The organism is Streptococcus parasanguinis (genome assembly GCF_001074805.1).
Lineage (GTDB): Bacteria > Bacillota > Bacilli > Lactobacillales > Streptococcaceae > Streptococcus > Streptococcus parasanguinis_A.
This window is the reverse complement of record NZ_JUPI01000013.1, coordinates 1-50,708: the sequence shown is the minus strand read 5'-3', so window position 1 is coordinate 50,708 and position 50,708 is coordinate 1. Positions and strand designations below refer to the sequence as shown.

Here is a 50,708-nt window from a genome sequence, read left to right as displayed (position 1 = left end):
TCAGCGAACTTCTACGAAGTTCCATGACTTAGTTTTGAACCTAAAGTTTCAAAACTCCCGAGTTCCTGAAACAATTGTGTTTCAGGAACTTTTCTCACGGCGGAAAGTTTCGACATATGCTTGAATAAGACTAAAAATTAAAAATCAATATTTTTTCAACCACCTCACCTAGGGTTGTACATGTAAAAAAGTTTGTGTTAATTTCAAGATTGGGCGAGCATGTCCAATCTTTTTTCTTCATAAAATTCCAGGAAATGTCTCTTCCTTTTCTTGAGATACTCTTGGAAAAATAGTAAAATGGAAGGTAAGTGTTGATTAGAAAAGAAGGATAGAACATTTCATGAAGAAGAAAATACGGAAGTTTGAGAATCATTCGATAACACGCAGACTCTACCTGCTGTTTAGTTTGATTTGCCTTCTTTTTTTGGTTCTGATTGCCCGACTTGGCTATATGCAGATCTCTCACCAAGCCTACTATACGGATAAATTGGCAAAAGCTACCAAAAAGACGGTCAAACAAGGGAGTGTGCGAGGGCAAATCTATGATGCTTCTGGTAAACCCTTGGTGGAAAATGTGGGAAAACAAGTCTTGACCTTTACGCGGGATCGTAAAATGACGGCCCAAGAAATGCGAGAGACAGCTGGAAAACTCTTGCAGTATGTCGATGTAGAAAATCCTCAAGTGACCGAACGGCAAGAAGTGGATTACTATCTAGCCAATACCAAAGTCTACCAAGAAGTCGTAGAGCACCTGCCTGAGAAAAAGAAATTTGATACTGATGGCAATCGTCTACCAGAAGCTAAAATCTATCAAGCGGCAGTGGACAGCATTGACCCTTCAAAACTCGGTTACACAGATGATGAGAAAAAGATTATCTATCTCTATAGCCAGATGAATGCGGTAGAGAATTTTGCGACGGGGATTATTTCGACGCAAGTACTAGGAGCTGAACAGATTGCGACCATCGCTGCGGACAGTCAGGACCTTCCGGGAATTGCCATCACGACTAGCTGGGACCGCAAGGTTTTGGACACTCCTTTAGCTTCTATTATTGGAAACGTATCGACCGAGCAGGCGGGGCTTCCAGCAGAAGAGGTTGAGGACTATGTCAAAAAAGGTTATGCTCTCAATGACCGGGTTGGTACGTCTTATCTCGAAAAGGAATACGAAAACGTCCTTCAAGGCAAACGCAGTGAAAAAGAAATTCTCCTAGATAAAAATGGCAACATGGAGAAAGTGGTCGATGTTTCAAAAGGGGCCAAAGGAGAAAACCTCAAGCTCTCGATTGATTTAGATTTCCAAAAAGGAGTGGAAGATATCCTTCGCTCCGCCTTTAGCGCAGAGTTGCAAGCTGGAAATGCGACCTACTCCGAAGGTGTCTATGCCGTAGCTCTGGAACCCGATACAGGGAAGGTCCTTGCTATGGCAGGGATTAAACACCAGGCTGGTAGTCAAGATCTATCAGCAGATGCGTTGGGAACAGTCACCAACGTCTTCGTCCCAGGATCTGTGGTCAAAGGAGCGACCTTGACTTCTGGATGGGAAAATGGAGCCATTTCTGGGAATCAGGTTCTGACCGATCAGCCGATTGTTTTTGCAGGATCAGCTCCTATCAATTCTTGGTTTACCCAATACGGTAGTCGTTCCATCAATGCGGTGGAAGCATTGGAATACTCTTCTAATACCTATATGGTCCAAATTGCCCTTAAGATGATGGGGCAACCTTACACCCCAAACATGACCTTGCAAGTGGATCAGGTTGAACCTGCCATGAAAAAACTGCGCTCTACTTTTGCAGAGTATGGTCTTGGAACATCAACGGGGATTGACCTTCCCAATGAATCGACTGGTTTTATTCCAAAAGACTACACAGTCGGCAATTATTTGACCAATGCCTTTGGCCAGTTTGACAACTATACACCGATGCAATTGGCCCAGTATGCGGCAACCGTTGCAAATGATGGGAAGAGGGTGAGTCCTCATGTCGTCGAAGGCATCTATGACAATAATGATCAAGGGGGCCTTGGTCAGTTGAAAAAAGCGATCGAAACCAAGGAGCTCAATCAGGTCCATATCTCAGCGGAGGACATGGCCTTGATCAAGCAAGGGTTCTACCAGGTTGCCAATGGTACGAGTGGGTTGACGACAGGGAAAACCGTCGGTCAAGGTGCTAGTGTCTCCATTAGTGCCAAGACCGGTACGGCAGAAACCACAGTCGATGGAGGCAAACAAGCCATTAATACCAATGTGGTGGCTTATGCACCGTCAAACAATCCAAAGATTGCGGTAGCGGTGGTCTTTCCACATAATACCAATCTACAAGCGACGGTCAGTCATTCCATTACGCGTGACATTATTAACTTATACAATCAGAAACACCCCATGAATTAGAGAGGAAACTATGCTTTATCCAGCACCTATTGCAAAATTAATTGACAGCTATTCGAAGTTGCCAGGAATTGGGATCAAAACAGCGACTCGTCTGGCTTTTTACACCATTGGTATGTCAGATGATGATGTCAATGAATTTGCCAAAAACTTACTGAATGCTAAGCGTGAGCTAGGGTATTGCAGTATTTGTGGCAATTTAACCGATGAAGAAACCTGCGAGATTTGTCGAGATGAAACGAGGGATCCATCCCTTATTCTTGTTGTAGAAGATAGCCGGGATGTATCTGCTATGGAAAATATCCAGGAATACCACGGTCGTTACCATGTCTTGCATGGCTTGATCTCGCCCATGAATGGCGTGGGACCCGATGACATCAATCTCAAGAGTTTGATCAGTCGCTTGATGGATGGAACAGTCACAGAAGTCATTGTTGCGACCAATGCGACGGCAGACGGGGAAGCGACATCTATGTATATCTCGCGTGTGCTCAAGCCAGCAGGGATCAAAGTGACCCGTTTGGCACGAGGACTGGCTGTTGGAGCCGATATCGAGTATGCGGACGAAGTGACCTTGCTTCGCGCGATTGAAAATCGGACAGAATTATAAGAGAAGTTCTTTCGAAAGGGCTATCATTGTGGTATACTATCAAGTAAGAAATCAAGGGAACAATTAGGGAGAAACTATGAGTAAACAAGACTTAATCCTGTTGTATGGTGGACGTAGTGCAGAACGTGAAGTATCTGTTCTTTCAGCAGAAAGCGTGATGCGCGCGATTGATTACCAAGCATTTTCGGTTCAAACCTACTTTATTACGCAGTCAGGAGACTTCATCCAGACGCAAGCTTTTGAAGAGAAACCAGCGGATGATGAGAAATTGATGACCAATGAGACAGTGGACTGGTCTAAAAAAGTGGCTCCATCTGGGATTTACAAGGAAGGAGCAGTGGTCTTTCCAGTTCTTCATGGACCGATGGGAGAAGATGGTTCCATTCAAGGATTCTTAGAAGTCTTGAAAATGCCTTATGTCGGCTGTGGTATCCTAGCTTCTAGTGTTGCGATGGACAAGATTACCACCAAACGGGTTTTGGAATCTGCAGGGATTCCACAAGTTCCTTATGTAGCTGTAGTGGAAGGCGATGACATTGATGAGAAAATTGCTGCAATTGAAGCCAATCTCTCTTATCCTGTCTTTACCAAACCATCCAATATGGGCTCTAGTGTAGGGATTTCAAAATCTGAAAACCAAACAGAGCTTCGGGCTGCTCTCGAATTGGCCTTCAAATACGATAGCCGTGTCTTAGTAGAACAAGGGGTTAATGCGCGTGAGATCGAAGTTGGACTACTTGGAAACTATGATGTGAAGAGCACCTTGCCAGGTGAAGTTGTGAAAGATGTGGCCTTCTATGATTATGATGCCAAATACATCGACAACAAAATTACCATGGCGATTCCAGCTCAATTGGACCCTGAGGTTGTGAAAACTATGCGGACCAACGCAGAAAAAGCCTTTCGTGCGATCGGTGGTCTAGGCTTAGCTCGTTGTGATTTCTTCTATACCGATAAAGGAGAGATCTTCTTAAACGAGCTCAATACCATGCCAGGCTTTACCCAATGGTCTATGTATCCCTTGCTTTGGGACAATATGGGTCTCAACTATACAGATTTGATCACCAAGTTAGTAGAGCTTGGAAAAGAAGTCTTCCAAAAACACGAAGCGCATTTGTTGTAAGAAAGAGGCCATCGCTTGGTGGCTTTTTTTGTGGTCTAGAATATGGTATAATGAGAAGAATTTGAAACGAGCGTCTAGACCTTTGGGGACGACGCTACGGAGAACTGAGGAGTCGGATATGAATCTCACATTACATGAAGTTGCTCATCTAGTACATGCAAAAAATGATATCAGCCAATATGAAGATGTGGCCCTCATCAAGCCTGAATTTGACAGCCGTTTGATTGGGCCTGGAGACATTTTTGTTCCGTTAAAGGGAGCGCGTGATGGTCATGATTTCATCGAGACCGCTTTTGAAAATGGAGCCGTAGCCACTTTTTCAGAGAAAGTGATCGAAGGCCACCCTTATATTTTGGTGGAAGATGTATTGAGCGCATTTCAAACATTGGCTGCAGCCTATCTTCAAAAGACAAAAGTGGATGTTTTTGCGGTGACAGGGTCAAATGGTAAAACAACCACAAAAGATATGTTGGCACAGCTTTTGTCCACTACCTACCTGACCTATAAAACACAGGGAAACTATAATAATGAAATTGGTCTTCCTTATACAGTTCTCCATATGCCAGAAGGGACAGACAAACTCGTCCTTGAAATGGGGCAAGACCATCTAGGAGATATCCATCTCTTGTCAGAACTGGCGCATCCCAAGGTTGCTATTGTCACCTTAATTGGGGAAGCCCATTTGGAATTTTTCAAAGATCGAAGCGAGATCGCAAAAGGAAAACTCCAAATTGCGGATGGCATGCCAGAAGGTGGCCTTCTGGTGGTTCCAGCTGATCCGATCGTGAATGCCTACCTTCCTGAAAAACAAAAAGTGGTCCGCTTTGGTCCAGACGAGGAGATTTTTATTACCGAGTTGGTAGAGCGAAAGGATAGCTTAACTTTCCGTGCTAATTTCTTAGAAGAAGCGATTGACCTGCCAGTAACAGGCAAATACAATGCGACCAATGCCATGATTGCAGCTTATGTTGCCCTGCAAGAAGGAGTGAGCGAAGCGGCGATTCGTGATAATTTTGCTACCTTACAATTGACGCGTAACCGCACGGAATGGAAAAAGGCCAGTAACGGAGCAGATATTTTATCCGATGTCTACAATGCTAATCCGACGGCTATGCGCTTGATTTTAGAAACCTTCTCGACTATTCCTGCCAATCCAAATGGCCGAAAATTAGCCGTCCTTGCAGATATGAAAGAACTAGGGGAGCAATCGGTAGATCTGCACAACCAAATGATTCTCAGCCTCTCGCCGGATGTCTTGGATACCGTTATTTTCTATGGGCAAGACATTGCGGGCTTGGCTCAATTAGCGAGTCAGATGTTCCCACTTGGACATGTCTATTATTTCAAAAAGACCGCTGAGGAAGACCAGTTTGAGGACATGGTCAAACAAGTCAAGGAAAGCTTAAAAGAGCAGGACCAAATCCTCATCAAGGGAAGCAATTCCATGCATTTAGCCAAATTGGTAGAGGAATTAGAAAAAGCCTAGCAAATGTGAAGGAAGTTATACAAAAATAGGCTACTATAAACTAAAGGAATAGAAAAATGACACTTTGGGATTTATTGTTTACGAACCAAAAATCAGCCCCGCCTGAGTTTGGACTCTGGTATGTTTTCCTACCAGCTTCCTTGTTGGTGGTTGGCTATTTTTCCATCAAATATGCACAGTCTAAAAGCTACCAACGCTTTTGGTATTGGGCACAATTGATTCAAGTCTTAACCATCAATGCTTGGTATATTCTAGCCCACATGCCTTTGACAGACAATTTACCTTTTTATCATTGTCGCTTGGCTATGCTTGCGATCCTCTTTGCTCCTAGAGGAACCTATATCAAGCAATATTTTGCCTTGTTGGGTGTTCTAGGATCCATTGCGGCTTTGGTTTACCCGGCCTTTGACCCCTTCCCATTCCCCCATATTACTGTACTCAACCTGATTTTTAGTCACTGGGCCTTGTTTGCCAATAGTTTGATTTACCTACAGGATTTTTATCAGTCGGAAAAACAGGACACCTTACGGATTGTTAAGATCACCTTTGGTATGAATGCAGTCATCTTTTTGGTCAATCTTTTGACCAGAGGAGATTACGGCTTCTTACGACGTCCACCAATCATTGGAGACCACGGTGCTCTCTTGAACTACCTCTTGGTCAGCATCGTGATGGTGGCTGGTATTTGCTTGGTCAACCAGCGCTACAAATACAAGATGGTTGAAGAGACTGTCGTTTCGCGTTCGGAATAGAAAAAAGAGTAGATGAGGGAAAGAAATCATGGCACTTTGGGACTTATTTTTCACTAGTCAACCAACCTCCCCTCCTCAATTGGGGGTCTGGTATTTCTTATTGCCGACTTCTTTGGTAGTGGTGGGAGTTCTGTCTGTTCGATTTGCTCACTCCAAAAGCTACCAAACCTTTTGGTATTGGGGGCAGTTGATCCAGTTGCTCATCATCAACTCTTGGTATTTAGTAGCTCGCTTGCCTTTTTCAGAGAGTCTTCCCTTCTATCATAGCCGGATGGCCATGTGGATTATCCTTTTGGCCCCCAAGGGAAGCTTCAAGCAATATTTTGCCCTCGTGGGAGTCTTTGGTTCCATTATGGCCTTGGTTCATCCTGTTTTTTATCCCTACCCTTTTCCTCACGTTTCCTCGATCAACAATGTCTTTGGTCACTGGGCCCTCTTGGCCAACTGCCTAATCTATCTGGTTCAATCCTACCAGGTGGAAGAAGGGGCTGTTTGGAAGATCTGTCAGATGACTTTTGGAGTCAATGCTATTATTGTTCTAGCCAACCTTGTAACGGGCGGAAACTATGGCTTTCTGCGTCGGCCACCTGTGCTAGGAGACCATGGCCTTGTGCTCAACTATTTGATCGTGACAGTCCTAATGACGGGGACACTGATCCTCATCAATACGATCGTTCAGTACAGTAAGAAAAGAAGAATACCTGAATCTGTTTAAATAAGGAGACTTTATGCATCATTTTTTCACTACAGAATCAACAGCACCACCAGCAATCTCAGCACTTTGGTATAGTGTGATGGTCTTGTTCGTTGTGACAGCGATCATGATGTCACTTCGCTATTATCAGAATGAGCAATTTCGCAAATGCTTTCAATACTTACAAGGCTTCCAGTTAATTTGCTTGTATCTTTGGTATTTTGCCTACCACATTCCTTGGTCCAACAGTTTACCATTTTATCATTGCCGCTTGGCCATGTTTGCGGTCTTGTTTTTACCAGACAGATGGAAAAGCAAACAGTTCTTTGCCTTGATGGGAGTGAGTGGAGCCATCTTTGCTTTGGGCTATCCAGTCTTTGATCCCTACACTTTCCCTCATATTACGAGCTTTTCTTTCCTCCTCGGACATTACTGTCTCCTGATCAATTCCTTGATTTATCTCCTGAGATGGTATGATCGAAACCTCTTAAAAAATAGTCAGATTGTTCTCTATACCTTTGTTTTAGATTTATTCCTGGTTGGAGTCAATCAATTGACGGGAGGTAATTATGGTTTGATGGCCCGCCCTCCGATTATGAGAGGGGATAAAGTCTGGCTCAACTACCTGGTTGTATCTAGTATTTTAGCCCTTGCTTTATTACTCTTTAATCAGATCTTCAGTCGCAGAAGTGAGCGGGTGAAAGTGAGAAAATAACCAGTATAAAGGTTGGGGCATCTCTGTCTCAACCCTGTTTTATATCAAAGGAGAATATATGAAGCGTTTCTTGCTAATGATCTCCCTCGTTTGGAGTTTGTTTTGTACAATAACGACAGCACATGCGGATGAAGAAGTTCGCTATTCGATTGAATCCTATGTGGGTCACCTCCAATTGCAGGAAGATAGCCAGGCAACATTTACACAAGAGATCACCTATCAGTTTCAGACAGGCTATCATGGTCAATATGTGACCTTAGGAAGCGCTGATCCTCTTCCAAAAGGGTTTAAGATTCATCGTCATCCTGAGGTGGAAGCCTATGTGGATGGGGAAAAACGAGAGATTCGTGTAGAGGAAACAGACCTGGAAGATGGCCGTCAATTAAAAATATACAATGCCCGTATCGTCGGTGGCACGGTCAAGATCAAAGTGAAATGGAAGATTGATCATCTCTTGACTTTCTACAAGGATATTGCAGAATTGAACTGGTTTCCTATTTCAGATGGAGATGAGAAAGTCGCGAAATTAGATTTTTATGTGGATGGCTTGGATGCCAAGCAGGGAAAACTGTATGCCCATACTGGTTACTTTAATCCACCAGCCCAAGTCGAACAGACTGCAACTGGTTATCATATTTGGACAAAGAATTTTCCAAAAAATGGAAAGCTCGAACTGCATGCCTATTGGCCAATGACAGAAGCCCTGCGTCGAGACCAAGCAAATGAGATTAACAAGGGAAATGGAAAAGAGAAATTTCTCAAAAAAGAGAAATCCATTGAACAAAAAACGTTCCTCTATCGGACTCTTCTACTCAAGGTTGTACCAATTGTATCGATTCTTTTATTTATTCTCGCTTTCATTCCATGGATCCGGTATTTTATCAGTACCAGAACTCGTCGGATTGCAAAAGGAGTACGATTATACGAACCACCACAGAATTTACCTCCTCTTGTCCTAGCTAAGGCACTGTATCAACTTGATTTTGAACGGATGGTGATGTCTAGAGAGAAGGGCCAACTAAAATTTAATCATCTCATTCAAGCAACCATGTTAGATCTTATTGATCGAGGAAATCTTCGTTTGACGAGAGATGAAAATGGGGAAACCCTGACTTGCCTTCACCATGAAGGCTTGGCTGATTTTGAATTGAAGTTTATTGAAATGATCTTTGATCAAGAAACTGAAATCAATATCAGTGAAGTATTTTCAAGGTATAAAATCGACAAAGCAGCCTTAAAAAAAGATTTTCGAGCTGCTAAATCAGACACACAACGAGACCGTATTCGAAAAGTCGGAAGTGCCGTTCAATCGCTTTTAAAAAAGGATGCCCAGCAATTGTCAAAAGGTGTCGACAAGGAGATTGCGAAATTAGGATTGCCCTCTTATTTTAGAGACTTAACTGAGAAAGAAGAAGCCCTTTCAAAAACAGGTTGTGCCCTACACTTTTGGCTCTTACTGATCTTATTCGTGAGTATGTGTTTCTTATCTTTTGGATTTGGTTCATATCTATCTTCCTTCTATTTTTGGATGATTGTATTGTTGGTCGTCTTCTTCATTCCATTTTATATTGTTGTAAAACTTCGTGAAGATCATCTACAATCTTTAGAAAACTTGGATGCACAATTTAAATGGATGGCCTTTCGAAATATGATCGAAAGTATTCCAAATTTCAACCAAGCAGAACTTGAGAGTGTCATCCTATGGAATCGCATCTTAGTCTATGCAACCCTGTATGGCCAAGCAAAAAAAGTGAGCCAGGTACTCAAAAATCATCAGATTTCCTTACCATATGAAGACTGGGACACTGTTCTTTGGCTAACAACCTCCCCAAATACCTTCCTAGACGGCTCTACCTTGATGAACTATGCAGATGATTCCTATAGTGTTTCAAGCTTCTCTATTAACTCTTCAGATGGCAGTGGCGGCTTTGACGGCGGTGGCTTCTCTGATGGTGGAGGTGGTGGAGGATTTGGTGCCTTTTGATAGCCGTGAAAAGAAGACTAGAATCTACGGATTTTGGTCTTTTTTTGCGTCCCCAAAAAGATCCATCATTGAAAAAAGTGCCTCTTTTCGCTATAATAGAAAAGATAGAGAAATTGAGGAGAAATCCGATGTAGAGATGAATTTGTAAATTTATCAAAAAATAAGAAGAGAAAGAATTAGGAACATGAACGTACAAGAAGAAATTAAAAAACGCCGTACCTTTGCCATCATCTCCCACCCGGATGCTGGTAAAACGACGATTACTGAGCAGTTGCTCTACTTTGGTGGGGAGATTCGGGAAGCCGGTACTGTCAAAGGGAAGAAAACAGGAAACTTTGCTAAATCCGACTGGATGGATATCGAGAAACAACGTGGGATTTCGGTAACCTCATCTGTCATGCAGTTTGACTACGATGGAAAACGCGTTAATATCCTTGATACCCCAGGGCACGAGGACTTCTCAGAAGATACTTACCGGACCTTGATGGCGGTGGATGCGGCGGTTATGGTCGTAGACTCTGCTAAAGGGATCGAGGCTCAAACCAAGAAATTGTTTGAGGTTGTGAAACACCGTGGCATTCCAGTCTTTACCTTTATGAACAAGCTGGACCGTGATGGACGTGAGCCATTGGACCTCTTGCAAGAATTGGAAGAAGTCTTGGGCATCGCAAGTTACCCAATGAACTGGCCGATCGGGATGGGGAAAGCCTTTGAGGGGCTTTACGACCTCTATAATCAACGCTTGGAACTCTACAAAGGGGATGAACGTTTTGCCAGTCTAGAAGATGGAGACAAGCTCTTTGCCAACAATCCATTCTACGAGCAGGTGAAAGACGATATCGAACTTTTGCAAGAAGCTGGAAATGAATTCTCAGAAGAAGCCATCCTTGCGGGTGAATTAACTCCAGTTTTCTTTGGTTCGGCTCTTACTAACTTTGGGGTGCAGACTTTCTTGGAAACCTTCCTCAAGTTTGCTCCAGAACCACACGGCCACAAGAAGACCGATGGAGAAATGGTCGATCCTTATGACAAGGATTTCTCAGGCTTTGTCTTTAAAATCCAAGCCAACATGGACCCTCGTCACCGTGACCGGATTGCCTTTGTGCGGATCGTATCGGGTGAATTTGAGCGTGGGATGAGTGTCAACCTGCCTCGTACTGGTAAGGGCGCTAAGCTATCAAATGTCACCCAGTTTATGGCCGAAAGCCGTGAGAATGTCAGCAATGCCGTAGCAGGAGACATCATCGGGGTCTACGATACAGGGACTTATCAGGTTGGGGATACGCTGACAGTTGGTAAAAACAAGTTCGAATTTGAACCACTGCCAACCTTTACCCCTGAAATTTTCATGAAGGTGTCTGCCAAGAACGTTATGAAGCAAAAATCCTTCCACAAAGGGATTGAGCAATTGGTGCAAGAAGGAGCTATCCAGCTCTATACCAACTACCAAACAGGTGAATACATGTTAGGTGCGGTTGGGCAACTCCAGTTTGAAGTCTTTAAGCACCGGATGGAAAATGAATACAATGCCGAAGTGGTCATGAGCCCAATGGGTAAAAAGACCGTTCGCTGGATCAAACCAGAAGACTTGGATGAGCGCATGTCTTCAAGCCGAAATATCTTGGCTAAGGACCGCTTTGACCAGCCAGTCTTCCTCTTTGAAAATGACTTTGCCCTCCGCTGGTTTGCGGACAAGTATCCAGACGTTGAGTTGGAAGAAAAGATGGGATAAGGAACGTTTTCAAAACCGATCCATAACAATAGAAATAAGAAAACGGAAGCTTATCCGTTTTCGCTTTTAAAGGAGAAATGATGGGATTATTAAGTGGTTTGATGGGCAATGCCTCTCAAAAAAATGTTGACAAAGTAGAAAGAGATCTGGAAGATATTTTGGTGCCGGGAGAGCAAGTCACTCTCGCTTTTAGCCTGATTCGTGATTTGATCGTCTTTACCGAATTTCGTTTGATCTTGGTGGATAAGCAAGGAGTAACAGGAAAGAAGACATCCTACAAATCCCTTCCTTATCGCTCGATCTCTCGATTTTCAGTCGAAACTTCCGGTCATTTTGATTTGGATGCCGAATTAAAAATCTGGGTCTCTTCTGCAGTCGAGCCTTCAGAAGTTTTACAATTCAAGAGTGACAGCAGCGTCATTGAAATCCAGCAAGCATTAGCCAGTGCAGTTTTTAAATAAAAATATCATTTTGATAGAGAACAGTTGAGAAAGGAGACGGAATGTTTATCGAAAAACAATTGGGTCAAGATCGGAAATGGATCAATATCGACTCGGATATGATTGCTGAAAACTCATATCTTTATAAAAAATACGAGATTGACAAAGAAACCATTGAGTACGCGATGGATAAGAACGAACGTGCCCATATGGATTATAATCGAGAAAACGGTACGATCACATTTATCTACAATGTATTGGATTTAGAAAAGGACAAGGAATACTACGAAACCATCCCTATGACCTTTATCGTTCAAGATACGCGACTCGTGACCATCAGTAACCAGGACAATGCCTATATCATTGAACAAATGGTTCGCTATTTGGAAAGCCATGGGGAGTTGTCGATCTATAAGTTGCTTTTTGCAGGTCTTGAAATGATCAGTAATGCTTATTATCCGATTATTGATCGCTTAGATAAGCACAAGGATGAACTCAATCGTTTGCTTCGAAAGACAACGACGACCAAGAATCTTTATGCCCTGTCTGACCTTGAGACCGGTATGGTGTATCTGGTCGCAGCAGCCAAGCAGAATCGGATGTTGCTAGAACATATTAAAGCGCATGCCATTTATCGCAGGATGAATGATGTTGAAAAAGAGCAGTTTGATGATGCCATGATCGAAGCGCGTCAGTTGGCTTCGATGACTGAGTTGATTTCCAATGTCTTGCAACAGTTGTCAGGATCTTACAACAATATCCTAAACAACAACTTGAATGACAACTTGACAACCCTAACCATCTTTGAAGCCTTGTTGGCGGTTTTAGCCGTTATCACCGGTTTCTTTGGAATGAATATCCCTCTTCCGATGACAAAGGATCCCAATGCTTGGATTTATGTATCCGTATGTAGCTTTATATTATGGCTCATTTTGGGAAAGGTTATGCGGTGGATTGTGAAACAAAGATAAAAAAGAGGCTTGGATAAATCCGAGCCTCTTCGTATCTAGAATAATCTGAGAAATAGGAACCATCTAGACACCTGCCCTCCTCTCCAAAGAAGGGGCAGTGTGAATAGTTCATTGACTGTACAAAATCTTCTTGGAAATAGTAGGAGTAGATTTAATAGTACTGAGTGGTTCTAAATAAATCAGAACGTAGAATAAATCGTTGAATCAGATAAAATGATCCTATTTCTTTATACAGAAATATTTTAGATACTAACTGTATTATACATATTTATTTGTAAAAACGCAAGAACTACCAAAAAAAGTTTTTCCGAAGTTTTTATACTCCTATGATGAAGTATATGAAATGGTTACAAGAAGAAAACCAGTCCTGGCAAGGTTTAGGGGCGTTTTTATAATCTTAAGCTATCTAAGATTTTTTCCTAAAAAATAAAATTAGTCTCCTGTGACTATCATTTACCTCTTCATTGTGTTATACTAGATAAGTTGCAAACTTGTATGAGAGAAATGCTGGGGAGATGGAACAATTAGAAAAGGAATGTTGGTCAATCTCCCACAAGGAGGATCTTGGTGTCTTTTCGTTTGGAAAACGACTTTAATCAACCATATCCGCTAGTGCGAAAACATTTTTCGCAGAAGGGAATTCCATAAAAAAACGATTGGGTTTTTCTTTAGATGAGTCTTGCGACAGGTAACCGGGAAGGAGACTTCCTATGCAATCAGTGCGTTTTCGCATTGAAAGAAGTGTGATAAAGTGGCTTCGCACCACTTTTTAGAAAGAAGAAAGAATTGAAATTCAACGAATTTAACTTATCTGCTGAATTATTAGCAGAAATCGAAAAAGCTGGCTTTGTAGAAGCAAGCCCCATCCAAGAACAAACCATTCCTTTGGCCCTTGAAGGAATAGATGTCATTGGTCAGGCACAAACAGGGACCGGTAAAACGGCTGCTTTTGGTCTTCCAACTTTGGAGAAGATTGATGTTGATAACACAGTAATCCAAGCCCTTGTTATTGCCCCGACACGTGAGTTGGCGGTTCAAAGTCAGGAAGAACTCTTCCGTTTTGGACGCAGCAAGGGTGTCAAAGTCCGCTCTGTCTATGGTGGATCAAGCATCGAAAAGCAAATCAAAGCCTTGAAGTCAGGTGCTCATATCGTTGTGGGAACACCTGGACGCTTGCTAGATTTGATCAAGCGCAAGGCCTTGAAACTCGATCATATTGAAACCTTGATCTTGGATGAAGCAGATGAAATGCTCAACATGGGCTTCTTGGAAGATATCGAAGCCATCATTAGCCGTGTTCCAGAAACACGCCAAACCTTGCTCTTTTCAGCAACGATGCCAGAAGCCATCAAACGCATCGGTGTGCAGTTTATGAAAGAGCCAGAACACGTTAAGATTGCGGCCAAAGAATTGACAACCGATTTGGTCGATCAATACTATATTCGTGTCAAAGAAGGCGAAAAATTTGATACCATGACTCGATTGATGGATGTCGAGCAACCTGAACTTGCCATCGTCTTTGGTCGGACAAAACGCCGGGTTGATGAATTGACTCGTGGCTTGAAGATTCGTGGTTTCCGGGCAGAAGGAATTCACGGAGATTTGGATCAAAACAAACGTCTCCGAGTCCTTCGTGACTTTAAAAATGGGAACTTGGACGTCTTAGTAGCAACAGACGTTGCGGCACGTGGCTTGGATATTTCAGGTGTTACCCATGTCTACAACTACGATATCCCACAAGATCCAGAAAGCTATGTTCACCGGATCGGACGGACAGGTCGTGCTGGGAAAACAGGGCAATCCATTACTTTTGTATCGCCAAATGAAATGGGCTATTTGCAAATCATTGAGAACTTGACCAAAAAGCGGATGAAGGGAATGAAACCTGCAACAGCAGAAGAAGCCTTCCAAGCGAAAAAACAAGTAGCGCTGAAGAAAATTGAGCGAGACTTTGAAGATGAAAAAATCCGGACCAACTTTGAGAAGTTTGGTAAGGATGCTCGCAAATTGGCTGCAGAATTCACTCCTGAAGAATTGGCTATGTATATTTTGAGCTTGACCGTTCAAGATCCAGACAGCCTTCCAGAAGTTGAAATTGCGCGTGAAAAACCATTGCCATTCAAACCATCCGGTGGTGGCTTTGGTGGAAAAGGCAAAAGTGGCCGTGGAAATGGCCGTCGTGGAGACCAACGTCGTGACCGCAATCGCAGAGATGACCGTGAAGGTGGACGCCGTGATTTCAAACGTAAGTCCAATAAAAATAGCCGAGACTTTGAAGGCAAGGGCAACAAACGTCCTCATCGTACTTCCAATGAAAAGAAAAATGGATTTGTCATCCGCAATAAAGGGGATAAATAAGTCCGAAGGAACGGTCTATTGCTAGACCGTTTTTTTATATGAAAAATAAAAAATACAAGGGTTAACCAGCTGTTAACCCTTGTATATTTATAAGGAGACCTAAATGATAACTGACTCTTTTAGAAAAAATGTATCATGATAAGGAGCATCCAAAAAAGTCAGACAACAGAAAGAATGGATTCCTAAAATGGGATATTTCTGTTAACATATTAAGTCTACAATTATTTCCAAGCCTTGTCAAGGATTTTTTCTTATTTTTTTAAAATTTTTGACTAGAAAAATAAAAATTGACAATCTCTTCTAAAAGGTTATAATGAATATAATAACTATACTAATTAAAAAGAGGTGTCGCCCATGGTGATTGCATTAAAAAATGATGATCTAGAAGTACAATTTAAGACATTTGGTGGGGAATTGAGCTCCATTCGAAGTAAGGAAGGCATAGAATATCTCTGGCAGGGGGATCCAGAGTATTGGTCAGGACAAGCGCCGGTTCTGTTTCCGATTTGCGGGAGTGTTCGTAATGGCCAAGTACAGTATCATCTAAAAGCTGGAGTGAAGACAGGCCAGCTTCCAAGACACGGCCTCATTCGCAAGAGAGAGTTTGAACTCAAAGAACAAACAGACCATCGTCTTGTCTTTGAAATCACCTCTAACGAAGAGAGCCTGCAAAATTATCCCTACCATTTTCGAGTTGAAATCGTTTATGAATTACAAGGGAAAGAAATCACCATCACCTATCGTGTACAAAATCTAGAGTCTGATCAAGTCATGCCTTATTTCATTGGAGGGCATCCAGCCTTTCATTGTCCCCTTTTAGCAGATGAAGACTATGAAGACTACGAGTTGATTTTTGAAAAAGAAGAAAGCTGTAGTGTCCCTCTCTTGTTCACAGAAACTGGATTGGTCGATCGCCTGCAGCGGACGCCATTTTTCGATCATAAGCGTAGCCTACCTTTGCGACATGAACTATTTGAAAAAGATGCCATTATTTTAGATCAGTTAGCCTCTAAATCTGTGAAGCTTATCTCGAAAAAGTCAGGTAAAGGTTTGGAATTTGATTTTGCAGATTTTGAAAATCTGGTCCTTTGGTCTACTAATAACAAGGGCCCCTTCATTGCCTTAGAGCCTTGGACAGGTATTTCCACATCTGCAGAAGAGGGCGATTTCTTCGAAGACAAAAAAGGTGTGATCCAGTTGGACCCTCAAGAGACACGGAGTCACCAGTACCGTATCACCATTTTGTAAATGAAAAACCGTTGGACTATGGAGTCCGACGGTTCTTTTTGATATAGTTTAGCTTTGCTTGGCGGGATTTCTTTTTAAAGAGAGCCTCGGCAGACATAGCAGAGGGTTTATCTGGATAGGATTCTTGATAAAGAAGTTTAACGGGGAGGCGAGCCCGTGTGTATTTGGCGCCTTTTCCAGCATTGTGAGTCTTTAGGCGTTTTTCGACATCCGTGGTGTAGCCAGTGTAGAGGGAGCCATCCGCACACTCTAGGACATACATGTAAGCCTTAGTTTCCATAGTAGATCTCATGAATCTCGTCTGTATAGCTGCCGTCTTCATTGTGAATAAAGAGGGGAGGCAGAATTTTTAAACCATCCAGTGAGCCATCCTTGATCGCCTCAATCAACAACATATTCGCCTCTTTGGTCACTTTGGGATAGACAAACTGGATCCGCTTAGGTGCAAGATTGTAACGCTTCATGGTTTCAATGATATCTAAAAAGCGATCTGGACGATGGACCATCGCAAAGCGGCCATTTGATTTGAGAACCCGCTGGGCCACATGGCAAATCTCATCTAAGTTGGTCGTAATTTCATGCCGAGCTAAGAGGTAGTGTTCACTCTCATTGAGATTGGAATGTTCATCTACCTTGAAATAAGGAGGATTGCAGAGGATGATATCCACCTTACTCCCCTTGATGTGTTGAGGCAAATGCTTGAGGTCATCGGTGATCATGGACATTTGCTGGTTCAAGCCATTGAGAGCAATGGAGCGGGTAGCCATATCCGCTAGACGTTCCTGAATTTCGACACCAATGATCTGGGCCTCTGTCCGAGTGCTTGCAAAGAGTCCCACAGCCCCATTTCCAGCGCAGAGATCTACGATCAAGCCCCGCTTGGGCAATTTTGGAAAGCGCGAGAGCAGGACGCTATCCACGGAGTAACTAAAGACTTCCCGATTTTGTATAATTTTCACATCACTTGAAAAAAGTTGATTGACGCGCTCGCCGTCTTTTAATTCGATATCTGTCATGGCTCTATTATAGCATGAAAAGAGGCTTGGGGAAAGATCGATAAAACATAAAAAGTTGAGAGTTTTACTCTCAACTTTTTTTAATCAAATTCATATTTTTGGAGAATTGTAGTGAGGATAAAGACTCCTGTAAAGATGGCCATCAATGCCAGATAAACTGGGAAAGTAGTGGCTGTAAGGAGGGAAATCTCGATCAAGTTTTTCAACACGATCGCAGATGCGTAGAATCCTACTACAGAGAAGAGAATGAGGAGGGCCCGCCAGATATTTAGTGGCAGGCAAGCACGGATAACGGATAGGAAACCGATGGATCCAAGTAAGTAGTAGGATACAGTAGACATATCGGCTGCAGACCAACCATGGCTTGCTCCCCAAAGGCGAATAAACAAGACACTAAAGACGACCATCAAGGCGCTTGGTAAGGCTAACAGAAGGGAACGTCTCAAGAAGTGTTTTTCAACCGGTTTGATATTGCGTTCAAAGGTCAATACAAATGGTGGGAATCCTTCGACGAATTGGTCGATCAGGGTGATTTGAATAGGAATGAAAGGGAAAATCAGCAAATAATTGACATTGAAGAAAAGGGCACTGGCGATACAGATAATAGCCAAGAGGAAGGAATAGATCGTTTTGATGAAGAAAATCGGAGCGATTCGTCCAATGTTATTGACCACACGACGACCTTCGAATAGAATTTCTGGAACATCATTAAAGTCAGAGTTCAAAAGAACGATATTGGCAATTTGACGGGTTGCAGGATCTCCTTCAGCCATTACGATGGAGCAGTCTGCTTCACGAAGAGCGAGGATATCATTGACCCCGTCTCCAGTCATAGCTGTCGTTCGACCAGCTGCTTTCAAGGTTTGAATGAGCAGTTTCTTTTGGTGAGGGGATACGCGTCCAAAGATGGCTGTTTCCTCTGCTTGATCCACTAATTGATCATCAGAAATTTTGGAACAATCGATGTAGTTTTCGTAGTTTTTGAAGCCCGCTTGTTGAGCGATATAAGAGACCGTCACAGGGTTGTCACCAGAGATGATCTTAAGATCCACGCCTTCAGAGCGAAGATACTCGAGGGTATCAGAAGCCCCTTCACGAATGGGGTCTGTAATCTCAATAACGGCAATTCCTTCAAGATTTTCAGGCAGTTTCAATTCCTGCATGCTGATCTGTTCTGAACTGTGGGCTAAGACGAGAACGCGCGATCCACGGCCTTGTGCTTCGACGACAGCAGTTGGATTTTCTTGCAGGAGCATTTCAGGAGCACCGAGAAAGACGGTGCCAAGATTGGAGAGGTGCATGGCTCCCCATTTCCGATCACTTGAGAAAGGAATAATGTTTTCTGCAGTATAAGCATGCTCCAACTCCCCATAAGCCTTGCGAATAGCTTGAGCAGTAGGATTGGTGTCCTCACTATTTTGCATGTAAGCAGAGAGGATGACCTGGATCGTTTCCTCAGAAAAATGTTCGGATAAGCTATGGAGAGCTTCGACTGTCATCTTCCCTTGAGTGATGGTCCCGGTCTTATCTAGACACAAGGTATCCACACGCGCCAGGGTTTCGACGGAATACATTTCTTGAACAAGGACCTTGCGCATGCCGAGCTTAATAACCGCCGTCAAAAGAGACGTAACCGTCAGTAGGGCAATTCCTTTTGGCAACATTCCCAAGAGAGCTGTGGAAGAATTCACGACAGAATCCTTGATCGGTAGCATCTTGATCAACAATGCTTCAAAGAAGAGGGCAAGGCCAAATGGGATGATAATTTTCCCAGTAAAGCTAGAGATTTTCGCTAAATTATAGAGAATACGCGAATTGATAGGCTTCAAGGTTTTGGCTTCCATCATCAGTTTGTTGGCATAGTTGTTTGCCCCAACTCGCTTGACCCGGGCATAGACTTGACCACTTGCGATAAAACTTCCAGAAAGCAGTTCATCACCAACTTCTTTTAAGACCAGGTCACTCTCACCAGTCAGCATAGCCTCATTGGCTTCTGCGATACCGGACATGACTTCAGCATCACTAGGGATCTGCTCACCCGAAGACAGAAGCATTAGATCACCTAGGACAAGCTTCTCTGGTGGAATCGCATCTTTTTCCCCGTCTCGAATGACAGTTACCAACTCACGACTCATGAGATTGAGCTTATCAATCATCCGCTTGGCCCGCATCTCGGTCATGATCCCTGTAATGGCATTGAAGCAAATAACCGCGAAAAAGATCATATTGCTCCAGGCCTGTACAGCAGCCAAGGCTACGGCAATCACAAAGTTTAAGGTATTAAACAAGGTGAAGACGTTGCGCTTAATGATTTGCCAGGTACTGGTACTTGTATTCGTTGTAAAATCATTGGTTTGTCCGCGATCCATTTTCTTGCGGACTTCACTGAGGGATAACCCCTTTAATTCATTCGTTTCCATAGACAATATGATATCATTTTTTTGAGAAAAAGACTATCTAGAATCGGTCCGCTGAGACATTTTTTATCTAAAAAAGTTTGCGGTCAAAATCAGGATACGGTATAATAAGAAAGAACGTTTTACATGATGGAATATCTTGTAGAGATTAATGAAATGGATTTGAGGAACAACTATGTTTTATACCTATTTACGTGGCCTTGTTGCCTTTATTCTTTGGGTTTTAAATGGGAATGCCCATTACCATCATAAGGACAATATTCCAGATCGGGAAGAGAACTACATATTGGTATCGCCTCACCGGACCTGGTGGGATCCAGTCTATATGGCCTTTGCGACCAAGCCAAAGCAGTTTATCTTTATGGCGAAGAAAGAACTCTTCACCAATCGTATTTTTGGCTGGTGGATTCGTATGTGTGGGGCTTTTCCGATCGACCGTGAAAATCCGGGAGCAGAAGCCATTAAGTATCCTGTCAATATGCTGAAAAAGAGCAACCGTTCCTTGATTATGTTTCCAAGTGGAAGCCGTCATTCTCAAGACGTCAAAGGCGGTGTTGCCATCATTGCCAAAATGGCTAAGGTCCGTATCATGCCAGTGACATATACTGGTCCAAGAGACTTGAAAGGGTTGGCAACGGGTGAACGCATTGATATGAACTTTGGACATCCCATTGATATCTCGGATATTAAAAAGATGAATGACGAAGGAGTGGCAGAAGTTGCCCGCCGTATCCAAGAGGAGTTTGACCGCTTGGATGCGGAAGCACAAGCGATCAACACCCCAACAAAACCTTTTATCTTGATTCGTTTGTTAAAAATCCTTTTGATTCCCCTTGTCTTAGTCGTGGGCATCTTGACCTTGCTCTTTAGTTACCTAGCAAGCTTTGTATGGGATCCAGACAAACATCGGAAAAATAAGTAAAAAAGCTGAGAGTTTTTCTCAGTTTTTTTTATTTTTACGAATAATAAAAGTGAGAGGAGGTTTCTTATGGAGGATATCATCGAAAAAATCAAAGAATATAAGCTCTTTTTAGCTCTTACTGCTATCGGACTCTTACTTGGAGGGTATTTTCTTTTTCATCGACCCCAGTCAAGTGCATCCACCATACCGGATTTTTATCAGTCTTCTAGTTCAACTTCGAGCAAAGAAAAGGTGCAGACCACTAGTTCCAAAGAAGAAAAGACGACTACTTCTGTGTCTGATGCACCCGAGATCATTACGGTCGATGTCAAAGGAGCCGTCAAACAACCAGGTGTCTATGAGTTGCGCTCAGATAGCAGAGTCCACGATGCCATTCATAAGGCGGGTGGGATGACAGCAGATGCCAATAGCCAATCAGTCAACTTGGCGCAAAAACTCTCCGATGAAGCAGTGATCTATGTTGCTAAAGAAGGAGAGGATGTTCCAGCACTTGGAAGTTCAGAAAGTCCTGCAACTTCGTCAGCGCCAGCAGAAAAAACAGGCAAGGTTCATTTAAATCGAGCGACAGAGACAGAGCTCCAGACCGTATCGGGCATTGGCCAGAAACGTGCCCAGGACATTATCGCCTATCGCGAGGCAAATGGTCCTTTTCGATCAGTGGATGATCTGAAGAATGTTTCAGGAATCGGAGAGAAAACACTGGAGAAACTAAGAGATGCTTTCACGGTGGATTAAAAACCTTCCTTTTTCGCTTGTCCATCTCGCCTTTGTACTCCTATGGTTGTATTTTAGTGTTTATCAACCATCTTGGCTTTCGATCAGCGGTCTAGTAGTAGTGGGAATTTTAGCGGTTCATCACTATAAAGGGGAGCGCTCAAGTTTGCTAGGGCTTGCTTTAGCAATCCTTTGTTTTGCGGCCTTCTTTGTCTTTCAGCGAATACAAGATCATCCAGTACAAGTAGAAAGTCAGCCCCCAGCCCATTTACATCTGATCCCAGATACCATCAAGATCAATGGGGACGCCTTGTCTTTTCGTGCTAAAAATCAGGGAAGGACCTACCAAGTCTTCTACACTTTAAAATCAGAAAAAGAAAAACAGCATTGGCAAAGTCAAACTCATTTGTTGGAGTTGACGTATAAAGGTGCTATAGAAGAGCCAGAAGGGCAGCGAAATTTTAGAGGATTTGACTACCGGTCTTATTTGGAAACACAGGGCATTCACTATCAAATAAAAATTGAGGCGATCCAATCCGCGCTTCCCATCCAAACTTGGAATGTTTTTGACTGGCTATCTCAATGGAGGCGCCAAGCTATTGTTTGGAGCAAGGAGCACTTTCCACAGCCAATGAACCAGTATATGACCGGCCTTCTTTTTGGCTATTTAGATACGGGTTTTGAGGAGATGGATCAGCTTTACACGAGTTTAGGGATTATTCATTTGTTTGCCTTGTCTGGGATGCAGGTCGGCTTTTTCATCAATGGGATTCGAAAAGTTCTCTTACGTCTAGGAATCTTGCAAGAGACAGTCGATATCTGGATGGTTCCAATCTCTTTGGTCTATGCTGGCTTGACAGGTTTTTCTGTTTCAGTGGTTCGCAGTCTCTTACAAAAAATCCTCTCTCAAAAGGGCATCCGAGGGATGGAAAATATGGCGATGACCTTGATGCTCTTAATGATTCTCATGCCCAAGTTTCTCCTGACAGCTGGAGGAGTCTTGAGTTGTGCTTATGCCTTTATTTTGACCTTGATAGATACTAATTCTTATTCAGGAATTAAAAAGGTGCTAGTGGAAAGTTTCTGGATTAGTCTGGGGATCTTGCCCCTTTTGACCTATTATTTTAGTGTCTTTCAACCATGGTCACTCCCTTTAACCTTCCTCTTTTCTTTCTTGTTTGATCTTGTTCTCCTTCCAGGGTTAACAGTGCTATTTGTCTTATCGATTCTAAAGCCGCTTACGATTTTTAATAGTTTCTTTCTACTCATAGAGGAGTGTATTCGTTGGATCTCAAAGCTCACGTCGGTACCGTTGGTATTTGGTCAGCCGACGGGATTAGCTCTGATCGTCCTCTTACTTCTTTTAGGGACCTTATATGATCTTCGAAAGCAAAAAAGACTTCGTTTTCTGTTCATCGGTATGATTCTACTCATCTTTTGTTGGACCAAGCATCCTTTAGAAAATGAAATCACCATGGTGGATATCGGTCAAGGAGACAGTATCTTTTTACGCGATTGGAAAGGAAGGACCATTTTGATTGATGTCGGAGGACGCGTCACTTTTAAAAGTGGAGACAAGTGGCAAGAGCGCAGTCAATCTGCCAATGCGGATAAAACCTTGATTCCCTATCTCAAGAGTCGAGGTGTTGGAAAACTCGATGCTTTGATCTTGACCCATACAGATCAGGACCATATGGGCGATATGGTAGAGGTTGCCAGACAAATCCCGGTTAAAAAAGTGTATGTCAGTCCAGGCAGTCTAACCAGTTCCAAATTTCAAGAGAAATTGAAACAGCTTCATAGTCCAGTTAAAGTAGTCCAGAGAGGGGATCAACTTCCTATTTTTGATCATCATCTCGAAGTCTTATCTCCTGATGAAGTGGGGGATGGCAAAAATAATGATTCGATTGTCCTCTATGGGCAGTTTTATCAGAAACGGTTTTTGTTTACAGGTGATCTGGAAGAAGCTGGGGAGAAAAAACTATTGGGAAACTATCCCCAATTACAAGTGGATGTCTTGAAAGTAGGCCACCACGGATCGAAAGGTTCCTCTAGTGATGTATTTTTGGATCAGCTACATCCTCAATTGGCCTTAATCTCCGTTGGAAAGAAAAATCGCTACCAGCATCCTCATAAAGAATTGCTTGATCGTTTAGAGGAACGATCCATTTCTTACCTTCGTACCGATGAAAGGGGAGCGATTCGCTTGATTGGGTGGGATCATTGGAGGGTAGAAACGGTCCGCTAGAGATGAGGAGAGGTTTGCTTTCTATGCTGAAAATTGCTATTATAGAAGGTGAAATCAATGTAAAGGTAGAATCGTATGAACGCATTTAAGCAATTTTGGATACAGTATGCAGATTTTTCAAGTAAGACCAGTCGAGCTCATTTTTGGCTAGCTTTTTTCTGGAATTTCCTGATTTCTTTGCCTCTTTGGGTTTTTTACATCGTGACTTCTTTATCCCATCAAAATGCTCAAGAAATACTCAATTTTTCAACTGTTCATTCTAAAACAGGTCTATGGGCACTCGCTTTCTTAGCATTCTTTTACTTCCTCATTTTGGTACCCAGTCAAGCCATTTGTGTGCGTCGCTTGCGGGATGCTGGGATCCATTGGTCTTGGATCTTTTTGAACCTTGGTCCGGTTTTACTCTATTTATTGTCAGGGCTAGATATTTTCCTATTTCTTTGGGTGATTACAGTTATTTCTCTCCTGATTCTCATGATGCTTCCAGGAAAAAATACCTTCCCACAACCAGTAGAAACTCCTATGGGAGTAACTTCTGAACCACAGGTCATAGCGGCAGAAGGAAGCTTTGGAGGCAACTCGTTTGAGCAAATTCCTAATTTTGTAGCAGCTCCAGATTTGTCCGACGAAAAACCACCATTGGAACAAAAAATGGCTGCTGAACACGAAATCCACTAAACGGATAAAGATAAGAGAGTTTCATGCAAGCAATTACCGACACTAAACATCTGACGGTTCAAACTCTGCCTTCTATTCTTGTCTTGACAGGCGAGGATGTAGGTCAATTTGAATGGTTAAAAAAAGACATTTTAAAAAAAATAGGCTATGATCCCTCAGATTTGAATTATTCTTATTTTGATATGAAGGAAGCCTCCTATGCTGAGGTAGAGCTGGATTTGGTCAGTCTTCCCTTTTTCGCTGATGAAAAAATTGTGATTTTGGATCACTTGTTGGATCTGACGACTGCTAAAAAACGCTATTTAACCGATGAAGAACTAAAGCAATTTGAAAGTTATCTGGAAAGGCCTTCTGAATCGACCCGATTGGTGATTTTTGCGGAAGGAAAGTTAGATAGTAAGCGACGACTAGTTAAACTCCTAAAACGGGATGCTCAAATCATTGAGGCAGCAACTCCTAAGGAACAAGACTTAAAGCGCTATTTTTCAAGTCAGGCCCAAGAAATGGGCTTGCAGTTTGTCGGCGATGCACTCGATCAATTACTCTTAAAATCAGGCTATGACTTTGGGGAATTACAGAAGAATCTCGCCTTTTTAAAGGCCTATAAAGAGGATGGGCAGATTCGTCTGGAAGATATTGAGGAGGCTGTCCCCAAGACCCTGCAAGATAATATTTTTGATCTGACCCAAATGATTCTTCAGCGTCGTATTGATCAAGCGCAGGCCCTTGTCAAAGACCTCCGCTTGCAAGGAGAAGATGAAATAAAATTGATCGCTATTCTATTGAGCCAATTCCGGATGTTTAGCCAGGTAAAAATTTTTTCAGAAGAAGGCCAATCCGAAAGCCAAATTGTGACGAGCTTATCAGAGTTGTCAGGGCGCAAGGTCAATCCATATCAGGTGAAGTTTTCCTTACGGGATAGCCGCAAGCTTTCCCTGTCCTTTTTGAAACAGGCCATGATGACCTTCATCGAGACGGATTATGCAATTAAAAGTGGAACGTATGATAAAGACTACTTATTTGATTTGGCACTTTTAAAAGTGGCAAATAGCGTCTAAACATGAAAGAAATTGCAAGCAGATTAGTTGAATAATTTAGCTGTTTACGTTATTATCAAGTCAGTAATAAAGAAAAGAGGACCATAAAATGGCTATCATTTTACCAGAATTACCATATGCTTATGATGCATTGGAACCTTATATCGATGAAGAAACCATGCATTTGCACCATGATAAACACCATCAAACATATGTAAACAATGTGAATGCAGCTCTTGAAAAACATCCTGAAATTGGAGAAGACCTTGAAAGCTTGTTAGCTAATGTTGAATCCATTCCAGCTGACATTCGCCAAGCTGTGATCAACAATGGTGGTGGTCACTTGAACCACGCTCTATTCTGGGAATTGATGACTCCAGAACAAACAGCTCCTTCAGCAGAACTTGCTGCAGCGATTGATGCAGCCTTTGGTTCATTCGATGACTTTAAAGCAGCTTTCACTGCAGCTGCAACGACACGCTTTGGTTCAGGCTGGGCATGGTTGGTTGTCAACAAAGAAGGGAAACTTGAAGTGACTTCAACTGCAAACCAAGATAACCCAATTTCAGAAGGCAAAAAACCAATCTTGGGCTTGGACGTTTGGGAACATGCCTACTACGTGAAATACCGTAACGTACGTCCTGACTACATCAAAGCTTTCTTCTCAGTGATCAACTGGAATAAAGTTAATGACTTGTTTGCAGCAGCAAAATAATAAAATAAAGGAATCTATAAGAGCGACAATTGGCTCTTATAGATTTTTTTGTTTGTATCCGGAAAATCGGAGTATAATTTCTTGCGTTTGGACAGGAAAATGATACACTAATAGGAGTGTGTCTTACTTATCAGAAGCCCAGTTTGAAGGGCCTAGGCAAGGAAAAGATGACCGTTAAAATGAAAACTGAAACATTCAGGGAGAAATGAAATGACTAGTATTACCATTACCAAAGGAGCAGTTGAGACGCCTATCTATTTACGGATGTTGAATCGTCATGGCTTGATTGCAGGAGCAACAGGGACAGGGAAAACAGTTACCCTCAAGGTCCTCACAGAAAAATTAAGCAAAGAGGGCATTCCGGTCTTTCTAGCTGATATCAAGGGAGATTTATCTGGCTTAGCCAAAGCCGGGCAATGGACACCAAAACTGGAAGAACGCTACAAGCTTCTTGGTATCACAGATCCGTTTGAGCCACAAGCTTTCCCTGTTAGATTGTGGGATGTCTTTGGCCAAGCTGGTCATCCTGTTCGTGCGACTGTCGAAGGAATGGGGTCATTGCTTCTTTCTCGTCTGCTTGATTTGAATGAAACTCAATCAGGAATTCTTGCAATTGTCTTTAAAGTGGCTCAAGAGAAAGATTGGCCCTTGATTGATTTGAAGGACCTGCAAAGCCTTTTAAAGGAAGTCTATGAACACAGCTCAGACTATTCTGCCCAATATGGTAATATCACCAAACAATCTGTCGGTGCGATCCAAAGAAGCCTCTTGGTTCTTGAAGAAGAAGGAGCGGATCAGTTTTTCGGAGAGCCTGCACTTGATTTAAATGACTTTATGCAACTCGATGCATCAGGGCGTGGGTATATCAATATTCTTTCGGCTACAAAGCTCTTTCATTCACCAAAATTGTATTCAACCTTTTTAATTTGGATGTTGTCTCGTCTCTTTGAAACACTTCCCGAGGTTGGGGATCCCGAAAAGCCAAAACTGGTTTTCTTCTTTGATGAAGCCCATCTCCTCTTTAAGGATGCAAGCAAGCTCTTTCTTGAGAAGGTCGAGCAAGTCGTGCGCCTGATTCGTTCTAAGGGTGTAGGGATTTACTTTATTACCCAAAATCCTCAAGATCTACCAGAATCTGTTTTGGCACAGCTTGGAAATCGTGTACAACATGCTCTTCGAGCTTATACACCAAAAGAAATGAAGGCCATCAAGGTGGCTGCCCAAAGTTTTCGTCCGAATCCAGACTTTGATACAGAAACAGTGATCACAGAATTAGGGACAGGGGAAGCCTTGGTTTCTTTCCTGAATGAGAAGGGGCAACCTAGTGTTGTTGAGCGTGCTTATATTCTCTCTCCTCAATCGAGTTTTGACCTCTTAAATGAAAGTGAACAATTGGCCTTAATCACGACATCGCCTTTCCATCAAAAGTATGCGATGACGATTGATCGGGAATCTGCCTATGAAAAATTAGCAGCTAAAACAAGCAAGGAAGCACAAGAAGAGGAGAAAAAAGAAGCAGAAAAAGAACGAGCTGCGACGGAAAAAGCAGAGCAAAAACGCAGTCCAGGCCGCCCAAGAAAATCCAGTCTTGAAAAAGCTAAGGATTCCTTCTTGAGTTCCTTATTCCGGACGATTGCGCGTGAGATCGCTAAGCTAATTATGGGCTCCTTTAAACGAAAATAAGCCTTTGATGAAAAGAAACAAACTTTTTAAAAAGAAATCGTTTTCTATTTCTGATAATTCTTGTTATTTTCAGTAGAATCTTTTATAATTAATCTCGTATGAAAAAATATTTTAATCTACGCTCGATCATGATTGCGATCAGTATTCTATTGTGCTTAGTGGGAACAAGCGCACTGGGCTACTTGCATATTACGCAACCAACAGCATCAGCAATTGAGAAAAAAGCAAAGAAAACAAAAGAAGCAAAAGAAAAAGATATAGAACAGTCTACGCCTGAGACGAAAAAACCACGTGTCAAATCTCCTGAAGCTAAGCAAGCAGTAGTAGACGCAGACATGGAAACGATGAGTGCTTATGGCCTTGTCTATGATTATGCTAATAAGGGGTTGGTAGAGGTTGTCCAGGATTTCCTAGCGGAAAGTGGAATTGATCCGTCACAAGTTGCCTTCACGTATCGCAATGCCATTACAGGAGAGCAATTTGCCATGAATGATCTTCAACCAATGACGGCAGGAAGTACCTATAAGCTACCGTTGAACATGTTGGTGGTGGATGAGGTCACAAAGGGGAAACTCAATTTAACAGATCGGTTTGACATTACCAATACCTACTATGAATATGTAGGGGAACATGACAATTACGTTGCTGCCTTTGATGGAGCCATGTCTATCCCTGATATGCAACGCTATTCATTAGTTTACTCTGAAAATACCCCAGCCTATGCCTTGGCAGATCGTTTAGGGGGAATGGAGCAAGCGCGCAAGTTATTCAGTCGCTATGGTCAATCTCGCTCACCAGAAGTCAAAACCTTTAGCGAAGATAATAAAACGACAACGGATTATTATATCCATGTCTTGCAATATCTTTGGAATCATCAAGAAAAATATGCAGATTTGTTGGAATTGATTGGGGAATCTTTCCCAGGTGAGTACTATAAGAAATTCTTGCCAGATTTGGTCATTCAACAAAAACCGGGCTATGTTGCGGAAGCGCTCAATGTGGATGCCATTGTCCATGAATCGACCCCTTATTTGGTTGCCATCTATACTGCAGGACTGGGTGGAACGACCCCAGAAAGTTCTGAAATCAGTGGTGTTGGTCTTTATCAGTTGGGAGAACTAGCTTATGTCATCAATGAATGGCATCGTGTGAATATGAATGAATAATTGACGGAAGGTCTGAGGGTTGCTCAGACCTTTTCTTCTATCACAGTAGCATAAAATTCACTTGGTGTTTCGAAATACTTTTCTGTTTTAAAGAGGCTTCTTTCCCTCTTCTATCAAAAAATATGTTATACTAATTAATAGTAATAAGAGGAAGTATAAACATGATTACAAAGGAAGATTACCAGTTGGTCCGCTCGCATCCAGCCTTCTCTGCGTTGCCAGTGGAGCTATTTGATAAATTAGCTGTTGAAATTCATGCTAGGGATATCCAAAAAGGACAAATTTTATTTTATGCAGGAGATAAGCGGGATCGCATTTTTCTTCTTTCAAAAGGCTTTGCTCGCATTGAGCAATTCGATTCGTCTGATCAATTTTCCTATATGGATTATATCAAGAAAGGGGGCCTGTTCCCTTATGGTGGGATGTTTCAGGATGAGCGTTACCACTATACAGCTAGTGCGGTAACAGATTTGCGTTGTTTCGTTATCCCCGTCAACCTCTATGAATTATCTGCCCAAGAGAGTAAGGAGCAGTTGCTCTTCATTACGAGAAAGCTCTCGTCAATTTTAGAATTTCAAGAGTTGCGTCTACGTAATGTCGTGACAGCTAGTGCCAGTGAGCGTGTGGTTCAATCTTTAGCTATCTTGTGTAAGGACTATGAAAGTTTAGGAAATCAACTTCCATTTCCAATCAGTATGAAGGAAATGGCCAAATTAGCGGCCACAACCCGAGAAACCGTCAATCAAGTTTTAAAGAAACTCATCGATTCTCATAAGATACAGTATGAGAGAAAACAATTAACCTTTTTAGATACAGCCTACTTTTTAAAGAGTTTTAAAGAGATCAATTAATTTGTTGATCTTTTTTATTTTTGTAAAAAAATATATATTCATAAAAACAATATAAAAGACAAAATATGCAAAGAAAACGCTTCATATTAACTAAAAAATAGGAAGGATTCAAAATAATGCCAAATTCTTTGCATTAAAAAAGTAGAATCCTTCATGAAAGCGGTAACAAAAAAGAATATAATAACAATTGTAATAAAGCTTTTGAACAAGCTCGAAGAAAAAGGAGGACTATAGATGTCTACACACCCAATTCATGTTTTCTCAGAAATTGGAAAACTGAAAAAAGTTTGTTTGCACCGTCCAGGTAAAGAGTTGGAAAACTTGATGCCTGACTATCTTGAACGTCTTCTTTTTGATGATATTCCTTTCTTGGAAGACGCTCAAAAAGAACACGACGCATTTGCTGAAGCACTTCGTAACGAAGGTATCGAAGTACTTTATCTTGAACAGTTAGCTGCTGAGTCATTGACTTCTCCAGAAATTCGCGATCAGTTCATCGAAGAATACCTTGAAGAAGCGAACATTCGTGGACGCCAAACAAAAATTGCGATCCGTGAATTGCTTCACAGTATTGAAGACAACCAAGAATTGGTTGAAAAAACAATGGCAGGGGTTCAAAAAGCTGAACTTCCAGAAATTCCTGAAGAAGCAAAAGGATTAACAGACCTTGTTGAATCTGACTATCCATTTGCAATCGACCCAATGCCAAACTTGTACTTCACACGTGACCCATTTGCGACAATTGGTAATGCAGTATCATTGAACCACATGTACGCAGATACACGTAACCGTGAAACTTTGTATGGTAAATACATCTTCAAATACCACCCAGTTTACGGTGGAAAAGTTGAACTTGTCTACAACCGCGAAGAAGATACTCGTATCGAAGGTGGAGATGAGTTGGTACTTTCTAAAGATGTATTGGCAGTTGGTATCTCACAACGTACTGATGCTGCATCAATCGAAAAATTGTTGGTAAACATCTTCAAGAAGAACGTTGGCTTCAAGAAAGTATTGGCCTTCGAATTTGCTAACAACCGTAAATTCATGCACTTGGATACAGTATTCACAATGGTGGACTACGATAAATTCACAATCCACCCAGAAATCCAAGGTAACCTTCGCGTCTTCTCTGTAACTTATGAAAACGAACAATTAAAGATCGTTGAAGAAAAAGGTGATTTGGCTGAATTGCTTGCTGAAAACCTTGGTGTTGAAAAAGTTACATTGATTCCATGTGGAGATGGCAACGTCGTTGCTGCTGCGCGTGAACAATGGAACGACGGATCAAATACTCTTACAATCGCACCAGGTGTGGTAGTAGTATACGACCGTAACACTGTTACCAACAAGAAATTAGAAGAATACGGACTTCGTTTGATCAAGATCCGCGGAAGTGAATTGGTTCGCGGTCGTGGTGGACCTCGTTGTATGTCAATGCCATTCGAACGTGAAGAAATCTAATCATCCTTCTACAGGTTAGATGGGCTCAGTGTCTAAACTGAGCCCTCTAAACTGATTGACAGGATCTTATCATGCATAATTAAAGGAGATAATTAATGACAACTTCAGTATTCCAAGGACGTAGCTTTTTAGCAGAAAAAGACTTTACACGTGCAGAGTTAGAATACCTTATCGGACTTTCAGCTCACTTGAAAGACCTTAAAAAACGCAACATCCAACACCACTACCTAGCTGGTAAAAACATTGCGCTTTTGTTTGAAAAAACTTCAACTCGTACTCGTGCTGCCTTCACAACAGCAGCTATCGACCTTGGTGCTCACCCAGAATACCTTGGTGCAAACGACATCCAACTTGGTAAAAAAGAATCTACAGAAGATACTGCTAAAGTTCTTGGACGTATGTTTGATGGTATTGAATTCCGTGGATTTAGCCAACGCATGGTTGAAGAATTGGCTGAATTCTCAGGTGTTCCAGTATGGAATGGTTTGACTGACGAATGGCACCCAACTCAAATGCTTGCTGACTACTTGACTGTTCAAGAAAACTTTGGACGTTTGGAAGGTTTGACACTTGTATACTGTGGTGACGGACGTAACAACGTTGCAAACAGCCTTCTTGTAACAGGTGCTATCCTTGGTGTGAACGTACACATCTTCTCACCAAAAGAACTCTTCCCAGAACAAGAAATTGTTGAATTGGCAGAAGGATTCGCAAAAGAAAGTGGTGCTCATATTTTGATCACTGAAGATGCTGACGAAGCTGTGAAAGGTGCAGATGTACTTTACACTGACGTTTGGGTATCTATGGGTGAAGAAGACAAATTTGCAGAACGCGTTGCCCTTTTGAAACCTTACCAAGTAAACATGGATTTGGTTAAGAAAGCTGACAATGAAGATTTGATCTTCTTGCACTGCTTGCCAGCTTTCCATGACACAAACACTGTTTATGGTAAAGATGTTGCTGAAAAATTCGGCGTAGAAGAAATGGAAGTTACTGACGAAGTGTTCCGTAGCAAATATGCTCGTCACTTTGACCAAGCTGAAAACCGTATGCACACCATCAAAGCGGTTATGGCAGCTACTCTTGGTAACATGTACATTCCAAAAGTTTAAGACTTTATAACCGTATACCAACAGCTATAGGGGCTGGACTGCTAGCTTTAGTCCTGCCCCTATTTTTTATAGAAAGGGAAATTCAATGTCAAGAAAAATCGTCGTTGCTTTGGGAGGAAATGCTATTCTCTCATCTGATCCTTCTGCAAAAGCTCAACAAGAAGCACTTGTAGAAACAGCTAAACACTTAGTTAAATTAATCAAAAATGGGGATGAGTTGATCATCACTCACGGGAATGGCCCTCAAGTAGGAAACCTCTTGCTCCAACACTTGGCTGCAGATTCTGAAAAGAACCCAGCTTTCCCACTTGATTCATTAGTTGCTATGACCGAAGGAAGCATTGGTTACTGGCTTCAAAATGCTCTTCAAAATGCTCTTCTTGAAGAAGGAATTGAAAAAGATGTGGCTTCTGTTGTCACTCAAGTCGTTGTGGATAAGAACGACCCAGCTTTCGTTAACTTGAGCAAACCAATCGGCCCATTCTACTCAGAAGAAGAAGCAAAAGCAGAAGCTGAAAAATCAGGGGCAACTTTCAAAGAAGATGCTGGTCGTGGCTGGCGTAAAGTTGTGGCTTCACCAAAACCAGTGGATATCAAAGAAATCAATACCATTCGTACTTTGTTGAACGACGGTCAAGTCGTTGTAGCTGCCGGTGGTGGTGGCATCCCTGTTGTGAAAGAAGCAGATGGTAGCCTATCTGGTGTTGAAGCGGTAATCGATAAAGACTTCGCATCTCAACGTTTGGCTGAATTAGTAGAAGCAGACCTCTTCATCGTCTTGACTGGTGTCGATTATGTCTTTGTGAACTACAACAAACCAGACCAAGCGAAATTGGAACATGTGAATGTGGCTCAATTGGAAGAGTACATCAAACAAGACCAATTTGCACCAGGAAGCATGCTTCCTAAAGTAGAAGCTGCGATCGCCTTTGTAAATGGTCGTCCAGAAGGAAAAGCAGTCATCACATCACTTGAAAACCTTGGAGCTTTGATTGAGTCTGAAAGTGGAACAATCATCCAAAAAGACTAATGAAAAATTAGGAAAAAACTAGTATTTTAAAGCTTATTGTGATAGAATAAGTCTATAGGTAAGCGTTTTACAAGAGACTCTTGTAAAACATCACTCACACTTTGTTGCGTTAGGAGGAAGACAAATGAGTGAAAAAACGAAAAAAGGATTTAAGATGCCTTCATCTTTTTCCGTATTGTTGATCATCATTGCCATTATGGCAGTGTTAACTTGGATCATTCCAGCTGGTCAATACAAAGTTGATAAAGCTGGTGCCATCATCGCAGGTAGTTATGAATCTGTGAAACAAAACCCTCAAGGGATTTGGGATGTCCTGATGGCTCCAATCAATGCGATGCTTGGTAAAGCACCAACCAGTGCAGCGATTGACGTAGCCTTCTTCATCTTGATGGTCGGTGGTTTCCTTGGAGTTGTGAACGAAACAGGTACCCTTGATGTAGGGATTGCTTCTATCGTTCGTAAATACAAAGGCCGCGAAAAAATGTTGATCTTGATCTTGATGCCATTGTTTGCCCTTGGTGGTACAACTTATGGTATGGGTGAAGAAACTATGGCCTTCTATCCACTTCTTGTTCCTGTTATGATGTCTGTTGGTTTTGACAGCTTGACAGGGGTGGCTATTATCCTCTTAGGATCACAAATCGGATGTTTGGCGTCGACATTGAACCCATTTGCGACAGTTATCGCTTCTGATACTGCAGGTATCTCAAGTGCTTCAGGTCTCTTGCTCCGTGTTATCTTCTGGATCGTATTGACAGGACTTAGCACCTACTATGTATACCGTTATGCAGATAAGGTTCAAAAAGACCCAACCAAATCTCTCACCTATGCAACTCGTGAAGAAGATTTGAAACACTTCAACGTTGATAGTGGTGAAGAAATTCCTTCACAAATGAACAAGAAACAAAAACGTGTCTTGCTCGTCTTCATTTCAACATTCGTCATCATGGTTGCTGGATTTATCCCATTCAAAGATTTGGGTATTACATTCTTTGACAGCTTCAACGAATCTCTCCATAAAGTTCCTTACCTTGGTCAATTGATCGGTAACACAGATGCTCTTGGTACATGGTACTTCCCTCAAACAGCTATGCTCTTTGCCTTCATGGGAATCCTTGTTGGTATCATTTATGGCTTGAAAGAAGATAAGATTATTTCATCCTTCATGAATGGTGCAGCTGACCTCTTGAGTGTTGCTCTTATCGTAGCAGTAGCACGTGGTATCCAAGTCATCATGAACGACGGTATGATCACTGCAACAATTCTTCACTGGGGTGAAGAAGGACTGAAAGGTCTTTCATCTCAATTGTTCATTGTCTTGACTTACATTTTCTACTTGCCAATGTCATTCTTGATCCCATCATCATCTGGTCTTGCCAGCGCAACAATGGGTATCATGGCACCTCTTGGTAAATTCGTCAATGTACCAGGTAGCTTGATTGTCACAGCTTACCAATCTGCATCTGGTGTCTTGAACTTGATCGCACCAACTTCAGGTATCGTAATGGGAGCTCTTGCTCTTGGACGTGTTGACTTGAGTGCATGGTGGAAATTCATGGGTAAATTGGTCGTAGCTATTGTTGTGATTACTATTGCCCTTCTTCTACTCGGAACTGTTGTTCCATTCTTGCAATAGAATAAAGTAGGTGTTTCATGAAAAAAAGAATTAAGGACGATGTGAAAGAGCAGTTTTTAAACTCTCTTCAAACCATCATTTCTTACCCTTCTGTGTTAAATGAAGGGGAAAATGGAACACCGTTTGGACAAGCTATCCAAGATGTCCTAGAAAAAACCTTAGAGCTTGCTCGAGAATTAGGTTTTCAAACATATATAGATCCTGAAGGATACTATGGATATGCAGAGATCGGTCAGGGGGAAGAACTCCTGGCCGTTCTTTGTCACTTGGATGTTGTTCCAGCCGGTGATCTAAAAGATTGGCAAACGCCACCTTTTGAAGCGACTATTGTCGGTGACTATCTAGTAGGTCGTGGTGTGCAGGATGATAAGGGACCGTCTCTTGCTGCCCTCTATGCAGTCAAGAGTTTGCTGGATGATGGCCTCCAGTTTACCAAACGAATCCGCTTTATCTTTGGGACGGATGAAGAAACCTTGTGGCGCTGTATGAACCGCTACAACCAAATCGAGGAACAAGTAGATCTTGGATTTGCACCGGATTCCTCTTTCCCATTAACCTATGCTGAAAAAGGCTTATTACAAGTGAAATTGCATGGTCCAGGTTGGGATGATCTTCCCTTACAGGCTGGTCAGGCCCTCAATGTTGTTCCAGACAAGGCGACCTATGCTGGTCATCGTTTGGAAGAGTTGCTTCCTGTTTTGGATCAAAGTGGGGTTCGGTATAGCCAAACAGAAGATTCTGTAACGGTTTTGGGTGTTTCCAAGCACTCTAAAGATGCAGCTGAAGGAGTGAATGCTATTGTCGGTTTAGCGGAAAGTTTATCCCTCATCCAACCCCATCCAGCTTTGCTTTTTATCGCAGATGCAGTTGGTGAGGATGCAACGGGAGAAGCGCTATTTGGCCCTATTTCAGATGAACCAAGTGGGGATCTTTCCTTCAATCTTGCGACCCTTGTGATCGATCAAGAGCAATCGGAAATCGGAATTGATATTCGAATTCCAGTCCTAGCAGATAAGGAGAATTTAGTAGCTCGTCTGCAAGAAATTGCGGCTAGCTATCAGTTGGAGTATGAAGAATTTGACTATTTGGCTCCTTTATATGTACCGCTAGATAGTCCTTTAGTCAGCTCTTTGATGGCCGTCTACCAGGAAGAAACCGGGGATAGGACACCAGCCATGTCTTCAGGTGGTGCGACATTTGCGCGAACTATGGAAAACTGTGTAGCTTTCGGCGCTCTTTTCCCAGGTGCAGAACAGACCGAGCACCAGGCCAATGAACGAGCAAAAATTGACGATCTCTACGCTGCGATGGAAATCTATCGAGAAGCCATTCAGCGCCTAGCGACAAAATAAAAAGTTTGGAAACTAAGTTTCCAAACTTTTTATTTGCTAAAGAAGAAGGGTGGGGTGAATTCTTTTAATTTTTCAAAGCAATCCAAAGCTCCTTGGTTGTCTTCACAGATGACCAAGCAGACATCGTCCCCACAGATAGTAGCTACAATTTGATCCAGTTCCAGTGCATCTAAGATAGCTCCAAAGGATTGGGCAAGCCCTGGAAGAGTTTTTACAACGACCTGGTTTTGAACGGGCCGCAACATGACTAAGGCATCTTCCATATACATCCGCAGGCGCTTTTCCCAACGGGAAGGAGCGATGGTGTTCATGGCATAGTAGGAACTATCCCCCTCGTTAATTTTCACTAGATTCAAGGATTTAACATCCCGTGAAAGGGTGGATTGGGTAACGAGAACCCCATTGGCTTCAAGGGCTTCTTGGAGTTCTTGTTGGGTATGAATCCTACGCTCAGAAATAATAGAGCGGATCAAGCGGTGGCGGCTTTCAATTTTATTCATGAGAGACTCCTTTACTTGATGAACATAGCGTCCCCAAAGCTGAAGAAGCGGTACCGTTCCTGAATAGCATGATGATATGCTTCTAAGGTTAATTCACGGCCAGCAAAGGCAGAAACCAACATGACTAAAGTTGATTTTGGAAGGTGGAAGTTGGTCGAAAAGGCATCGACTACTTTCCATTCATAACCCGGTTTAATGAAAATATTGGTCCAGCCAGAATCGGCTTGGATATCACCTGCAAATTTATTTCCGATCGTTTCAAGCGTCCGGATAGAAGTTGTTCCAACAGCTACGATGCGTTTCCCTGCAGCTTTTACTTGACGAAGGGTCGTAGCTGCCTCTTCTGAAAGTTGGTAAAATTCAGAGTGCATCTCATGGTCTTCGAGATTGTCCACTGATACTGGACGGAAGGTACCAAGCCCTACATGAAGGGTCAGGTAAACAAGATGAACACCCTTTGCTTCAATCTTTTGAAGCAATTCTTGGGTGAAATGTAGACCTGCTGTTGGGGCTGCAGCAGAACCGTTTTCTTTAGCATAAACGGTTTGGTAGCGTTCGCGGTCAGCAAGCTTTTCGTGAATATAGGGAGGGAGTGGCATTTCGCCAAGACTTTCCAAGACTTCTAAAAAGATGCCTTGATAGTGGAAGCGGACGATACGGCCTCCGTGTTCCAATTCTTCCTCGACAGTGGCAGTCAATCGACCATCTCCGAAGCTCACTGAAGCCCCTACTTTTAATCGTTTAGCAGGCTTTGCTAAGACTTCCCAACAGTCATCTTGGGTATTTTTGAGGAGAAGGAATTCGACGTGACCACCTGTTTCTGGCTTGACGCCGTGAAGACGGGCAGGCAGTACGCGCGTATTGTTCATGACAAGAGCATCTCCTGGCTCCAATTCATCCAAAATTGCATCAAAATGACGATCTTGGAATTGCCCTGTTTTTCGATCCAGGATCAAGAGTTTAGAGGCATCTCGTTTTTCAAGAGGGGTTTGGGCAATCAGTTCTTCAGGCAAATCAAAGTCAAAGTCGTTGGTATTCATTTGCGCTCCTTTTATAATAAATTTGTGAGTAGATAGATGGTTGTCCCGATAGCTAAAAGCATCAGGACAGTTCCCATCAAAAAGATCAGGACCTTGAGAATCTTTCTTTGGTGAATCAAGAAAGATAAGAGAAAGACAAGGAGTCCGATCAAAAAAATGATGAATAATAGTGATACAATCATACCTTTCATTATATCACGAATTGATATGAAATTGAAAAAAATGCTAGGAAAAGATAGCGGTTTCACTTGACAAAAATTGGTCTATACCATATAATAAAAGCATAGAGAAATAGGAGGTCTATCCAATGAAAATTATTGAAGTAAAGGACCAAATTGAGGGTGGAAAAGTTGCCTTTGATATATTGAAAGAAAAATTACAGGAAGGTGCGCAAACCTTAGGTCTTGCGACAGGAAGCAGTCCCCTTGAGTTTTATAAACAGATTCGTGAAAGTGATTTGGATCTTTCTAATCTAATCAGTGTGAACTTAGATGAATACGTAGGGTTGACGGGAGATGATCCTCAATCCTATCGGTATTTCATGGAAAAACATCTCTTTGATGCCAAACCATTCCAAGAAAGCCATCTCCCATCGGGTGTAGAAGAATCTGCCGATCAAGAAGTGATCCGTTATAACAAAATACTCGAAGACCATCCAGTGGACCTTCAAATATTGGGAATCGGACGAAATGGGCATATCGGTTTTAATGAGCCAGGAACATCCTTTGATAGCCAGACCCACTTAGTTCAGTTGGATGCCTCTACGATTGAAGCCAATTCTCGTTTCTTTGATAAGATCGAAGATGTACCAACCCAAGCCATCTCGATGGGGATTGCCAATATCTTAGCTGCAAAATCGATCGTCTTGTTTGCATATGGGGAATCAAAAGCCCAAGCGATTAAAGGAACTGTAGAGGGTGAAAGGACAGAAAAAGTGCCCGCTAGTGCCCTTCAAGGCCATCCAGATGTGACCATTATAGCGGATAAGGAAGCTTTGAGCTTGTTAAGTCGTTAATAAACAGGACCTATCGCCGATTTATTCGGGCCAGATAGGTTTTTTTCTGCTTCAAAGTATGGTACAATACAAGTAATCATCTGCTGGGATTGGCTCTTTTCATTTACTGGGAGACAAGAAGAAAGAGCATAAAGGTTAGAAGCTTATTTCAACCTCCAGTTGATTAGTCTGTTATAAAGGAAAAGTTTATGATAAAAAAATATTTGATGTCTATTTGCCTCCTTCTGAGTCTCTTATGCCAGCCAATTCTAGCTAGTGCGGATGAGTTGGTGGATATGGCGCAAAAGATGTATCCAAATGACAATGTCCAAGCCATAAACCGTCCACACTCTTCGCTCATTATTGACGGCAATACGGGAAATGTTCTTTGGAAAGACAATATCGATGAAGTCAGAGATCCGGCCAGCATGAGTAAACTCATGACGCTCTATCTCTTGTTTGAAGATATGGCAAATGGCAAGATCAGTAAAGATACAGTGATCAAGGCGACCGCTTCAGATCAAGCGATCGGTAAGATCTATGAAATCTCAAATAATAATATTGTTGCTGGAGTAGACTATACCATTCCTGAGTTGATTACCATGACCGTGGTTCCATCCTCAAATGTGTCGACCCTCATGTTGGCCAATCTTATGTCCAACAATGATCCAGACGCCTTTATCGAGCGCATGAATGCCAAGGCTAAGGAATTGGGGATGACCAATACGGTCTGGAATAACCCAAGCGGGGCTGCCATCTCAACCTTGCAAGGCTACTATCAGGTCAACAATTATCCAAATGATGCGGCTAACCAGACAACCGCGCGTGATTTGGGAATTTTGGTCTATCATTTTATCAATCAATACCCGGATATCTTAAGCTATACCAATCAAGCACAAGTCACGGTCAAAAAAGGAACTCCGTATGAGGAAACCTTTGATACCTATAATTATTCATTGCCAGGAGCCAAGTATGCCTTAAAAGGTGTGGATGGTTTGAAAACGGGATCAAGCCCTCGTGGAGCCTTCAACTATATTGCAACCATCAAACGGGGCAATCAACGTTTAATTGCTGTCATTATGGGGGTTGGAGATTGGGCAGACCAAGATGGGGAATACTACCGTCACCCATTTGGGAATGCCTTGATCGAAAAAGTCTATAAAGATTTTGGCTATAAGAAATTATTGGATGCTGGTGTCCAGCAGATTGATGGCAAGACCTATACACTCAAAAAACCATTTTATGCAACGGTGGAAAAGGGAGCTAAAGAGCCCACACTTGCAGTAAAAGATGGGTATTTGACAGTGGATAATGGTCTCTATACTCTGTCTGAAGGAATCCGAGATGATATGAAGGTGGAAGAAGGGGCCAAGCCAGAACTGGTCAAAGAAACAGCAAGTGGAAAAAAGGCGACTGCCAAGCAAAGTAAATGGCTTTCGCTAGATCACTTCCTGATTTTGATTCCGATTCTCATTCTTGTCATCATTCTCTCGATTGAAAAACAAAGTCGAGATCGACGCAAAAGAGACGCCCAAAAGCGCTATTATAAAGATTAAGAATAAAACCTAACTGATTATCGGTTGGGTTTTGTCATTGTTCCATTAGGATATTTTTAGAAAGGATGTAAATGAAAAAATTCCGTAATTCTTATGCAGCTTATATGCTACTCTATAGTTTTTATTTTATGTCTACCTCCCTCTTTACGACCTTAATTTCTGTCTATTTGATGGGGAAACACTATAGTGCCACCCAAGTATCGACCTTGGTATCTGTTGCCTTTTTCTTATCCATGGTAGCCCAACCCTTCTTTGGGTATATCAATGAACGATTTGGAATCGTAAAAATGACAACCCTCAGTCTGAGCATTATCATAGGTGGAGTCTTAGGTTTTCTTTGGGCTCCCAATCTCTTTTGGCTGACAGCTTTTTATGGAATCGTTCTAGTCTGTTTGAATGGAACAGCTCCCATGATGGAAGTTTTTGCAACGCAAAGTCCATACGCTTTTGGGAAGATTCGCGTTTGGGGAACGATTGGCTACTCAGTTGGAGTACAAATAGCTGGCTGGGTCTATCATCAGTTTAGTCCCCAAGCAGTCTATTATACGGTTTTAATCACGATTGTCCTAAGTATTTTCTGTCTAAGTGCCGTTCGAATGAAGAAAAAAGAGACAGTTATAGAAAAGGAAACAGAGCCCGTTTCTATTTGGCCTCTTCTTCACAACGGTCCTTATCTCTTCTTTATTATTCTGATTGGCTTGGCTTCAGGGGTTGGTAATATCGGTCACACCTATATTCCTGAGTTGCTGATGGATAGTGGTCTACCGGTTCATATTGCCTCTACAGTTGTGGCTATCTCAGTTGTAGTAGAAGCTCCTTTGATCTTTTTCTCCGATCGATTCATGGACCACTGGCCTTTACGGGTTTTGATAGCACTTCCAATCGGAATTATTTTCGCTCAATATGCCGTCTATGCTCTTCCAAGTCCTGTCTTCTTAAAAGTGCTCCTGACACTCATAGCCAAGCATACGACAGGCATGGTTTTGGTTATGGTTTCCTTACGATTTATTGCCCAACAGGTGAAGGGGAAAGACTTGGTTCTTGCTATGGCTATTGTACAGGGGGCGCGCTACCTAGGTACGATTCTATTACAACCACTGGCTGCACACTTTATTGAATACGGCGGCTATCAACTTATGAGCCTCTTTTTAGCAGGAGTAGTAGGAATCGTTTTTGTAATGACCTTTGCCTTAAAAATGCCTCAAGGAAGATCTCACAGCCTTTTTGGTGGCAATGTAGAATAATTTATTGGCTAGAATTGTACAACTAGCTACAGAGGAATTGGACAGAAACACTGATTTCATCGTGTTCTGTCCAATTTTTTTGCTATTATCAAGAACTAGTGATTAATTTGACATTCAAAGTATTCGATGGTAGAATGAGGTAAAATAAAAATAAAGGAGACCATTTTATGAAAAAAATGATCTTATCGACAGCTGCTCTTTTGACGATTGTTTCCCTAGCTGCTTGTTCAAATAAGCAAGAAACAAAGAAGGAAACTTCAAATAGTCAATCAACTACTAAAGTGACGAGCAAATCTGCTAACACTTCAAAAAGTAAGGATACTTCAACAGATTCAGAAGATACCTCATCTTCTAGTCTCTTAACAGATGCTGAAATCAGTAAAGCAAAAACAGTTGGAGACTTCAAAAAGTTGTTTGCAAAATTAATGGATCAATCTGTATCTATTACTGAAGAAGCAGGTGGTTCTGTGACGGGTTCTGCAAAAGAGCAATACGATGCAACGATTAGTGCCTTGAAGCAAGGATTGGAAAACCAAAAAGATATCTTTAATGAAGGCTTGGAAAGCATCGGTTCAGATAGCACTGTTGTTCCTAAAGAAGACCGTGAAGCTCTGATCGAAAGCTTGAAAGATGCTCGAGAAGAGTTGGAAAGTACTCGTAAAGAAATGAAAGATATGCAGAAAGAACTGAGTAAATCTCCTGTTGCAGATGACGACAGTGATGATTCAGATTCTGACGAATAATAGCAAGAAAAGGTTGGAATTTCCAGCCTTTTTCTTATTTTTTTTCGAATGATATAGATGAGGAGGTGGGGCTATGTTTATTGCCATGGATAAGAATCAAAAGCGGTGGAACTGTCTGGAGGAGATCCCAGACGTCAGCAAAGGCCCCTTCTATTGCTTAGCTTGTCACAGTCCAGTGCGTCTTAAAAATGGCACGGTGCTACGGGCTCATTTTGCCCATGTAGAGTTACAGCATTGTCCCTACCATCACGAAGCGGAGAGTTTGGAACACCTGGAATTAAAAGCTAGTCTTTATAACTGGGCCTCTAAGGAATCTAGAACAGAAGTCGAAAGTTATTTAGCAGATTTTCAACAAATTGCAGATCTCTTAGTAGTAGATAAGAAGTTAGCTTTGGAAGTACAGTGTAGCTCTTTATCTTTGGAGCGTTTGAAGGAGAGAAGTGATGCTTATCGATCCCATGGTTATCAGGTCTATTGGTTACTTGGTAAAAAGTTATGGCTCAAGGAAAGACTGACCAAACTACAGGCTGGTTTTCTATATTTTAGTCAGAATCGTGGGTTTCATCTTTGGGAATTGGATTTGACCAAGCAAGAGCTCCGTTTGCATTACCTCATCCATGAAGATTTGAGAGGGCGTTTGCATTATCAAACAGAAATTTTCCCTTTTGGTCAAAAGTCCTTACTTGAAGTCTTGTGTACCCCTTATCTTTCGCAACCCATGCAGCAAATGGCAGTCGTGCTGGATCGCACATTTTTAACCTATATACAGCAGCAGCTCTTTTACCGTCACCCAAAGTGGATGAGACTTCAGGAAGAACTCTATTTGCAGGGACACCATCTAATGGAACTGGGGCTGGATTACTTTTATCCTCTTTGTCGTCCAATCCTTTCACAGAACTTGCTTCAAATTGAAGAGGATGTAGAAGATTACTACCAGCAATTTATGACCTATTATCAGACGCAAGGGATCCAACCCGTTCAGATCATTTATCCCCCACGTTTTTATATTCAGCAGAAAAGCTAACTTTCTAAGATAGAAATCCTCCCGAAATGTTCATTTTATGCTAAAATAGTACCATTGGAGGATTAATCGAAATGGTAAAACAACGTAATGAAATTGATGAAAAATACCAATGGGATTTGTCGACAATTTTTGCGACAGATCAAGCTTGGGAAGAAGAAGCAGCTAGCTTAGCTTCAGATATTAAAGCAGCTAGCCACTATGCTGGCCATTTGTTGGATTCAGCGCAAACGCTTTTGGAGACAACCAATGCTTATTTGGAATTGAGCCGCCGCTTAGAAAAGGTCTATGTCTATGCTCATATGAAAAATGACCAAGATACACGAGTGGCTAAATACCAAGAATACCAATCAAAAGGGATGTCTCTTTATAGCTTGTTAGGCGAAACTTTTGCCTTCTATGAGCCTGAGTTCATGGCCATTACGGATGAGCAGTACAAGGCTTTTGTGAGTGAGGTTCCAGCCTTGGAACAATATGGTCATTATTTTGATCGTTTGCTAGAGAAAAAAGAACATGTCTTGTCCCAAAAAGAGGAAGAATTACTTGCAGGAGCTGGTGAAATCTTTGCTGCTGGTGGGGAAACATTTGAAATTTTGGACAATGCAGATATTGTTTTTCCAACTGTGCATGATGACAAGGGTGAAGAAGTTCAATTAACACATGGAAACTATATTTCTTTGGTAGAGTCAAAAGATCGTGCCGTTCGTAAAGAAGCTTATGAAGGTCTCTACAAGGTCTATGAACAGTACCAACATACCTATGCAAAAACCTTGCAAACCAATGTAAAAGTTCACAACTTCAATGCCAAAGTTCGTAAATTCTCATCTGCCCGTGAAGCAGCCCTTTCTGATAACTTTGTACCAGAAAGTGTTTATGATAGCTTGGTAGCAGCTGTGAACAAACACTTGCCACTTTTGCAACGTTATGTGCAATTGCGCTCAAAAATTCTAGGAATCTCAGACTTGAAGATGTACGATATGTATACGCCATTATCCGATACAGACTACAAGTTTACTTATGAAGAATCATTGGCCAAAGCAGAAGAAGTCTTGGCTGTTTTGGGTGAGGACTATCTTTCTCGTGTGAAACGTGCCTTTAGCGAACGGTGGATCGACGTGCATGTCAACCAAGGAAAACGCTCAGGTGCCTATTCAGGTGGTTCTTATGATACCAATGCCTTTATGTTGTTGAACTGGCAAGATACATTGGATAATCTCTTCACCTTGGTGCATGAAACTGGTCACAGTATGCATTCTAGCTATACCCGTGAAACCCAGCCGTATGTCTATGGAGACTACTCTATTTTCCTTGCTGAGATTGCATCCACAACCAATGAAAATATCTTGACAGAACGTCTCCTAGAAGAAGTAGAAGACGATGCAACTCGTTTTGCTATTTTGAATCACTTCTTGGATGGCTTCCGTGGAACCGTCTTCCGTCAAACTCAGTTTGCCGAATTTGAGCATGCTATCCATAAAGCAGACCAAGAAGGTACCGTTTTGACTAGTGAATTCTTGAACAACCTCTATGCAGAACTCAATGAGAAATACTACGGTCTTTCAAAAGAAGACAACCCTGAAATCCAATATGAATGGGCTCGTATTCCTCACTTCTACTATAACTACTACGTTTTCCAATATTCAACTGGTTTTGCAGCAGCTTCAGCTCTAGCTGAAAAAATCGTTCATGGAACCCAAGAAGATCGTGACAAATATATCGACTACTTGAAGGCTGGAAACTCTGATTATCCACTCAATGTCATCCGCAAAGCAGGTGTGGATATGGAAAAAGAAGACTATTTGGACGCAGCCTTTGCAGTCTTTGAACGTCGTTTGAATGAATTTGAAACCCTAGTAGAAAAATTAGGACTCGCATAAAATGGTAGAGTCTTATAGTAAAAATGCCAACCACAATATGCGCCGGCCAGTCGTTAAAGACGAGATCGTTGACTTTATGCGGACCCGTCAAAAGCCGGTAGCTGGTGCCTTGAAGGAATTAGAAGCATTCGCCCGCAAGGAAAATATTCCCATTATCCCGCATGAAACGGTAGCATACTTTAGACTACTCTTGCAAGCTTTACAACCAAAGAAAATCCTTGAAATTGGGACAGCAATTGGATTTTCAGCTCTCTTAATGGCTGAACATGCTCCCAATGCACAAATTACCACTATTGATCGGAATGAAGAAATGATTGGTTTTGCCAAGGAAAATCTGGCTAAATACGATCAGAGAAAGCAAATCACCTTGCTTGAAGGAGATGCTGTAGATGTCTTACAGGATTTAACAGAGACCTATGACTTTGTCTTTATGGACTCAGCCAAGTCTAAATACATTGTCTTTTTGCCACGGATTCTCGAACTCTTAGAAGTTGGAGGAATTGTGGTACTGGATGATATTTTCCAAGGGGGAGATGTTGCCAAAGACATTATGGAAGTTCGTCGTGGGCAACGAACCATTTACCGGGGGCTTCAAAATCTCTTTAATGTGACTCTCAATCATCCAGATTTGACCGCTAGTTTGGTGCCACTTGGAGATGGTATTTTGATGATTCGTAAAAATGCAGAGACGGTAACCTTGCCAGATCCTAGCTCTTTTTAGGTAAATTTAAGGTATTCTCTCTAATTTGTGGTAAAATAGAAGAAGTTTAAAAAGGAACGGAGAATAATTTTCATGAAGAAAAAACTTGTAGCAGGTGCTGTGACCTTGCTATCAGTCGTAACGCTAGCAGCATGTGCCAATGGCACAAACAAAGACATCGTGACCATGAAAGGGGACACGATTACAGTTTCTGATTTCTATGATGAAATCAAAACAAACCAAGGCGCTCAACAAGTTCTTTTCCAAATGACCATCAATAAAGTCTTTGAAAAAGAATATGGATCAAAAGTTTCTGATAAAGAAGTCGATAAAGAATTGGCTAAACAAAAGAAACAATTGGGGAACCAATTCGATGCTTACTTGGCGCAACAAGGTTTGACGGAAGAAACAGCGAAGAAACAAATCCGTAGCAATATGTTGTTGGAATATGCAGTTAATCAAGCTGCTAAGAAAGATATCAAAGAGTCAGACTACAAGGCGGCTTTTGAATCTTACACACCAGAAGTAACAGCACAAATTATTAAGTTGGATTCTGAAGATAAAGCAAAAGAAGTGTTGGAAGCTGCTAAAGCTGAAGGTGCAGACTTTGCCCAAATCGCCAAAGACAATTCGACAGATACTGCTACAAAAGACAAAGGTGGCGAAGTCAAGTTCGATTCAGGAACAGCAGATATTCCATCTCAAGTCAAAGAAGCTGCCTTTAAGTTGGATGAAAATGGAATTTCAGATGTCATCACAGTTTCAGCAGGTCAAAACTATTCTGCTAGCTACTATATTGTCAAATTGAACAAGAAGACAGAAAAAGGTTCTGACTGGAAGAAATACGAAAAACGTCTGAAAGAGATCATTGTTGACGGTCGTAAGCAAGATACTAACTACATCCGTAGCATTATTGCAAAAGCGATGACCAATGCCAATATCAAGGTCAAGGATGATGCCTTCAAATCAACATTCAACCAATATTTGCAAAATATCGGTGTTGAAACAAGCGGTAGCAGCTCATCATCTAAAAAATAGTTGACGGTTCCTTTTGGAACTTGTATAATGAAATAGTTGAGAATAAATCATTGTTACTCGGAATCAGAGAAGTGGCGGGGGTGCGAGCCATGGAAGAGAAATGATTTTGCTACTCGGCTGAGACAATTGCATACAAAATGAAGAATGACAAGTTCATTGAATGAAGGTGGTACCGCGGTTTTTCGCCCTTCGTTTAGTGGCTTGTCTTTTGTTTGTGAATCGTTCTCTGAAGCTTTTCAAAGGAGATCAAAAGATGAGAACCTATCAAGTGAAACAAAAATTTCGATTGGGTGGCGAACGCTTCGATATCAAAGATGAGTTAGGAAATGTCGAATACCAGGTTGAGGGATCCTTTCTTAAGATTCCCAAGACTTTTACCATTTATGATAAGAATGGAGAAAAAGTTAGCCATATCACCAAAAAAACAATCAGCCTTCTTCCAAAATTTGAGGTTGAGCTGGTGAATGGGGACCGCTTTTATATCCATAAAAAGCTGACGCTCTTCAGAGACAAATACGAAATCGAAGATTTGGGGCTTCGGGTGCAGGGAAATATCTGGGACCTGGAATTCAAATTGTTCGATGATCGGGATCAAATCGTCGCTGAGATTAGCAAAGAACTCTTTCATCTAACCTCTACTTATCAAGTATCGGTTTATGAGGATGAATACGCTGATTTAGTCATCTCACTGTGTGTCGCTATCGATTATGTCGAAATGTTAGAAGCAGGCACCAACTAATCTTATAAAAATTAGGAGACAAATATGAAACAATTATCTAGTGCACAAGTCCGCCAAATGTGGCTTGATTTCTGGGCAAGCAAAGGCCACTCAGTAGAACCATCTGTTAGCTTGGTTCCTGTAAACGACCCAACTCTTTTGTGGATTAACTCAGGGGTTGCCACTCTTAAGAAATACTTTGATGGAACTATCAAACCTGAAAATCCACGGATTACCAATGCTCAAAAGGCTATTCGTACCAATGATATCGAAAACGTAGGGAAGACAGCGCGTCACCATACTATGTTTGAAATGTTGGGGAACTTCTCCATCGGGGATTACTTCCGTGATGAAGCCATTACTTGGGCTTATGAACTTTTGACAAGTCCTGAATGGTTCGACTTCCCCAAAGACAAACTTTACATGACCTATTATCCAGATGATAAGGATTCATACAACCGTTGGATCGCTGTTGGTGTGGATCCAAGTCACTTGATTCCAATCGAAGACAACTTCTGGGAAATCGGTGCGGGACCTTCTGGACCAGATACTGAAATCTTCTTTGACCGTGGTGAAGCTTTTGACCCTAAAAATATTGGTCTTCGCTTGCTTGCAGAAGATATCGAAAACGACCGTTACATCGAAATCTGGAACATTGTCTTGTCACAATTTAACGCAGACCCTGCTGTTCCTCGTAGCGAATACAAGGAATTGCCTCACAAGAATATTGATACGGGCGCTGGTTTAGAGCGTTTGGTAGCCGTTATCCAAGGGGCGAAGACCAACTTTGAAACAGACCTCTTCATGCCGATTATCCGTGAAGTTGAAAAGATGTCTGGTAAAACCTATGATCCAGATGGCGACAACATGAGCTTCAAGGTGATTGCAGACCACATCCGTTCGCTTTCATTTGCGATTGGAGATGGGGCTCTTCCTGGTAATGAAGGTCGCGGTTACGTTCTTCGTCGTCTCCTCCGTCGTGCTTCTATGCATGGTCAAAAATTGGGGATCGAAGGAACCTTCTTGTATAAATTGGTTCCAACCGTTGGGAAGATCATGGAAAGTTACTACCCAGAAGTACTTGAAAAACAAGAGTTCATCGAAAAAATCATCAAGAGTGAAGAAGAATCTTTTGCTCGTACCTTGAACTCTGGTCAACACTTTGCCCAAACCATCGTTGAAGACTTGAAAGAAAAAGGCCAAACGGTTATCGCTGGTCAAGATGTCTTCAAACTCTATGATACATACGGATTCCCAGTAGAATTGACAGAAGAAATTGCCGAAGAAGCTGGAATGACAGTCGACCGTGAAGGCTTTGAAGCAGCTATGAAGGAACAACAAGAACGTGCGCGTGCATCAGCTGTTAAAGGCGGATCTATGGGGATGCAAAATGAAACTCTTCAAAACATCACTGTAGAAAGTGTCTTCAACTACAATGCTAGTCAATTGCCTTCTAAATTGGTGGCTATCGTAGCGGATAATGCAGAAGTAGAAGCTGTTTCAGAAGGAACTGCATCACTGATCTTTGCAGAAACTCCATTCTACGCTGAAATGGGTGGACAAGTTGCGGACCACGGTCAAATCTTGGATGCGTCAGGAAATGTCGTAGCGACTGTGACAGACGTTCAAAAAGCACCAAATGGACAAGCACTCCATACTGTTGAAGTCCTTGCTCCTCTTGCCTTGAACCAAGAATACACCTTGGCCATTGACACTAATCGTCGTCACCGTGTTATGAAGAACCACACAGCAACTCACTTGCTCCATGCGGCTCTTCACAATATTCTTGGTAACCACGCAACCCAAGCAGGATCTCTCAATGAAGTAGAATTCCTTCGCTTTGACTTTACCCACTTCCAAGCTGTAACTCCTGAAGAATTGCGCGCTATTGAGCAACAAGTCAATGAGAAGATCTGGGAAGCAATCGCAGTAGAAACAATTGAAACAGATATCGATACTGCTAAAGAAATGGGAGCGATGGCCCTCTTTGGTGAGAAATACGGTAAAGAAGTCCGTGTTGTCACCATCGGTGACTACTCAGTGGAACTCTGTGGTGGTACCCATGTAGGCAATACTTCTGAAATCGGTCTCTTCAAGATTGTCAAAGAAGAAGGGATCGGATCAGGAACTCGTCGTATCTTGGCAGTGACTGGTAAGGAAGCCTTCGAAGCTTATCGTGATCAAGAAGATGCTCTGAAAGCAGTCGCAGCAACCTTAAAAGCCCCTCAACTCAAAGAAGTCCCTCACAAGGTGGAAGGACTTCAAGAGCAACTCCGTCAATTGCAAAAAGAAAATGCAGAATTGAAGGAAAAAGCAGCGGCTGCAGCAGCAGGTGATGTCTTCAAACATGTTCAAGAAGCAAATGGTCACAGCTTTATCGCAAGCCAAGTTTCTGTATCAGATGCAGGTGCCCTTCGTACCTTCGCGGATAACTGGAAACAAAAAGACTACTCTGATGTGCTTGTCCTTGTCGCAGCCATCGGTGACAAAGTGAACGTCCTTGTAGCCAGCAAGACAAAAGATGTACATGCAGGTAATGTGATTAAAGAATTGGCTCCAATCGTTGATGGACGTGGCGGTGGAAAACCAGACATGGCCATGGCAGGAGGAAGCAACCAAGCGAAAATCCAAGAATTGTTGGATGCAGTAGCAGGTAAATTGTAATAATAGGAGAGAGTGGGACAGAAATCGGTAATTCGTTAGAATTCGATTTCGTTGTCCCACCTCCGCACAG

43 protein-coding genes are annotated in these 50,708 nt (G+C 42.1%); 37 read left to right on the top strand and 6 right to left on the bottom strand.

Going from position 1 to position 50,708, the window contains the following annotated elements:
• The first annotated feature begins 340 nt into the window (after positions 1–340).
• From pbp2b to ADI76_RS00950, 13 genes are all read left to right on the top strand, one after another.
• Positions 341–2,392, top strand: a complete 2,052-nt coding sequence (gene pbp2b / locus ADI76_RS01010; RefSeq protein ID WP_049514102.1) for a penicillin-binding protein PBP2B — start codon at positions 341–343, stop codon at positions 2,390–2,392.
• 10 nt (positions 2,393–2,402) lie between these two features.
• On the top strand, positions 2,403–2,999 hold the full coding sequence (gene recR, locus ADI76_RS01005; RefSeq protein ID WP_003002450.1) for a recombination mediator RecR: 597 nt from the start codon (positions 2,403–2,405) through the stop codon (positions 2,997–2,999).
• A 76-nt stretch (positions 3,000–3,075) separates the two neighbouring features.
• On the top strand, positions 3,076–4,122 hold the full coding sequence (locus ADI76_RS01000) for a D-alanine--D-alanine ligase (RefSeq protein WP_049514099.1): 1,047 nt from the start codon (positions 3,076–3,078) through the stop codon (positions 4,120–4,122).
• 118 nt (positions 4,123–4,240) lie between these two features.
• Complete coding sequence (locus ADI76_RS00995; RefSeq protein ID WP_049514097.1) at positions 4,241–5,608, top strand: UDP-N-acetylmuramoyl-tripeptide--D-alanyl-D-alanine ligase; 1,368 nt, start codon at positions 4,241–4,243, stop codon at positions 5,606–5,608.
• A gap of 56 nt (positions 5,609–5,664) precedes the next feature.
• The gene (locus ADI76_RS00990) at positions 5,665–6,360 is read left to right on the top strand and encodes a TIGR02206 family membrane protein (RefSeq protein ID WP_024055152.1); all 696 of its coding nucleotides are present in this window, start codon (positions 5,665–5,667) and stop codon (positions 6,358–6,360) included.
• Positions 6,361–6,388: 28 nt separating this feature from the next.
• The gene (locus ADI76_RS00985; protein WP_049514095.1) at positions 6,389–7,075 is read left to right on the top strand and encodes a TIGR02206 family membrane protein; all 687 of its coding nucleotides are present in this window, start codon (positions 6,389–6,391) and stop codon (positions 7,073–7,075) included.
• Between the two features lie 13 nt (positions 7,076–7,088).
• Positions 7,089–7,769, top strand: a complete 681-nt coding sequence (locus tag ADI76_RS00980) for a TIGR02206 family membrane protein (protein WP_049514092.1) — start codon at positions 7,089–7,091, stop codon at positions 7,767–7,769.
• A 58-nt stretch (positions 7,770–7,827) separates the two neighbouring features.
• On the top strand, positions 7,828–9,753 hold the full coding sequence (locus ADI76_RS00975; RefSeq protein WP_049514090.1) for a DUF2207 domain-containing protein: 1,926 nt from the start codon (positions 7,828–7,830) through the stop codon (positions 9,751–9,753).
• Between the two features lie 184 nt (positions 9,754–9,937).
• Positions 9,938–11,485 (top strand): peptide chain release factor 3, encoded by a 1,548-nt coding sequence (locus ADI76_RS00970; RefSeq protein WP_003012237.1) that lies wholly within the window; start codon positions 9,938–9,940, stop codon positions 11,483–11,485.
• Positions 11,486–11,565: 80 nt separating this feature from the next.
• Positions 11,566–11,946, top strand: coding sequence for a PH domain-containing protein (locus tag ADI76_RS00965; RefSeq protein ID WP_004219989.1), 381 nt, complete (start codon positions 11,566–11,568; stop codon positions 11,944–11,946).
• A gap of 41 nt (positions 11,947–11,987) precedes the next feature.
• Complete coding sequence (locus tag ADI76_RS00960; protein WP_003006305.1) at positions 11,988–12,896, top strand: magnesium transporter CorA family protein; 909 nt, start codon at positions 11,988–11,990, stop codon at positions 12,894–12,896.
• Positions 12,897–13,682: 786 nt separating this feature from the next.
• Positions 13,683–15,254 carry a DEAD/DEAH box helicase gene (locus ADI76_RS00955; protein WP_049514088.1) on the top strand — a complete coding sequence of 524 codons (1,572 nt, stop codon included), beginning with the start codon at positions 13,683–13,685 and terminating at the stop codon, positions 15,252–15,254.
• Positions 15,255–15,608: 354 nt separating this feature from the next.
• A complete protein-coding gene (locus ADI76_RS00950; protein WP_049514086.1) occupies positions 15,609–16,502 on the top strand; it encodes an aldose 1-epimerase family protein in 894 nt (297 codons plus the stop codon).
• Positions 16,503–16,518: 16 nt separating this feature from the next.
• Here the strand turns inward: ADI76_RS00950 and ADI76_RS00945 are convergent, their stop codons facing one another.
• From ADI76_RS00945 to ADI76_RS00935, 3 genes are all read right to left on the bottom strand, one after another.
• Positions 16,519–16,782 carry a GIY-YIG nuclease family protein gene (locus ADI76_RS00945; protein ID WP_004219743.1) on the bottom strand — a complete coding sequence of 88 codons (264 nt, stop codon included), beginning with the start codon at positions 16,780–16,782 and terminating at the stop codon, positions 16,519–16,521.
• On the bottom strand, positions 16,772–17,518 hold the full coding sequence (locus ADI76_RS00940; RefSeq protein WP_049514084.1) for a tRNA1(Val) (adenine(37)-N6)-methyltransferase: 747 nt from the start codon (positions 17,516–17,518) through the stop codon (positions 16,772–16,774). Before ADI76_RS00940 ends, ADI76_RS00945 begins: the two co-directional genes overlap by 11 nt.
• Before the next feature lie 80 nt (positions 17,519–17,598).
• Positions 17,599–19,938: a cation-translocating P-type ATPase gene (locus ADI76_RS00935; protein WP_049514081.1), complete on the bottom strand. Its 2,340-nt coding sequence runs from the start codon at positions 19,936–19,938 to the stop codon at positions 17,599–17,601.
• 172 nt (positions 19,939–20,110) lie between these two features.
• Between ADI76_RS00935 and ADI76_RS00930 the strand changes: the two genes are divergently transcribed.
• The 14 genes from ADI76_RS00930 (at position 20,111) to ADI76_RS00865 (ending at position 36,543) form a co-directional block, all read left to right on the top strand.
• A complete protein-coding gene (locus ADI76_RS00930) occupies positions 20,111–20,857 on the top strand; it encodes a lysophospholipid acyltransferase family protein (protein ID WP_003006324.1) in 747 nt (248 codons plus the stop codon).
• A 66-nt stretch (positions 20,858–20,923) separates the two neighbouring features.
• Positions 20,924–21,592, top strand: a complete 669-nt coding sequence (locus ADI76_RS00925) for a helix-hairpin-helix domain-containing protein (RefSeq protein ID WP_049514078.1) — start codon at positions 20,924–20,926, stop codon at positions 21,590–21,592.
• A complete protein-coding gene (locus ADI76_RS00920) occupies positions 21,573–23,819 on the top strand; it encodes a DNA internalization-related competence protein ComEC/Rec2 (protein WP_049514076.1) in 2,247 nt (748 codons plus the stop codon). Before ADI76_RS00925 ends, ADI76_RS00920 begins: the two co-directional genes overlap by 20 nt.
• 75 nt (positions 23,820–23,894) lie before the next feature.
• Positions 23,895–24,497, top strand: coding sequence for a DUF805 domain-containing protein (locus ADI76_RS00915; protein WP_049514073.1), 603 nt, complete (start codon positions 23,895–23,897; stop codon positions 24,495–24,497).
• A gap of 23 nt (positions 24,498–24,520) precedes the next feature.
• Positions 24,521–25,555 (top strand): DNA polymerase III subunit delta, encoded by a 1,035-nt coding sequence (gene holA / locus ADI76_RS00910; RefSeq protein ID WP_049514071.1) that lies wholly within the window; start codon positions 24,521–24,523, stop codon positions 25,553–25,555.
• Positions 25,556–25,643: 88 nt separating this feature from the next.
• Positions 25,644–26,249, top strand: a complete 606-nt coding sequence (gene sodA, locus ADI76_RS00905; RefSeq protein ID WP_049514069.1) for a superoxide dismutase SodA — start codon at positions 25,644–25,646, stop codon at positions 26,247–26,249.
• A 210-nt stretch (positions 26,250–26,459) separates the two neighbouring features.
• Positions 26,460–27,932 carry a helicase HerA-like domain-containing protein gene (locus tag ADI76_RS00900; RefSeq protein ID WP_049514067.1) on the top strand — a complete coding sequence of 491 codons (1,473 nt, stop codon included), beginning with the start codon at positions 26,460–26,462 and terminating at the stop codon, positions 27,930–27,932.
• Between the two features lie 98 nt (positions 27,933–28,030).
• Positions 28,031–29,098, top strand: a complete 1,068-nt coding sequence (locus ADI76_RS00895; RefSeq protein WP_049514066.1) for a serine hydrolase — start codon at positions 28,031–28,033, stop codon at positions 29,096–29,098.
• A 161-nt stretch (positions 29,099–29,259) separates the two neighbouring features.
• Positions 29,260–29,949, top strand: coding sequence for a Crp/Fnr family transcriptional regulator (locus ADI76_RS00890; protein WP_049514065.1), 690 nt, complete (start codon positions 29,260–29,262; stop codon positions 29,947–29,949).
• A 234-nt stretch (positions 29,950–30,183) separates the two neighbouring features.
• Entirely contained in the window at positions 30,184–31,413 is a 1,230-nt protein-coding gene (gene arcA / locus ADI76_RS00885) for an arginine deiminase (protein WP_049514063.1), read from the top strand.
• 95 nt (positions 31,414–31,508) lie between these two features.
• Entirely contained in the window at positions 31,509–32,525 is a 1,017-nt protein-coding gene (argF, locus tag ADI76_RS00880; RefSeq protein WP_049514060.1) for an ornithine carbamoyltransferase, read from the top strand.
• Between the two features lie 85 nt (positions 32,526–32,610).
• Positions 32,611–33,555: a carbamate kinase gene (gene arcC, locus ADI76_RS00875; RefSeq protein WP_049514058.1), complete on the top strand. Its 945-nt coding sequence runs from the start codon at positions 32,611–32,613 to the stop codon at positions 33,553–33,555.
• Between the two features lie 124 nt (positions 33,556–33,679).
• Positions 33,680–35,191: a YfcC family protein gene (locus ADI76_RS00870; protein WP_049514056.1), complete on the top strand. Its 1,512-nt coding sequence runs from the start codon at positions 33,680–33,682 to the stop codon at positions 35,189–35,191.
• A 17-nt stretch (positions 35,192–35,208) separates the two neighbouring features.
• Positions 35,209–36,543: a dipeptidase gene (locus tag ADI76_RS00865; protein ID WP_049514054.1), complete on the top strand. Its 1,335-nt coding sequence runs from the start codon at positions 35,209–35,211 to the stop codon at positions 36,541–36,543.
• 29 nt (positions 36,544–36,572) lie between these two features.
• On the opposite strand, the gene ADI76_RS00860 is transcribed toward ADI76_RS00865, so the two are convergent.
• Genes ADI76_RS00860 through ADI76_RS00850 form a run of 3 tightly spaced genes read right to left on the bottom strand, consistent with a single transcriptional unit; the run spans position 36,573 to position 38,265 of the window.
• On the bottom strand, positions 36,573–37,043 hold the full coding sequence (locus tag ADI76_RS00860; RefSeq protein WP_009732532.1) for an arginine repressor: 471 nt from the start codon (positions 37,041–37,043) through the stop codon (positions 36,573–36,575).
• A gap of 11 nt (positions 37,044–37,054) precedes the next feature.
• Positions 37,055–38,083, bottom strand: a complete 1,029-nt coding sequence (gene queA / locus ADI76_RS00855; protein WP_049514051.1) for a tRNA preQ1(34) S-adenosylmethionine ribosyltransferase-isomerase QueA — start codon at positions 38,081–38,083, stop codon at positions 37,055–37,057.
• An 11-nt stretch (positions 38,084–38,094) separates the two neighbouring features.
• Positions 38,095–38,265 carry a hypothetical protein gene (locus tag ADI76_RS00850; protein WP_049483678.1) on the bottom strand — a complete coding sequence of 57 codons (171 nt, stop codon included), beginning with the start codon at positions 38,263–38,265 and terminating at the stop codon, positions 38,095–38,097.
• Between the two features lie 125 nt (positions 38,266–38,390).
• Between ADI76_RS00850 and ADI76_RS00845 the strand changes: the two genes are divergently transcribed.
• The 10 genes from ADI76_RS00845 to alaS all read left to right on the top strand — a co-directional run bounded on the left by ADI76_RS00845 (position 38,391) and on the right by alaS (position 50,638).
• Positions 38,391–39,098, top strand: coding sequence for a glucosamine-6-phosphate deaminase (locus tag ADI76_RS00845; protein ID WP_049514049.1), 708 nt, complete (start codon positions 38,391–38,393; stop codon positions 39,096–39,098).
• A 188-nt stretch (positions 39,099–39,286) separates the two neighbouring features.
• Entirely contained in the window at positions 39,287–40,633 is a 1,347-nt protein-coding gene (locus tag ADI76_RS00840) for a DUF1958 domain-containing protein (RefSeq protein WP_049514047.1), read from the top strand.
• A 71-nt stretch (positions 40,634–40,704) separates the two neighbouring features.
• Entirely contained in the window at positions 40,705–41,877 is a 1,173-nt protein-coding gene (locus ADI76_RS00835) for an MFS transporter (RefSeq protein ID WP_049514044.1), read from the top strand.
• Positions 41,878–42,044: 167 nt separating this feature from the next.
• Complete coding sequence (locus ADI76_RS00830; RefSeq protein WP_049514042.1) at positions 42,045–42,620, top strand: hypothetical protein; 576 nt, start codon at positions 42,045–42,047, stop codon at positions 42,618–42,620.
• Positions 42,621–42,693: 73 nt separating this feature from the next.
• Positions 42,694–43,644, top strand: coding sequence for a competence protein CoiA family protein (locus ADI76_RS00825; RefSeq protein WP_049514039.1), 951 nt, complete (start codon positions 42,694–42,696; stop codon positions 43,642–43,644).
• A gap of 71 nt (positions 43,645–43,715) precedes the next feature.
• Positions 43,716–45,518, top strand: coding sequence for an oligoendopeptidase F (pepF, locus tag ADI76_RS00820; protein ID WP_049514037.1), 1,803 nt, complete (start codon positions 43,716–43,718; stop codon positions 45,516–45,518).
• 1 nt (position 45,519) lies between these two features.
• Positions 45,520–46,239, top strand: coding sequence for an O-methyltransferase (locus tag ADI76_RS00815; RefSeq protein WP_049514034.1), 720 nt, complete (start codon positions 45,520–45,522; stop codon positions 46,237–46,239).
• A 72-nt stretch (positions 46,240–46,311) separates the two neighbouring features.
• Positions 46,312–47,256: a peptidylprolyl isomerase PrsA gene (gene prsA / locus ADI76_RS00810; RefSeq protein ID WP_049514028.1), complete on the top strand. Its 945-nt coding sequence runs from the start codon at positions 46,312–46,314 to the stop codon at positions 47,254–47,256.
• 253 nt (positions 47,257–47,509) lie between these two features.
• On the top strand, positions 47,510–47,995 hold the full coding sequence (locus tag ADI76_RS00805; RefSeq protein ID WP_049514025.1) for an LURP-one-related/scramblase family protein: 486 nt from the start codon (positions 47,510–47,512) through the stop codon (positions 47,993–47,995).
• Between the two features lie 24 nt (positions 47,996–48,019).
• Entirely contained in the window at positions 48,020–50,638 is a 2,619-nt protein-coding gene (gene alaS, locus ADI76_RS00800; RefSeq protein WP_049514023.1) for an alanine--tRNA ligase, read from the top strand.
• Positions 50,639–50,708 lie beyond the last annotated feature (70 nt).

Excerpts from the sequence above, each read along its gene's own strand:
- pbp2b (WP_049514102.1), top strand. The coding sequence starts at position 341 with ATGAAGAAGAAAATACGGAAGTTTGAGAATCATTCGATAACACGCAGA.
- recR (WP_003002450.1), top strand. The coding sequence starts at position 2,403 with ATGCTTTATCCAGCACCTATTGCAAAATTAATTGACAGCTATTCGAAG.
- ADI76_RS01000 (WP_049514099.1), top strand. The coding sequence starts at position 3,076 with ATGAGTAAACAAGACTTAATCCTGTTGTATGGTGGACGTAGTGCAGAA.
- ADI76_RS00995 (WP_049514097.1), top strand. The coding sequence starts at position 4,241 with ATGAATCTCACATTACATGAAGTTGCTCATCTAGTACATGCAAAAAAT.
- ADI76_RS00990 (WP_024055152.1), top strand. The coding sequence starts at position 5,665 with ATGACACTTTGGGATTTATTGTTTACGAACCAAAAATCAGCCCCGCCT.
- ADI76_RS00985 (WP_049514095.1), top strand. The coding sequence starts at position 6,389 with ATGGCACTTTGGGACTTATTTTTCACTAGTCAACCAACCTCCCCTCCT.
- ADI76_RS00980 (WP_049514092.1), top strand. The coding sequence starts at position 7,089 with ATGCATCATTTTTTCACTACAGAATCAACAGCACCACCAGCAATCTCA.
- ADI76_RS00975 (WP_049514090.1), top strand. The coding sequence starts at position 7,828 with ATGAAGCGTTTCTTGCTAATGATCTCCCTCGTTTGGAGTTTGTTTTGT.
- ADI76_RS00970 (WP_003012237.1), top strand. The coding sequence starts at position 9,938 with ATGAACGTACAAGAAGAAATTAAAAAACGCCGTACCTTTGCCATCATC.
- ADI76_RS00965 (WP_004219989.1), top strand. The coding sequence starts at position 11,566 with ATGGGATTATTAAGTGGTTTGATGGGCAATGCCTCTCAAAAAAATGTT.
- ADI76_RS00960 (WP_003006305.1), top strand. The coding sequence starts at position 11,988 with ATGTTTATCGAAAAACAATTGGGTCAAGATCGGAAATGGATCAATATC.
- ADI76_RS00950 (WP_049514086.1), top strand. The coding sequence starts at position 15,609 with ATGGTGATTGCATTAAAAAATGATGATCTAGAAGTACAATTTAAGACA.
- ADI76_RS00945 (WP_004219743.1), bottom strand. The coding sequence starts at position 16,782 with ATGGAAACTAAGGCTTACATGTATGTCCTAGAGTGTGCGGATGGCTCC.
- ADI76_RS00940 (WP_049514084.1), bottom strand. The coding sequence starts at position 17,518 with ATGACAGATATCGAATTAAAAGACGGCGAGCGCGTCAATCAACTTTTT.
- ADI76_RS00935 (WP_049514081.1), bottom strand. The coding sequence starts at position 19,938 with ATGGAAACGAATGAATTAAAGGGGTTATCCCTCAGTGAAGTCCGCAAG.
- ADI76_RS00930 (WP_003006324.1), top strand. The coding sequence starts at position 20,111 with ATGTTTTATACCTATTTACGTGGCCTTGTTGCCTTTATTCTTTGGGTT.
- ADI76_RS00925 (WP_049514078.1), top strand. The coding sequence starts at position 20,924 with ATGGAGGATATCATCGAAAAAATCAAAGAATATAAGCTCTTTTTAGCT.
- ADI76_RS00920 (WP_049514076.1), top strand. The coding sequence starts at position 21,573 with ATGCTTTCACGGTGGATTAAAAACCTTCCTTTTTCGCTTGTCCATCTC.
- ADI76_RS00915 (WP_049514073.1), top strand. The coding sequence starts at position 23,895 with ATGAACGCATTTAAGCAATTTTGGATACAGTATGCAGATTTTTCAAGT.
- holA (WP_049514071.1), top strand. The coding sequence starts at position 24,521 with ATGCAAGCAATTACCGACACTAAACATCTGACGGTTCAAACTCTGCCT.
- sodA (WP_049514069.1), top strand. The coding sequence starts at position 25,644 with ATGGCTATCATTTTACCAGAATTACCATATGCTTATGATGCATTGGAA.
- ADI76_RS00900 (WP_049514067.1), top strand. The coding sequence starts at position 26,460 with ATGACTAGTATTACCATTACCAAAGGAGCAGTTGAGACGCCTATCTAT.
- ADI76_RS00895 (WP_049514066.1), top strand. The coding sequence starts at position 28,031 with ATGAAAAAATATTTTAATCTACGCTCGATCATGATTGCGATCAGTATT.
- ADI76_RS00890 (WP_049514065.1), top strand. The coding sequence starts at position 29,260 with ATGATTACAAAGGAAGATTACCAGTTGGTCCGCTCGCATCCAGCCTTC.
- arcA (WP_049514063.1), top strand. The coding sequence starts at position 30,184 with ATGTCTACACACCCAATTCATGTTTTCTCAGAAATTGGAAAACTGAAA.
- argF (WP_049514060.1), top strand. The coding sequence starts at position 31,509 with ATGACAACTTCAGTATTCCAAGGACGTAGCTTTTTAGCAGAAAAAGAC.
- arcC (WP_049514058.1), top strand. The coding sequence starts at position 32,611 with ATGTCAAGAAAAATCGTCGTTGCTTTGGGAGGAAATGCTATTCTCTCA.
- ADI76_RS00870 (WP_049514056.1), top strand. The coding sequence starts at position 33,680 with ATGAGTGAAAAAACGAAAAAAGGATTTAAGATGCCTTCATCTTTTTCC.
- ADI76_RS00865 (WP_049514054.1), top strand. The coding sequence starts at position 35,209 with ATGAAAAAAAGAATTAAGGACGATGTGAAAGAGCAGTTTTTAAACTCT.
- ADI76_RS00860 (WP_009732532.1), bottom strand. The coding sequence starts at position 37,043 with ATGAATAAAATTGAAAGCCGCCACCGCTTGATCCGCTCTATTATTTCT.
- queA (WP_049514051.1), bottom strand. The coding sequence starts at position 38,083 with ATGAATACCAACGACTTTGACTTTGATTTGCCTGAAGAACTGATTGCC.
- ADI76_RS00850 (WP_049483678.1), bottom strand. The coding sequence starts at position 38,265 with ATGATTGTATCACTATTATTCATCATTTTTTTGATCGGACTCCTTGTC.
- ADI76_RS00845 (WP_049514049.1), top strand. The coding sequence starts at position 38,391 with ATGAAAATTATTGAAGTAAAGGACCAAATTGAGGGTGGAAAAGTTGCC.
- ADI76_RS00840 (WP_049514047.1), top strand. The coding sequence starts at position 39,287 with ATGATAAAAAAATATTTGATGTCTATTTGCCTCCTTCTGAGTCTCTTA.
- ADI76_RS00835 (WP_049514044.1), top strand. The coding sequence starts at position 40,705 with ATGAAAAAATTCCGTAATTCTTATGCAGCTTATATGCTACTCTATAGT.
- ADI76_RS00830 (WP_049514042.1), top strand. The coding sequence starts at position 42,045 with ATGAAAAAAATGATCTTATCGACAGCTGCTCTTTTGACGATTGTTTCC.
- ADI76_RS00825 (WP_049514039.1), top strand. The coding sequence starts at position 42,694 with ATGTTTATTGCCATGGATAAGAATCAAAAGCGGTGGAACTGTCTGGAG.
- pepF (WP_049514037.1), top strand. The coding sequence starts at position 43,716 with ATGGTAAAACAACGTAATGAAATTGATGAAAAATACCAATGGGATTTG.
- ADI76_RS00815 (WP_049514034.1), top strand. The coding sequence starts at position 45,520 with ATGGTAGAGTCTTATAGTAAAAATGCCAACCACAATATGCGCCGGCCA.
- prsA (WP_049514028.1), top strand. The coding sequence starts at position 46,312 with ATGAAGAAAAAACTTGTAGCAGGTGCTGTGACCTTGCTATCAGTCGTA.
- ADI76_RS00805 (WP_049514025.1), top strand. The coding sequence starts at position 47,510 with ATGAGAACCTATCAAGTGAAACAAAAATTTCGATTGGGTGGCGAACGC.
- alaS (WP_049514023.1), top strand. The coding sequence starts at position 48,020 with ATGAAACAATTATCTAGTGCACAAGTCCGCCAAATGTGGCTTGATTTC.